The 57,671-nt window shown below is 54.2% G+C and carries 46 protein-coding genes (2 of these 46 cut by a window edge); 18 read left to right on the top strand and 28 right to left on the bottom strand.

Annotation, left to right across the window (positions count from 1 at the left end; all coding sequences use genetic code 11):
- The 4 genes from hypF to CHU32_RS06675 all read right to left on the bottom strand — a co-directional run.
- On the bottom strand, positions 1–1,195 hold the 5' portion of the coding sequence (gene hypF, locus CHU32_RS06690) for a carbamoyltransferase HypF (protein ID WP_103750812.1). Its footprint begins 1,049 nt before the window's first position; only the first 1,195 of its 2,244 coding nucleotides appear in the window; the start codon lies at positions 1,193–1,195; its stop codon lies off the left edge, out of view.
- A gap of 10 nt (positions 1,196–1,205) precedes the next feature.
- Positions 1,206–3,356: a formate dehydrogenase subunit alpha gene (fdhF, locus tag CHU32_RS06685; RefSeq protein WP_103675297.1), complete on the bottom strand. Its 2,151-nt coding sequence runs from the start codon at positions 3,354–3,356 to the stop codon at positions 1,206–1,208.
- A 36-nt stretch (positions 3,357–3,392) separates the two neighbouring features.
- The gene (hydN, locus tag CHU32_RS06680; RefSeq protein ID WP_103675296.1) at positions 3,393–3,938 is read right to left on the bottom strand and encodes an electron transport protein HydN; all 546 of its coding nucleotides are present in this window, start codon (positions 3,936–3,938) and stop codon (positions 3,393–3,395) included.
- Between the two features lie 146 nt (positions 3,939–4,084).
- A complete protein-coding gene (locus tag CHU32_RS06675; RefSeq protein WP_103675295.1) occupies positions 4,085–5,098 on the bottom strand; it encodes a LacI family DNA-binding transcriptional regulator in 1,014 nt (337 codons plus the stop codon).
- A gap of 242 nt (positions 5,099–5,340) precedes the next feature.
- Here CHU32_RS06675 and ascF point away from each other — a divergent pair, with 242 nt between their 5' ends.
- The gene (ascF, locus tag CHU32_RS06670; RefSeq protein ID WP_103675294.1) at positions 5,341–6,801 is read left to right on the top strand and encodes a PTS cellobiose/arbutin/salicin transporter subunit IIBC; all 1,461 of its coding nucleotides are present in this window, start codon (positions 5,341–5,343) and stop codon (positions 6,799–6,801) included.
- The gene (locus CHU32_RS06665) at positions 6,798–8,225 is read left to right on the top strand and encodes a 6-phospho-beta-glucosidase (RefSeq protein ID WP_103675293.1); all 1,428 of its coding nucleotides are present in this window, start codon (positions 6,798–6,800) and stop codon (positions 8,223–8,225) included. Before ascF ends, CHU32_RS06665 begins: the two co-directional genes overlap by 4 nt.
- Positions 8,226–8,375: 150 nt before the next feature.
- On the opposite strand, the gene hycI is transcribed toward CHU32_RS06665, so the two are convergent.
- The 10 genes from hycI to hycA form a co-directional block, all read right to left on the bottom strand.
- A complete protein-coding gene (gene hycI, locus CHU32_RS06660) occupies positions 8,376–8,831 on the bottom strand; it encodes a hydrogenase maturation peptidase HycI (RefSeq protein WP_103675292.1) in 456 nt (151 codons plus the stop codon).
- 39 nt (positions 8,832–8,870) lie between these two features.
- Positions 8,871–9,566, bottom strand: a complete 696-nt coding sequence (locus CHU32_RS06655) for a class I SAM-dependent methyltransferase (RefSeq protein WP_103675331.1) — start codon at positions 9,564–9,566, stop codon at positions 8,871–8,873.
- A 60-nt stretch (positions 9,567–9,626) separates the two neighbouring features.
- Positions 9,627–10,037 carry a formate hydrogenlyase maturation HycH family protein gene (locus CHU32_RS06650; RefSeq protein WP_103675291.1) on the bottom strand — a complete coding sequence of 137 codons (411 nt, stop codon included), beginning with the start codon at positions 10,035–10,037 and terminating at the stop codon, positions 9,627–9,629.
- Positions 10,034–10,801, bottom strand: coding sequence for an NADH-quinone oxidoreductase subunit B family protein (locus CHU32_RS06645; RefSeq protein ID WP_103675290.1), 768 nt, complete (start codon positions 10,799–10,801; stop codon positions 10,034–10,036). Before CHU32_RS06645 ends, CHU32_RS06650 begins: the two co-directional genes overlap by 4 nt.
- Entirely contained in the window at positions 10,801–11,343 is a 543-nt protein-coding gene (gene hycF / locus CHU32_RS06640) for a formate hydrogenlyase subunit HycF (RefSeq protein WP_103675289.1), read from the bottom strand. Before hycF ends, CHU32_RS06645 begins: the two co-directional genes overlap by 1 nt.
- Positions 11,344–11,352: 9 nt before the next feature.
- The gene (gene hycE, locus CHU32_RS06635; RefSeq protein ID WP_103675288.1) at positions 11,353–13,062 is read right to left on the bottom strand and encodes a formate hydrogenlyase subunit HycE; all 1,710 of its coding nucleotides are present in this window, start codon (positions 13,060–13,062) and stop codon (positions 11,353–11,355) included.
- 12 nt (positions 13,063–13,074) lie between these two features.
- The gene (locus tag CHU32_RS06630; protein WP_103675287.1) at positions 13,075–14,001 is read right to left on the bottom strand and encodes a respiratory chain complex I subunit 1 family protein; all 927 of its coding nucleotides are present in this window, start codon (positions 13,999–14,001) and stop codon (positions 13,075–13,077) included.
- Between the two features lie 2 nt (positions 14,002–14,003).
- Complete coding sequence (gene hycC, locus CHU32_RS06625) at positions 14,004–15,854, bottom strand: formate hydrogenlyase subunit 3 (protein ID WP_103675286.1); 1,851 nt, start codon at positions 15,852–15,854, stop codon at positions 14,004–14,006.
- Entirely contained in the window at positions 15,851–16,459 is a 609-nt protein-coding gene (locus CHU32_RS06620) for a 4Fe-4S dicluster domain-containing protein (protein ID WP_103675285.1), read from the bottom strand. Before CHU32_RS06620 ends, hycC begins: the two co-directional genes overlap by 4 nt.
- An 82-nt stretch (positions 16,460–16,541) precedes the next feature.
- A complete protein-coding gene (gene hycA / locus CHU32_RS06615) occupies positions 16,542–17,009 on the bottom strand; it encodes a formate hydrogenlyase regulator HycA (protein ID WP_103675284.1) in 468 nt (155 codons plus the stop codon).
- Positions 17,010–17,220: 211 nt separating this feature from the next.
- Here hycA and hypA point away from each other — a divergent pair, with 211 nt between their 5' ends.
- The 6 genes from hypA (at position 17,221) to flhA (ending at position 22,992) form a co-directional block, all read left to right on the top strand.
- Positions 17,221–17,571, top strand: coding sequence for a hydrogenase maturation nickel metallochaperone HypA (gene hypA, locus CHU32_RS06610; protein ID WP_103675283.1), 351 nt, complete (start codon positions 17,221–17,223; stop codon positions 17,569–17,571).
- Between the two features lie 3 nt (positions 17,572–17,574).
- Complete coding sequence (gene hypB, locus CHU32_RS06605) at positions 17,575–18,447, top strand: hydrogenase nickel incorporation protein HypB (RefSeq protein ID WP_103675282.1); 873 nt, start codon at positions 17,575–17,577, stop codon at positions 18,445–18,447.
- Positions 18,438–18,710, top strand: a complete 273-nt coding sequence (locus CHU32_RS06600; protein ID WP_103675281.1) for a HypC/HybG/HupF family hydrogenase formation chaperone — start codon at positions 18,438–18,440, stop codon at positions 18,708–18,710. Before hypB ends, CHU32_RS06600 begins: the two co-directional genes overlap by 10 nt.
- Entirely contained in the window at positions 18,710–19,834 is a 1,125-nt protein-coding gene (hypD, locus tag CHU32_RS06595; protein WP_103675280.1) for a hydrogenase formation protein HypD, read from the top strand. The genes CHU32_RS06600 and hypD overlap by 1 nt, the downstream gene beginning before the upstream one ends.
- Positions 19,831–20,841 (top strand): hydrogenase expression/formation protein HypE, encoded by a 1,011-nt coding sequence (gene hypE, locus CHU32_RS06590; RefSeq protein ID WP_103675279.1) that lies wholly within the window; start codon positions 19,831–19,833, stop codon positions 20,839–20,841. Before hypD ends, hypE begins: the two co-directional genes overlap by 4 nt.
- Positions 20,842–20,916: 75 nt before the next feature.
- Positions 20,917–22,992: a formate hydrogenlyase transcriptional activator FlhA gene (flhA, locus tag CHU32_RS06585; RefSeq protein WP_103750811.1), complete on the top strand. Its 2,076-nt coding sequence runs from the start codon at positions 20,917–20,919 to the stop codon at positions 22,990–22,992.
- A gap of 114 nt (positions 22,993–23,106) precedes the next feature.
- Here the strand turns inward: flhA and CHU32_RS06580 are convergent, their stop codons facing one another.
- From CHU32_RS06580 to treZ, 7 genes are all read right to left on the bottom strand, one after another.
- Positions 23,107–23,451 (bottom strand): nitrous oxide-stimulated promoter family protein, encoded by a 345-nt coding sequence (locus CHU32_RS06580; RefSeq protein WP_103675277.1) that lies wholly within the window; start codon positions 23,449–23,451, stop codon positions 23,107–23,109.
- A 62-nt stretch (positions 23,452–23,513) separates the two neighbouring features.
- Positions 23,514–24,530, bottom strand: a complete 1,017-nt coding sequence (locus tag CHU32_RS06575) for a substrate-binding domain-containing protein (RefSeq protein WP_103675276.1) — start codon at positions 24,528–24,530, stop codon at positions 23,514–23,516.
- A gap of 29 nt (positions 24,531–24,559) precedes the next feature.
- Positions 24,560–25,969: a sucrose-6-phosphate hydrolase gene (locus tag CHU32_RS06570; RefSeq protein ID WP_103675275.1), complete on the bottom strand. Its 1,410-nt coding sequence runs from the start codon at positions 25,967–25,969 to the stop codon at positions 24,560–24,562.
- Entirely contained in the window at positions 25,969–27,339 is a 1,371-nt protein-coding gene (locus tag CHU32_RS06565) for a sucrose-specific PTS transporter subunit IIBC (protein WP_103675274.1), read from the bottom strand. Before CHU32_RS06565 ends, CHU32_RS06570 begins: the two co-directional genes overlap by 1 nt.
- Positions 27,340–27,428: 89 nt before the next feature.
- Positions 27,429–28,355 carry an aminoimidazole riboside kinase gene (locus CHU32_RS06560; RefSeq protein ID WP_103675273.1) on the bottom strand — a complete coding sequence of 309 codons (927 nt, stop codon included), beginning with the start codon at positions 28,353–28,355 and terminating at the stop codon, positions 27,429–27,431.
- Positions 28,356–28,528: 173 nt separating this feature from the next.
- Complete coding sequence (treY, locus tag CHU32_RS06555; protein ID WP_103675272.1) at positions 28,529–31,057, bottom strand: malto-oligosyltrehalose synthase; 2,529 nt, start codon at positions 31,055–31,057, stop codon at positions 28,529–28,531.
- The gene (treZ, locus tag CHU32_RS06550; protein WP_103675271.1) at positions 31,054–32,841 is read right to left on the bottom strand and encodes a malto-oligosyltrehalose trehalohydrolase; all 1,788 of its coding nucleotides are present in this window, start codon (positions 32,839–32,841) and stop codon (positions 31,054–31,056) included. The genes treY and treZ overlap by 4 nt, the downstream gene beginning before the upstream one ends.
- Before the next feature lie 534 nt (positions 32,842–33,375).
- On the opposite strand from treZ, the gene metC reads away from it, so the two are divergent.
- Entirely contained in the window at positions 33,376–34,551 is a 1,176-nt protein-coding gene (metC, locus tag CHU32_RS06545; protein ID WP_103675270.1) for a cystathionine beta-lyase, read from the top strand.
- Positions 34,552–34,633: 82 nt separating this feature from the next.
- Here metC and CHU32_RS06540 read toward each other — a convergent pair whose 3' ends face one another.
- The 4 genes from CHU32_RS06540 to CHU32_RS06520 form a co-directional block, all read right to left on the bottom strand.
- Entirely contained in the window at positions 34,634–35,659 is a 1,026-nt protein-coding gene (locus CHU32_RS06540) for a Gfo/Idh/MocA family oxidoreductase (RefSeq protein WP_103675330.1), read from the bottom strand.
- A gap of 376 nt (positions 35,660–36,035) precedes the next feature.
- Positions 36,036–36,335, bottom strand: coding sequence for a hypothetical protein (locus tag CHU32_RS06535; RefSeq protein WP_103675269.1), 300 nt, complete (start codon positions 36,333–36,335; stop codon positions 36,036–36,038).
- Between the two features lie 721 nt (positions 36,336–37,056).
- A complete protein-coding gene (locus CHU32_RS06525) occupies positions 37,057–37,299 on the bottom strand; it encodes a hypothetical protein (RefSeq protein WP_103675267.1) in 243 nt (80 codons plus the stop codon).
- 197 nt (positions 37,300–37,496) lie between these two features.
- A complete protein-coding gene (locus tag CHU32_RS06520; RefSeq protein WP_103675266.1) occupies positions 37,497–37,817 on the bottom strand; it encodes a hypothetical protein in 321 nt (106 codons plus the stop codon).
- A gap of 755 nt (positions 37,818–38,572) precedes the next feature.
- Here CHU32_RS06520 and CHU32_RS06515 point away from each other — a divergent pair.
- The 9 genes from CHU32_RS06515 to pphB all read left to right on the top strand — a co-directional run bounded on the left by CHU32_RS06515 (position 38,573) and on the right by pphB (position 51,355).
- Positions 38,573–39,244 (top strand): helix-turn-helix transcriptional regulator, encoded by a 672-nt coding sequence (locus CHU32_RS06515; protein ID WP_103675265.1) that lies wholly within the window; start codon positions 38,573–38,575, stop codon positions 39,242–39,244.
- Positions 39,245–39,318: 74 nt separating this feature from the next.
- Positions 39,319–40,338 carry an alanine racemase gene (locus tag CHU32_RS06510; RefSeq protein WP_245880187.1) on the top strand — a complete coding sequence of 340 codons (1,020 nt, stop codon included), beginning with the start codon at positions 39,319–39,321 and terminating at the stop codon, positions 40,336–40,338.
- A gap of 18 nt (positions 40,339–40,356) precedes the next feature.
- Positions 40,357–41,517, top strand: a complete 1,161-nt coding sequence (locus tag CHU32_RS06505; RefSeq protein ID WP_103675264.1) for a M20 family metallopeptidase — start codon at positions 40,357–40,359, stop codon at positions 41,515–41,517.
- An 18-nt stretch (positions 41,518–41,535) separates the two neighbouring features.
- The gene (locus CHU32_RS06500) at positions 41,536–41,997 is read left to right on the top strand and encodes a RidA family protein (protein WP_103675263.1); all 462 of its coding nucleotides are present in this window, start codon (positions 41,536–41,538) and stop codon (positions 41,995–41,997) included.
- Between the two features lie 89 nt (positions 41,998–42,086).
- Positions 42,087–43,370: an MFS transporter gene (locus CHU32_RS06495; RefSeq protein ID WP_103675262.1), complete on the top strand. Its 1,284-nt coding sequence runs from the start codon at positions 42,087–42,089 to the stop codon at positions 43,368–43,370.
- A 196-nt stretch (positions 43,371–43,566) separates the two neighbouring features.
- Positions 43,567–45,723 carry a putative bifunctional diguanylate cyclase/phosphodiesterase gene (locus tag CHU32_RS06490; RefSeq protein WP_103675261.1) on the top strand — a complete coding sequence of 719 codons (2,157 nt, stop codon included), beginning with the start codon at positions 43,567–43,569 and terminating at the stop codon, positions 45,721–45,723.
- 78 nt (positions 45,724–45,801) lie between these two features.
- The gene (locus tag CHU32_RS06485; protein ID WP_103750810.1) at positions 45,802–47,598 is read left to right on the top strand and encodes a thiamine pyrophosphate-requiring protein; all 1,797 of its coding nucleotides are present in this window, start codon (positions 45,802–45,804) and stop codon (positions 47,596–47,598) included.
- A gap of 318 nt (positions 47,599–47,916) precedes the next feature.
- Positions 47,917–50,478 carry a DNA mismatch repair protein MutS gene (mutS, locus tag CHU32_RS06480; protein WP_103675259.1) on the top strand — a complete coding sequence of 854 codons (2,562 nt, stop codon included), beginning with the start codon at positions 47,917–47,919 and terminating at the stop codon, positions 50,476–50,478.
- Positions 50,479–50,698: 220 nt separating this feature from the next.
- Positions 50,699–51,355, top strand: a complete 657-nt coding sequence (gene pphB / locus CHU32_RS06475) for a protein-serine/threonine phosphatase (protein WP_103675329.1) — start codon at positions 50,699–50,701, stop codon at positions 51,353–51,355.
- Between the two features lie 247 nt (positions 51,356–51,602).
- Here the strand turns inward: pphB and CHU32_RS06470 are convergent, their stop codons facing one another.
- From CHU32_RS06470 to CHU32_RS06460, 3 genes are all read right to left on the bottom strand, one after another.
- Entirely contained in the window at positions 51,603–52,172 is a 570-nt protein-coding gene (locus CHU32_RS06470) for a hypothetical protein (protein WP_103675258.1), read from the bottom strand.
- A 188-nt stretch (positions 52,173–52,360) separates the two neighbouring features.
- Positions 52,361–54,724: a penicillin-binding protein 1C gene (pbpC, locus tag CHU32_RS06465; RefSeq protein WP_103750809.1), complete on the bottom strand. Its 2,364-nt coding sequence runs from the start codon at positions 54,722–54,724 to the stop codon at positions 52,361–52,363.
- Positions 54,725–54,764: 40 nt separating this feature from the next.
- Positions 54,765–57,671, bottom strand: partial view of an alpha-2-macroglobulin family protein gene (locus tag CHU32_RS06460; RefSeq protein WP_103675256.1) — the end only. The gene runs 3,036 nt beyond the window's last position; only the last 2,907 of its 5,943 coding nucleotides appear in the window; the start codon falls outside the window, past its right edge — the gene reads right to left on this strand; it ends in the stop codon at positions 54,765–54,767.

The following is a 57,671-nucleotide window of genomic DNA, read 5'->3' as shown; positions in this document are numbered from 1 at the left end:
TAAGATCCGCCCCTAAACAAAGCATGGGTGGGATATGCTCAAAGCCCGACGGCAGGGTCAGCGCATCCGGAACGTAGCCGCGAGAACGGCGCAGCATCTCGCCGTTCTCGCGTACGACAGAGTCGTCCATTCGCTGCACGATATCCCGGTTATGCAGCAAAAAACCGTCGGCGATATCCTTCAGATCGTCCTGTGCCTGTTCATTAGTAATAGCTGGCGGTTTACCGCTGAGGTTGCCCGAAGTCATCACCAGCGGGCGATCGAGCGCCTGCATGAGCAAATGATGCAGCGGGGTCGCAGGCAGCATCACGCCTGCTTCACTCAGCCCCGGCGCTATGGCGTCGCACAGATCGGCAACGCAGGATTTATCCACCAGTACCACCGGCGCGGCAGGCGTTGAAAGCAGCGTGCGCGCCTGCAACGGCAATCCTGCTGTTGACGGGATCATCACCGCCAGCGGTTTAGCCGGACGCCGTTTTCGCTCGCGCAGCCGTATTACCGCGCGCTCATGACGGGCATCGCAGGCGAGATGAAAACCGCCAAGACCTTTAATCGCAACGATCCCCCCCGCGGCCAGTAGCGCCACCGCCGCCTGTAAGGCTGATTCATGCGTTTGAGTATCGTTGCCACAACGCCACGTCATGGATGGCCCGCATTCCGCGCAGGCCACCGGCTGAGCATGAAAGCGACGATCGTAAGGGTCACGGTATTCCGCTTCGCAGCGTGGACACAGCGGAAAACCAGCCATCACCGTGAATGGCCTGTCGTAAGGCATGGCATGAATAATGGTAAAACGTGGCCCACAGTGGGTGCAGTTGATAAACGGATAACGGTAGCGCCGTTGCGCAGGATCGTTCATTTCCGCCAGACAGGCCGGACAGGTGGCGGCATCGGGCACAATCTGCGTGCTCATGCTACCCGCCGCGCTGTGACGAATGGTGAAGTCCACCGGTACGACGTCCCAGCGCATCGGCTGAATGTCAGTGTCATCAATACGCGCCAGCGGCGGGCAATCCTGGCTGAGCAGCGCCATAAACGCCGCGCTTTCACCCAGCAGCCGCACCACCACGCCAGCGCCATCATTACAGACGTCGCCTTTCAGATTCAGCCGCTGCGCCACCTGCCAGACAAAGGGGCGGAATCCCACCCCCTGCACTTTACCGCGCACCCGAATTTGTACGCCGCTGTTACTCATTACGCTTTAATTACTCCGCTATGGCTTCGCACAGCCGCCCCTTCATGTTGCTGTAGGTGGTCTGCACGTACTCTTCCGCCTGGCGCTGATCGGCAATCGCCGTCACTTTCACCGCGCAGTATTTGGTTTCCGGCGTTTTCGAGATGGGATCAAGATTATCCTGCGTCAGCTCATTGCAGGCACCAATCCACCACTGGTAGGTCATATACACGCTGCCCTGATTGATACGCTCACTAACGCTGGCACGGGTGATGACTTTACCACGACGGGATTCGACCCACACCAGTTGTCCGTCCCGTACGCCGAGCTGCTCCGCATTCAGCGGGTTGATTTGCACAAAGCCCGGCTCGTCCGCCAGGGTTTGCAGCGCCGCGCAGTTCCCGGTCATTGAGCGACAGGAGTAATGCCCCACCTCGCGCACGGTGCACAATACCAGCGGATAATCTTCGTCAGGACGTTCGGCAGGCGCGCGCCACGGGGCGGCAAACAAATGGCCTTTGCCATCCGGCGTGGAGAATTTATTGCCCTCGTACAGGTACGGCGTACCCGGATGATCCAGCGTCGGACACGGCCATTGCACGTGCCCCATATCGCCCATTTTTTCATATGTCACGCCGTAGAACAGCGGGCATAGCTCGCGCATTTCGTCCCAGATTTGCTGGTTGTTATCGTAATGCATCGGGTAGCCCATTTCGCTGGCCAACAGGCTGATGATTTCCCAGTCGCGCTTGACGTTGTACTTCGGCTCAATGGCTTTTTCGAAACGCTGGAAGCCGCGATCGGCGCAGGTAAAGACGCCGCCGTGTTCGCCCCATGAGGTCGCAGGCAGCAGCACGTCGGCCTGCTCGGCAGTTTTGGTCATAAAGATATCCTGCACCACCACAAAATCGAGGGCTTCAAAACCTTTACGTACCAGTCCCAAATCGGCTTCAGTCTGGAGCGGATCTTCACCCATGATGTAGTAGGCTTTGACCTTGCCTTCCAGCGCCAGGTGCGGCACTTCGGTAATGCGCACGCCGACCTTATCGTCCATCAGATTAACGTCGATGCCCCAGGCGTCAGCGAATTTTGCCCGCACAGCCGGATCGACCACGTCCTGATAGCCGGGGAACTGATTCGGCAGCACGCCCATATCGCACGCACCCTGCACGTTATTCTGCCCGCGTACCGGACCGACACCGACGTTTTCACGTCCCAGATTGCCGGTCATCAGCGCCAGACTGGCCAGCCCTTTGACCACATCCACCGCCTGGCCAAACTGAGTCACGCCCATCCCCCACATAATGGTGGCAGATGGCGCAGCGGCGTAGGTACGCATCGCCTGGCGAACCTGCTGCGCAGAGACGCCGGTCAGGTGCTCTACCGCTTCCGGTGCATAGTCTTTGACCATTTCGCGATAGTCATCAAGCCCGGTGGTATAACGGGCTACGTATTCTTTATCGTAGAGATCTTCTTCCAGCAGCACATACGCGAAGGCGTTAACCAGCGCCATATTGCAGCCGTTGTTGATTTGCAGATGCTGGTCGGCAATACGCGCGGTTTCAATCCGGCGCGGATCGCAGACGATGATTTTCGCCCCGTTCTGCTTCGCTTTGATCACCCGACGCGCCACGATTGGGTGCGAATCGGCGCAGTTATAGCCAAAGACCAGCAGGCAACGCGAGTTTTCGATATCGCCGATGGAGTTGCTCATAGCGCCATTGCCGAGCGTTTCCTGTAGCCCGGCGACGGAGGGGCCGTGGCATACGCGAGCGCAGCAGTCGACATTGTTGGTGTGCAGCACGCCACGGGCGAATTTTTGCATTACATAGTTAGTTTCATTCCCGGTTCCGCGCGATGACCCGGTGGTCATGATGGCGCGCGGGCCGTGTTTTTCTTTAATCTCGCTCAGCCGTTTCGCGGTGTAGCGAATGGCTTCATCCCAGCTTACCGGCGTAAATTTACCGCCCTTTTGATAGCGGATCATCGGCTGCGTCAGGCGTGGCGTCAGAAGTTTAGTGTCATTGAGAAAATCCCAACCGTAATAGCCCTTCAGACAGAGTTCATGTTGGTTAGTTTTTCCGTCCGCCGCTTCCGCGCGGATAATACGATTATTCTCGACAACCAGCTTCAGTTTGCAGCCAGCACCGCAATAAGGACATACGCTCGTAATTTTTTTCATCAGTAACAGACCTGTTAAAAGTGAAACGAATGGGATTTAAAATATCAGGGAGGTCGCGGTATCCAGCGCCGTACGACGACGTTTTTCCGCGCTTAACTGCTCAAGCTTGTTACGGTCAACGCAAACCAGCGCGTGCGTCGGACAGGCCGCCATACAGGCCGGACCTTCTTCACGGTGGTGACAAAGGTCGCATTTATTAGCTTCGGCTTTTTGCGCCCGCACGTTTAGCGCGCTGCCGCTGTTACGCACAACCGGGCGCATAACCACTTCCATCGCACCGTAAGGACAGGCAACCACGCAGGTTTTGCAGCCGATGCAGCGCTCCTGCATCACATGCACAAAGCCTTTATCGCGGCTGATCGCGCCGTTCGGGCAGACGTTGGCGCAGGGCGCGTCCTCGCACTGGCGACACAGAGTGGCCGTTGAAACATTGACGCCTTTGATAACGTGAATACGCGGCAGGAAATTTTGCGGCGTCAGGGCCGCGCAGTCCTGATCCTGCTGGTGGGATACCACGCAGGCCACTTCGCAGGTGCGACAACCAATGCATTTGCTCGCGTCCGCAATGATGAAACGGTTCATCAAACTCTCCAGTAATGGCTGATAACGCGCTGGAGTATGCATAATTCGCGCCAATTATTAATGCATTGATTTTAATGACTATTTTTTTTGATGAACCGCCATGCGCCACTGTCATCGACAGAAGTGACGATGACAGTTGACGAGGCTCAGGCATGCGGTCCTCGGGTGAGCGAATCACGCACGATCAGCTCGCCGGGAAAGTGTTGCTGACAGGTAAATTCGCCGCCATCAAGCATAAAAATCAGGCGGCTGATGGTTTCTTTGATCATTTCCGTAACCGGGATTTTTACGCTGGAAAGGGAAGGAATAAGGTACGGTGCCAGCGCCGTATCATCAAAACCCAGCACCGACACCTGCTCCGGCACGCGTATGCCCCGTTGGTGGAGCTGTTTGATGGCCCCGGTCGCCATATCATCATTGCTGGCCACCAGCGCGGTAAACCCTGCCTTGCGAGCCAGCAGCGTCTCTACGCCAGCCGCACCGGTCACCGGAGTCCATTTCCCTTCTACAATCAGCGCGTCACGCACGGCGATATTATTTTCGCTTAATGCTGCTTTATAGCCCGCGAGACGTTCAATACCGGTGGGCGAATCCAGCGACCCGGTGATAAACGCGATATCGCGGTGCCCCCGCGCGATAAGCTCTGAGACGGCATGAAAACTTGACGCTTTTTGATCCGACCAGACGCAGTGGCTGCTATGGCGACGCAGACGACGATTAATCACCATAATCGGCTGGCTGTGACTCTGGATAATCTCGTCCATCTCATCCACGCTGAGAAATCGCGGGTAGATAATAATCGCGTCACAGCGTAAATCGAGCAGATACTGAATCGCCTCACGCTCCTCTTCAGCGCTGTGTTTACCATCGGCGAGGATCAACCGGCGTCCTTTATCTTCAGTCATTCGCGCGGCGTGAAACAGCAGCTCGCTGAAATAAACCCCGTGATAAAGCGTATTGGTCACCACCAGGCCGATGGTTTGCGTGGATTTGGTCGCCAGACTGCGCGCCAGCAGATTAGGCCGGTAGCCGCTCTCTTCAATGGCCTGAAAAACGCGGTCTTTGGTTTCCTGGCTGACATAGCCATTGCCCGTCAGCACGCGCGACACCGTTGCCTTTGATACCCCTGCCCGTTTCGCCACGTCCAGCATCGTTGCCATTTCGCCCGTCCCTCTTCGTAAGATGTGCAGCAGTGTACTTCACCCTCCGTTAATTTACAGCGCTGGTCTGCAAACGCCACGCGGCATAAAGCGATCTGAATCACAATTTAGCAACAGAAAAAAATTAGATCTTGCCTGAAAAATATAAACTCATCACCCTGATGTGGAACCGGTTTCCTATACAAAATTTCATCAACGTAACACGACATCACGTCGATTAATAAAAACAGGACAGAGATCCAATGGCTAAGAACTATACGGCACTGGCCCGCTCGGTGGTTTCCGCGCTGGGCGGAGTTGATAACATCGCGGCGGTTACCCACTGCATGACGCGCCTGCGTTTCGTGGTCAAAGACGAGGCGCTGATTGACAGCCCGACGCTAAAAGGCCTCAGCGGCGTCCTTGGCGTGGTGCGTAACGACAATCAGTGTCAGGTGATTATTGGCAATACCGTTTCACAGGCTTACCGCGAGGTAGTCAGCCTGCTGCCGCAGGATATGCAGCCGCCAGCGCCGGTCGGCAAACCGCCACTAACCCTGCGACGTGTTGGCGCAGGCATTCTTGACGCACTGATCGGCACTATGTCGCCGCTGATCCCGGCGATCATCGGCGGTTCGATGGTAAAACTGCTGGCGATGATCCTTGAGATGACCGGCCTGTTGGCAAAAGGATCGCCGACGTTGACCATCCTGACGGTCATCGGCGACGGCGCGTTTTTTTTCCTGCCGCTGATGGTGGCCGCCTCCGCGGCGGTCAAATTCAAAACCAATATGTCGTTGGCTATCGCCATTGCGGGCGTGCTGGTCCACCCGAGCTTTATTGATTTGATGGCGAAAGCCGCACAGGGCGAACATGTTGAGTTTGCGCTGATCCCGGTGACGGCGGTGAAATATACCTATACGGTGATCCCGGCGCTGGTGATGACCTGGTGCCTGTCGTATATCGAACGCTGGGTAGATCGCATCACCCCGGCGGTGACAAAAAACTTCCTTAAACCGATGCTGATCGTGCTGATCGCCGCGCCGCTGGCTATTTTGTTGATTGGCCCGATCGGCATCTGGATCGGCAGCGCCATTTCCGCGCTGGTGTACACGGTTCATGATTATCTCGGCTGGCTGTCGGTGGCGATTATGGGCGCGCTGTGGCCATTACTGGTGATGACCGGGATGCACCGCGTGTTCACCCCAACCATTATTCAGACCATTGCCGAAACTGGCAAAGAAGGCATGGTCATGCCGTCTGAAATCGGGGCCAACCTGTCACTGGGTGGTTCCTCGCTGGCAGTGGCATGGAAAACCAAAAACCCGGAACTGCGGCAGACCGCGCTGGCGGCAGCGGCCTCGGCGATCATGGCAGGTATTTCCGAACCGGCGCTGTACGGCGTGGCGATCCGCCTGAAACGCCCGCTGATTGCCAGCCTGATCAGCGGCTTTATCTGTGGTGCTGTCGCGGGCATTGCCGGGCTGGCAAGCCATTCGATGGCCGCGCCGGGGCTATTTACCAGCGTACAATTTTTCGACCCGACAAATCCGATGACCATCTTCTGGGTATTCGGCGTGATGGCGCTGGCGGTGGTACTCTCTTTTATTCTTACCCTGATGCTGGGCTTTGAGGATATTCCGGTAGAGGAAGAAGCCCGGCAAAAAACGGCATCTGAAAAAAATCACATTCACAACATGGACATTGAGCGAGGTAATGCATGACATCTCCCTTCCCACATAATTTTTTATGGGGCGGCGCAATGGCCGCCAACCAGGCTGAAGGTGCGTATCTGGAGGGCGGCAAGGGGCTGACCACCGTCGATATGATCCCACACGGTAAAAACCGCCTGCCCGTAAAGCTCGGCCAGGAAAAGCGCTTTACCCTGCGCGAGGATGAATATTATCCGAGCCACCAGGCGATTGATTTTTATCACCGCTATAAAGAAGACATCGCGCTGATGGCGGAGATGGGCTTTACCGTTTTTCGCACCTCAATTGCCTGGAGCCGCCTCTACCCCAATGGCGACGAGCCGATGCCGAACGAAGAAGGCATCGCGTTTTATCGGGCGGTGTTTGAAGAGTGTAAAAAGTACAATATCGAGCCGCTGGTAACGCTGTGCCATTTTGACGTGCCGATGCATCTGGTGACGGAATATGGTTCATGGCGCAACCGCAAAATGGTCGATTTTTTTACACGTTATGCGCGGACCTGTTTTGAAGCCTTTGACGGACTGGTGAAGTACTGGCTGACCTTTAATGAAATCAACATTATGCTGCACAGCCCCTTCTCCGGTGCCGGGCTGGTGTTTGAAGAGGGTGATAATCCCGAGCAGGTCAAATATCAGGCCGCCCATCATGAACTGGTGGCAAGCGCGCTGGCGACCAAAATCGCCCATAAAATCAATCCGCACAATCAGGTGGGCTGCATGCTGGCGGGCGGGAATTTTTATCCTTACTCCTGCAAGCCGGAAGATGTATGGATGGCACTGGAAAAAGACCGGGAAAACCTGTTCTTTATCGACGTACAGGCGCGCGGAGCTTATCCCGCCTATGCGGCGCGGGTATTCCGGGAAAAAGGCATCGCGATTGTTAAAGAGGTCGGCGACGACGAGATCCTGAAAAACACCGTGGATTTCGTGTCGTTCAGCTATTACGCCTCGCGCTGCGCGTCAGCGGAGATGAACGCGCAGAATACGAATGCGGCAAATATCGTGAAGTCGCTGCGTAATCCGCATATTCAGGTCAGCGAATGGGGCTGGGGCATCGATCCGCTTGGTCTGCGCATCACCATGAATATGATGTACGACCGCTACCAGAAGCCGCTATTTTTAGTCGAAAACGGTCTCGGCGCGCATGATGAAATCAATGCTCAGGGTGAGATTGAAGACGATTACCGCATTAGCTATCTGCGCGAACACATCCGCGCGATGGGCGAAGCGATTGAAGACGGCATTCCGGTGCTCGGCTACACCACCTGGGGCTGTATCGACCTGGTCGCGGCGTCAACCGGCGAGATGAGCAAACGCTACGGCTTTGTGTATGTTGACCGCGACGACGCCGGTAACGGCACGCTGGATCGCAAGCGTAAAAAATCGTTCTGGTGGTATAAGAAAGTGATTGCCAGTAACGGGGCAGATTTAGATTGATGGAATGGCCCGGCAGCGCAATGCGGCCGGGCAGGAAATCCACAGCGGCGACAGCGACGTTATGATGCCGGATGGCGCTTCGCTTTTCCGGCCTACAACTGGCAGCCCTGTAGGCCCGGTAAGCGCAGCGCCACCGGGCAAAACCGCCACTCAAAGCCGCGCAAATCCGCCCTCACCCTGCCAGCCAGCCAGCCGGGCGTAAACAGTCTCCACCGCATCTTTAATCGGCTGGGTCATAGGGTAATAAAAGCCGACAATATCCGGCTGAATACCGAGGAAAATCACTTCGCCAACGTCGTCTTTAAGCTGATCGACCAGGTAGTTCAGCGGCATATTGTGGGTGGTCATCATAAACATCTCGGCGATGTCGTCCGGGTCGATAATGCGAATTTCGCCCGGGTTCAGCCCCATATCGGTGGCATCGACAATCAGCAGACGTTCCGGGCGCAGTTCGCGGATGGCGAAAACGTCATTTTCCGGCGCGCTGCCGCCGTCGATGACAATCCAGTCGCCCTGCGGGTTAGCGGCACACATTTCTGCCAGCAGCGGACCCGCGCCGTCGTCGCCCATCATACTGTTGCCGACACACAATAAAACCTCAGTCACCCTTCTCTCCACGCTACATATATTTCATTAATAACGCCGTTACGCTTTCCGCAATGCGAAAAAGAGAAAGCGTGGCGCGGTTGTTAGTTTCCGCCAGGCGTCAGGGAATTTCTCCCGCGCTTGCGCCAGCGGCATGGGTTCGTCTATCTGCTCAATGTGAAAACCGGCCTGTGCAATGGCACGTAACATCGCCACCAGCGGACGGTGCCAGAAGCGCATGGTCACGGTCTGGTCGCCGCGCTGCCACGCTTCTTCGAAGGTATAGGTCGCGAAATAATCCACGCCGCCGCTCTGCGCATGATCCATAAACGGATGGTGGGTCGAAAACACCAGCCGCCCGTCGTCCTTTAAAATGCGATGAAACTCCCCCAACGGCTGCGACCAGTCTTCGAGATAATGCAGAGCGAGCGAAGAGAGGATCATGTCAAATTGCTTGTCCGCGTACGGCAAAGGCTGCGTCAGATCCGCCTGCTTTAGCGCAACGCAATCTCCCAGCCGTCGTCTGGCCTGGCGCAACATCCCCGCGCTTAAATCACAACCTTCAACTTCCGCGCCGCCAGCCAGCAGTGCCTCGCTGTGCGCGCCAGCACCGCAACCGGCGTCAAGGACGCGCTTTCCCGCCACGTCACCTGCCATCGCCAGAATAGCAGGCCGTTCGTAGAGCGCGTTCCAGGCGTTGTTTTCATTATCGGCACTGTAGTCTGCCGCCATGGCATCGTAATCGTTGACGCTCATCGTCATACTCCCGCCTTCAGATAAACCGAATCATCAGAGTAGCTGAAGACGGGGGTGGCGTCAGTCGCGATGGCGTCTCACCATCAAATAGATGGCGCTCTCCTGATGAATATCGTGGAGCATGCTGAGCATCAGCTTACTCCACGCTTGCTGCTGTGGAGTTTGCACGGCGAGCGCCTTATCAAAGGCATGCGCCAGCATTTGTACATGGTTGAAATCAATAACGATTTCGCCATATTTCGGCACGCCTTCCATTTTGCGCCGGGCGTCGCTCCCGGCTTCCAGCGTGCCAATCCACATCAGATAATCTTCCCACGGGCAGGTAAGCGCCGCTTCCAGACAGTCGATGACCCCGAGGTGGTGGCCAATCGCCAGGCTGTAATAAACTACCTGCTGCGCCTCGGCGGGCGTGGCATCGTTCTCATCAATAAACTTACGGCTCAGCTGACTGAACACCACCGTTTCACTCATCGGATACGCGCCTCTTCTACGACCTGATTCAGATGGGTGACGATCTCGGTAAGACGCGGATCTTTTTCTGCTTCCAGCCAGCGTGTAACCTGCTGATCGCCCTGACTCACCAGACGCAGATAATCATCGGCGATCTGGCGGCCATAGCGATAACCCGCCAGCCGACGTGCCTCGCGATCCACTTTCACCCGCAGCGGCTGCACCATATCCGGATGCAGGATCTCTGCGGGCTGCTCATCCAGCTCACCCGGTGCGCGGGCGTGGATTTTCTGCTCCAGCAGGCCGAGGGCCATCGCAAAGCCGTACAGCGTAGCGGCAGGCGTCGGCGGGCAGCCGGGGATGTACACATCTACCGGCACGATTTTGTCGGTGCCGCCCCAGACGCAGTACAGGTCGTGGAAAATGCCGCCGCTGTTACCGCAGGCCCCATAGGAAATACAAATTTTCGGGTCCGGCGCGGACTGCCAGGCGCGCAGCGCGGGAGAACGCATGGCACGCGTAACTGCTCCGGTAAACAGCAGAATGTCTGCATGACGCGGTGAGGGAACCACTTTAATCCCGAAGCGTTCGGCGTCAAACAGCGGTGAAATAGAGGCGAAAATCTCGATTTCACAGCCGTTGCAGCCGCCGCAGTCTACACGGTAAACATAGGCTGAGCGTTTAATGTTCTTCAGCAGCGAGGTTTTCATGCTGGCGATGGACTCATCCACCGTCATCGGCACCGGAATGCCGTTGGCGTCGCGCGGACCTAATAAATTGCTCATTAGCTGGCCTCTTTCATATGACGCGTCAGTTCAATACGATCGGACGGCACCAGGCATTTCTGGCGCTTGCATTCCGGGCAGGTTTCAAAACTTTCACGGTGATGTTCCGCGCGGCTGTCGCCGTTATGCTTCAGCAGCGCAATGGCGTAGTCGATCTCTTTTTGTACCGCAAAAGGGCGATGGCAGACGCGGCAGTTGCACAGTGCGAAACGGGACTGCTGGAGGAAATCCTCTTTCTTCCACACCGCCAGTTCATACTCCTGAGAGAGCTTGATTGCCGCCGTCGGGCAGACTTCTTCGCAGCGGGCGCAGAAAATGCAGCGCCCGAGGTTGAACTGCCATGCCAGTTCGCCGGTGGCGAGATCGGTTTCCACCGTCAGCGCATTGGACGGGCAGGCGTTAATACACGCCGCACAGCCGATGCACTGCTGCGGATTATGCTCCGGTTTGCCGCGAAAATTCGGGTCAACGGCGATCGGCTCCAGCGGATACGAATGCGTCGCCGCGCCGGTTTTGATAACTTTTTTGATAAAGGTAAACATGGCGATTCCTTATTTCAGCGGCGAGTTTTTACGCTCGATGCTGTAACGCTCAAGTTCTTTGTACGGCACCACTTTGCTTTTCTTCTTGCGCACATCGACCACGGTCATGCGGTCGGTACAGGAGTAGCAAGGGTCAAGACTGCCGATAATCAGCGGCGCGTCGGAAACGGTGTTGCCGCGCAGCATATAACGCAGGGTCGGCCAGTTGGCATAGGTCGCCGCACGACAGCGCCAGCGGTACAGCTTCTGGTTGTCGCCGGTCATGCTCCAGTGAATATCGTCGCCGCGCGGCGCTTCGGCAAAACCGAGCGCGAAGCGGTTAGGGATATAGGTGAAACCTTCCACCATCAGCGCCCCGCCTGGCAGGTTATCGAGGCCGTAGTCGATCATGTTCAGGGAGGTGAACACTTCGTTAATACGCACTTTGAGGCGCGAAATGACGTCGCAACCCTGCTCGCTGTGAACGTCCATTGGCAGCAGGCCGTAGCCGACAAACGGGTGATCGGCACGGGTGTCGCGGGCGTGGCCGCTGGCGCGCACCATCGGGCCGACGTTGCTGAAATCACGGGCGATTTCCGGGTCAAGGCGGCCTACGCCAACGGTACGCTGCTCCATGTTCGGCGTGCTGAGCAGCACATCCACCAGCTCCTTGACGTCGCGACGCATCTGCTGCGCCAGCTGGCGGGTCTGGATCATGTCGTCTTTGAGCAGATCGCGACGAATCCCGCCGATCAGGTTCAGGCCGTAAGTTTTACGCGCCCCGGTCAAAATTTCCGCCATTTTCATCGATGCTTCACGTACGCGGAAGAACTGCATAAAGCCGGAGTCGAAGCCGGTGAAGTGACAGGCCAGACCGAGGTTCAACAGGTGCGAGTGCAGGCGCTCTACTTCCAGCAGAATGGCGCGGATCATCTGCGCACGTTCCGGCACGACGATACCCATCGCATTCTCAACGGAGGTGGTATAGGCGGTGCTGTGGGCAAAGCCGCAGATACCGCACACACGATCCGACAGGAACGTCACTTCGTTGTAACCCATGCGGGTTTCCGCCAGCTTTTCCATGCCGCGATGGACATAGAACAGGCGATAGTCGGCGTCGATAATGTTCTCGCCGTCAACAAACAGGCGGAAGTGGCCCGGTTCATCGGAGGTAACATGCAGCGGGCCAATCGGCACCACGTTGTTTTTCTTATCACCCAGTTCGTTAATGAACTGATAGGTTTCGGCGTCGGTGGTCGGCGCGGGACGCTGGCGATAGTCCATGCTGTCTTTACGCAGCGGATAGAGATCGTCCGGCCAGTCGTCCGGCAGCACCAGGCGACGCTCGTCCGGCAGGCCCACCGGGATCAGGCCGTACATATCGCGCACTTCGCGCTCGCCCCACACGGCGGCAGGCACGCGCGGCGTGACGGAAGGGAACTCCAGTTTATTGGCGTCCACTTCCACGCGCACGGTGATCCAGCACTTCGTCCCCTGCTCCATCGACATCACGTAGTAGACCGCGTAGTTGCCGCACAGCGGACGTTCGTCGTTACCGAACAGCACCGACAGCCAGCCGCCCTGCTTGTAGTACAGGAACTCGACCACTTCCGGCAGATAATTCACCTTTACGGTGATAGTGATTTGGTCTTTGGTCTGCCAGCCTTCATCCAGCACCACACCCGGAAAGGCATCGTGCAGCGCGGCGAGATAATGTTGACCGATTTTTTCTTCAGACATGCTCAAACTCTCTTAAAACGCCGCCAGCAGGGAGACGAAAGCTAAAAAGGCAAAACCAAACCCGGCCCAAGTAATGCGCCCGGTGATATCCAGACGCAGACGCGCCATGCTGTTTTCAAACAGCGCAATAATCAGTACCCCAGCGATGACCTTCACAATAGCCACGACCACAGCCAGCAGCAGGCCGCTCACGCTAAACTCAACCATCTGGCCCCACGGGATAAACACGCCGACAAACATTTGCAGCACGACCAGCTGTTTCAGGCTGATGGCCCACTTGATCACGCCGAAGCCGCTGCCGCTGTACTCAGAAAGTGGTCCTTCCTGTAATTCCTGTTCCGCTTCCGCCAGGTCGAACGGCAGTTTGCCCATTTCGATAAAGGTGGCGAAGGCGCAGGCGCACAGTGCCAGAACCAGCGGGATACTGCGCGCGGCAGGCCAGTGGTAGATAGTGTCGGTAATGCTACTGATATGCGTAGACCCTGCGACCTGCGCGGCGACCCACAGGCCGAGCAGCAGGACAGGCTCTACCAGCACGCCGAGGATCGCTTCACGGCTTGCGCCAATCGCGGTAAACGGGCTGCCGGTATCAAGGCCGGAAATGGCGAAGAAGAACCGCGCTACCGCAAACAGATAGATAAGGGTGATCAGATCACCAAGTTGCGGCAGCGGTGAAGCGACCGTCACCACCGGCAGCGCGGCGGCGATGGTGAGCATCACGCCTGCCATCACAAACGGCGTGGCGCGAAACACCCAGCCGGACGCGGCAGGGGCCACGCTCTGACGGCCCAGCAGTTTGATGATGTCGCGGTACTCCTGAAGCACGCTTGGCCCGCGACGGTTATGCATCCGGGCGCGCGCCACGCGGGTGATGCCGGAAAGCAGCGGCGCAAAGGCGAACAGCACCAGCGCCTGAAGTAAAGCAAGAACATAGGTCATTTTCAGGCTCCTCGCGTAACCACAACTACCACCAGTACGGCCAGCTCAACCAGCGCAATACGGCGGAACAGGACAGCGGTGCCGTCGCACTGCCAGCCGGGAATAAAGCGCACCGGATTGAGCCACTTGCGCAGCTTAAGCACCGGGGCAAACGCTTCTTTGACCGGCATCGCGAAACCGTGGGCGGTAATGACCATTGACTGCTCGTGATCGTAGCCACAGACCCAGGCCGGGCCACGTGAACGGGCAGGCAGGCGGTCGCGTTTGAAAATCAGCATGATGATAAACGGCAGCAGCGGGCAGGCGATCAGCAACAGGGTGATCATCGGCTGCGAAACCACAGAGCCAGCGGCAGAAATATCTCCCCGGAAAAGGTGAGATATCAGCGGCAGCAGCCAGGGTGCCGCCACCCCACCCGCGATACAGCACAGCGCTGCCAGCACCACGCTGATGTTCATCAGCCACGGCGCGGAGGTCGCATTTTCCGCTTCCTTCGTGCGCGGTGCGCCAAGGAAGGTGACGCCATAGACTTTCGCCATACACATCACCGCCAGCGCGCCGGTAATCGCCAGGCCAACTGCCAGTAGCGGCCCAAGCAGGCGGCCCGCAAAGATGTCACTACCGCTTAGCGTGAAGAAAGATTGATAGATAACCCACTCGCCCGCAAAGCCGTTCAGCGGCGGCAACGCCGCCATCGCCATCAGGCCCACCAGCATCGACAGCGAAATCAGCGGCATTTTTTTGCCGATGCCGCCGAGTTTTTCGATATCGCGATGACCGGTGCGGAACCATACCGCGCCCGCGCCAAGGAACAGGGTCGCTTTGAACAGGCTGTGGTTAATCAGGTGATACAAACCGCCGGTAAAACCTAATAGCATCAGCAGTGGAGAGCGCAGGGTAATACCTGTCACGCCGACGCCAAGCCCCAGCAAAATGATGCCGATATTCTCCAGGGTGTGATACGCCAGCAGGCGCTGAATATTATGCTCCATCAGCGCGTACAATCCGCCGACGAAGGCGGTAAGCATGCCCAGCACCAGAAGCGCAGCGCCCCACCACAGCGGAACATTGTTCTCAAGCGTTGTCAGGGCCAGGATGCCGAACAGGCCAATCTTCATCACTACGGTTGAAAACAACGTCGCAGCAGGCGCGCTGGCGTTCGCATGCGCCTGCGGTACCCAGCCATGCAGCGGAATAATGCCTGCCAGCAGGCCAAAACCCGCGACGCCCAGCAGCCAGATATCACTGCCTAACGGCTGTAGCGCCACGCGCATGTGAATCTGGGCCAGATTTAGCGTGCCGTAGCGTTGCCACAACAGCCAGCAGGCTATCGCCAGCAGAAGGGTACCGAGTCGGCCCAGCACAAACCAGAGCTTACCGGACTGCGCGCAGCCGGTCAGGAACGCCGCGCAGAGCGCCATAATCTCCGCCATGGCGATGAGCGTGGCGAAATTATACGCCGTCACCGCACATACGGCGGCGGCCATCAGCAGGTTCGTCAGCAGGCCATTGGCTTTTGCCTGCGCATGACGATGCCAGTCGATAGTAAACAGACTGACAAACAACGCGGGCAACCCTATAGCCACCAGCCATACGGCACAAATGCCGGTCGGACGGATCGGCAAATGAATGACAGGAATAACGGCCGCTTCAGTTAGTATGCCCTGACCATCGGCATGTAACCAGGCGAATAAAGTGATAAACCCGGCTACCGTCACCATCGCGCTCGCCACTGCGCCGCCAATGCCGGTAATCGCGCCGCTCAGCGCTTTCCAGCGACAAAACACAAACGCCAGCACTGCGCTTGCCACATACCAGACCACCGCCTGGCTAACTAAAGACGCTGCGCTCATTTCGCCTCCCCATTCTGAGCCTGAAACAGCGACAAATCGCCGAAATCGGTATTCATCGTCAGCGCACGCTTACGTTTGCTGGCAAATGTGATGTCGCGGTTGTTTACCAGCACCAGCGCTTTTGTCGGGCAGGTCCGCACGCAGGCCGGTCCCTGCTCGTCGAAACTACACAGATCGCATTTCACCGCGATGGCGCGTATGCCTGGCACCCAGTCCAGCAGCGTACTGACGCGTGCGGGCGCAGGAGGCGCTGGCGGTGCTTTCGGCGTGTTGGCATTAGCCGGAATATGCAGCGGGCGGCTGCCGGAAAACTCGATAGCGCCAAACGGGCAGGCGATGCCGCACAGTTTGCAGCTTACGCACAGGCTCTCATTGAGCTGCACTGCGCCGTCAATGCGCGTGATGGCATTAGCCGGACACACGGCGGCGCACGGCGCATCTTCACAGTGATGGCACATCTGCGGAGCAGATTCTTTTTCATTACGCATTACACGCAGGCGCGGCATGGCTTGCAGGCCGTGCTGGCGGTGCGTTTCCGCGCAGGCGGCCTCACAGGTGCGGCAGCCGATGCAGACGGTAGAGTCAGCAATTACAAAACGATTCACCAGGCATTCCTCAGGTGATAGTCATTTTTGACGAAATCATGCCGACGGGTGTCAATCTCGACACCCGTCGGCATGCGTAACTTCAGGCCAGCGTGGCCTGTCCCTGTTTGTTCACCAGTTGGCTTAAATCAACAGGAAGATCGTTTTCTACCGCGACATACAGGCTGTCATAGACGGTAGCGATTTTATCCAGATAGTGTTCAAGCACCTGTTCACGATCGCGGCTATCAATGCGGCCATCGACCTTACCATCACTGGTCAGTTCTGCCTTTGCAATCAACTGTTTATCATCACCATCTTTTGTCTCAACGTAGTATTCGATGGTGTGGCTGTTGAAGCCTGCGGCTAAGGTGACGTAAATCGTAAAGTGCTCAAACAGCACGAAGCAGAGATCTTTTTCCGGCGCGCAGCTCATCGCATGATGCAGGCGGGCTTTAGACAGCGTCAGCCCCTGAACCAAAGAATTACAATAGTTGCGCCACTGATCCTGCTGGCGGCGGTGTCGATCAGCGATGTACTCGGCCTTCTCGCTAATTTCCCAAATAGTCATGTCAGGTTACCCGGTTAAAAGAGACCAGCTTGATAAGCACTTTCCATGCCAGTTTTTAACTCAATGATTTATAGAATATTTATATAGAAAGCGGCGATTCATTGACATGTCATTTCGTCATCTCGACATCGTCACCGACAGACTGTCCCGCAGGAGGGGCACTAACTGGCACTGTTATTGCATCAGGGGGACATCTTTTACCGGAGGCGCTATGCACGAAATCACCCTCTGCCAGCGGGCGCTGGAAATTATTGAACAGCAGGCCGTCGCATGCGGCGCAAAACGCGTCACCGGCGTGTGGCTTAAAGTAGGCGCATTTTCCTGCGTAGAACCTGCCGCGTTGACCTTTTGTTTTGATCTGGTCTGCCGCGGCACCCTGGCAGAAGGCTGTAAACTGCACGTTGAAGAACAACAGGCGGAATGCTGGTGTGAGCACTGTCAACAGTATGTGCATCTGGTGTCACAGCATGTTCGCCGCTGTCCACAGTGTGGGAGCGATACGCTGCGCATCGTGGCCGACGATGGATTACAGATCCAGCGCCTTGAAATCGATCAGGAGTAAATTATGTGTACGACATGCGGTTGTGCGGAAGGCAACCTTTATATAGAGGGTGATGAACATAACCCGCATTCCGCGTTTCGCAGCGCGCCTTTCGCGCCTGCGTCACGTCCCGGCTTAACCATCACTGGCCTGAAAGTGCCTGCGTTCCAGCCGCAGGAATCGACCGCAGGCGATCTACACTACGGTCACGGCGAAGCCGGAACCCATGCGCCGGGCATGAGCCAGCGGCGGATGCTGGAGGTAGAAATTAATGTGCTGGATAAAAACAACCAGCTCGCCGCGCGCAATCGCGCCCGCTTTGCCGGGCTTCAGCAACTGGTACTGAATCTGGTCTCCAGCCCCGGTTCCGGCAAAACGACGTTACTGAGCGAAACCCTGCTGCGCCTCAAAGATCGCGTCTCCTGTGCGGTAATCGAAGGCGATCAGCAAACGGTTAACGATGCGGCCCGTATCCGCGCCACCGGCACCCCCGCCATTCAGGTCAATACCGGCAAAGGCTGCCATCTCGACGCGCAGATGATTGCCGACGCCGCCCCGCGCCTGCCGCTGGAAAAAGGCGGCATTCTGTTTATTGAAAACGTCGGTAATCTGGTGTGCCCGGCCAGCTTTGACCTTGGCGAGCGCTGTAAAGTGGCCGTGCTGTCAGTCACCGAAGGTGAAGACAAGCCGCTAAAATATCCGCATATGTTTGCCGCTGCCTCGGTCATGCTGCTCAACAAGGTGGATCTGCTGCCGTACCTGAATTTTGACGTCGAAAAATGCATGGCTGCCGCGCGCGAAGTCAATCCTGCCATTGAAATCATATTGCTCTCTGCCACCAGCGGTGAAGGCATGGAGACCTGGCTTAACTGGCTGGAGACGCAGCGATGTGCATAGGCGTTCCGGGACACATTCGCAGCATTGACGGCAACCTGGCAAAAGTTGACGTCTGCGGCGTCCAGCGCGAGGTGGATCTGACCCTGGTGGGCCATTGCGATGAAGACGGTCAGTCCCGCGTGGGTCAGTGGGTACTGGTGCACGTTGGATTTGCAATGAGCGTGATCGACGAAGCGGAAGCACGTGACACGCTTGAGGCGCTGCAAAACATGTTTGAGGTCGAACCGGACGTCGGCGCGCTGCTGTACGGCGAGGAGAGATAATGCGTTTCGTTGATGAATACCGCGCGCCAGAACAGGTAATGCAGCTTATTGCCCATCTGCGCGTCCGGGCGGCGCACCTGGATTACACCGCCGCGCGTCCGCTGCGCATTATGGAAGTCTGCGGTGGCCATACGCACGCAATTTTTAAGTTTGGCCTCGACCAGTTGCTTCCTGACAATATTGAGTTTATCCACGGCCCCGGCTGCCCGGTGTGTGTCCTGCCGATGGGCCGCATCGATAGCTGTATTGAAATCGCCAGCCACCCGGAGGTGATCTTTTGCACCTTCGGTGACGCCCTGCGCGTGCCGGGTAAAAACGGCTCGCTGATGCAGGCTAAAGCACGCGGCGCAGACGTACGTATTGTTTATTCGCCGATGGACGCGCTGCGACTGGCGCAGGAAAATCCGACGCGCAAGGTGGTGTTTTTCGGCTTAGGTTTTGAAACCACCATGCCTGCCACAGCCATTACGCTCCAGCAAGCGCTGGCACGTAGTGTCGATAACTTTTTCTTTTTCTGCCAGCATATTACGCTAATCCCCACTCTGCGCAGCCTGCTTGAACAGCCCGATAACGGCATCGACGCGTTTCTGGCTCCCGGCCATGTCAGCATGGTGATTGGCACCGGGGCTTATGGTTTTATCACCGAAACCTATCAGCGCCCGCTGGTGGTGGCTGGTTTCGAACCGCTTGATCTACTGCAAGGCGTTAATATGCTGGTTGAGCAGAAAATAGCGGCCTGTAGCCAGGTAGAAAATCAGTACCGGCGGGTGGTGCCCGATGCGGGAAATCCGCTTGCGCAGCAGGCGATTGCAGAGGTGTTTACGGTCAAAGGCGAAAGCGAGTGGCGCGGACTGGGGCTGATTGCCGATTCCGGCGTTCAGTTGACTGCGCCGTATCAACGTTTTGATGCCGAGGCCCACTTTCGCCCGGCAGCACAAAAAACTAGCGATGATCCGCGCGCACGCTGCGGTGACGTGCTGACAGGCCGCTGTAAACCGCACCACTGCCCGCTGTTTGGCAATACCTGTAACCCCCAAAGTGCTTTTGGCGCGCTGATGGTTTCTTCTGAAGGAGCCTGTGCCGCCTGGTATCAATACCGAAGCCAGGAATGTGAAGAAATATGAAAACGATCCAGATTGCCCACGGCAGCGGTGGCCAGGCCATGCAGCAGTTAATCAACGACCTGTTTATGCAGGCGTTTACGAATCCGTGGCTGAACGAACAGGAAGACCAGGCACGTCTCAGTCTGGCTCAGTTTACCGCTCACGGTGACCGGCTGGCCTTCTCTACCGACAGCTATGTTATTGACCCGCTTTTTTTCCCCGGCGGCAATATTGGCAAGCTCGCGGTTTGCGGTACGGCAAACGACGTCGCGGTGAGCGGCGCAGTTCCCCGCTTTCTCTCCTGCGGGTTTATTCTTGAAGAAGGGCTGGAAATGGCCACGCTGGAAGCGGTCGTCACCAGCATGGCACAGACGGCCAACGCAGCGGGTATCGCCATTGTTACCGGCGATACCAAAGTGGTGCCGCGCGGCGCGGCGGACAAACTGTTTATTAATACGGCGGGCCTTGGTGCTATCCCGGCAGATGTTCAATGGGGTGCGCAATCCCTGACGCCGGGTGACGTTCTGCTGGTCAGCGGCACATTGGGCGATCACGGGGCGACCATTCTCAACCTGCGCGAGCAACTGGGGCTGGACGGCGCGCTGAGCAGCGACTGCGCGGTACTGACACCGCTTATCCAGACGCTGCGCAATATACCTGGCGTGAAAGCATTGCGTGACGCCACGCGCGGCGGCGTTAACGCCGTTGCCCACGAGTTTGCGCACACCAGCGGCTGCGGCATTGAACTTCATGAGCAACATCTGCCGGTTAACGATGCGGTGCGTGGCGTTTGTGAGCTGCTGGGTCTGGAACCGCTTAACTTCGCCAACGAAGGTAAACTGGTGATTGCCGTCCGTCGTGATGCCGCCGAACAGGCGCTTGCGCAACTTCGGTCACACCCGCTGGGACACGAGGCTGCTATTATTGGAGACGTTGTTGAACGAAAAGGTGTCCGCCTGACTGGCCTGTATGGCATCAAACGCACGCTGGATTTGCCTCATGCCGAACCATTGCCGCGGATTTGTTAATCGCGGTTCAGAATCTCATCATTATTTTTATTATATCTTTTGCGCCGTTTAAGCGGCGCTTTGTGGACAAAAGCAATGTCGTATACGCCGATGGGCGATCTCGGACAGCAGGGACTGTTTGATATCACCCGGACTCTTTTACAGCAGCCCGATCTTGCTGCGTTGAGTGAAACACTCGCGCAGCTTGCTCGCCAGTCAGCGCTGGCCGATCGCGCGGCGCTGATACTGTGGCGCGACGGTAATCATCGCGCCAGATACTATACGACACGGACGTCAGGTAAAACCGAGGAATATGAAGACGAAACCGTACTGGCTCACGGGCCGATACGGCGCTTACTTTCCCGACCGGAGGCGCTGCATTGCGGCTATCCGGAATTCAGCGAAACCTGGCCGCAGCTTGCCGGTACGCTATATCAGCCTTTTGGGCATTATTGCCTTCTGCCGCTGGCGGCAGAGGGTCGAATTTTTGGTGGCTGCGAGTTTATCCGTAACGACGATCGCGCGTGGACGGAAAAAGAATACTCGCGGTTACACGCGCTGACGCAAATTGTCGGCGTCGTCGCGGAACAGATCCAGAATCGGGTCACCAATAATGTGGATTACGATTTACTGTGCCGGGAGCGGGATAACTACCGCATCCTGGTGGCCATTACCAACGCCGTATTATCTCGCCTGGATATGGACGAGCTGGTCAGCGAAGTGGCTAAAGAGATCCACTACTATTTCCGCATTGATGCGATTAGCGTCGTTCTGCGTAGTAACCGTAAGGGTAAGCTGAATATTCACTCTACCCATTACCTTGACGCCAACGAACCGGTTCACGATCAAAGTGAAGTGGATGAAGCCGGCACGCTCTCAGAGCGGGTGTTCAAAAGTAAAGAAATGCTGCTGCTCAACCTGCACGAACGCGACTCGCTTGCGCCATACGAGCGCCTGCTATTTGAAATGTGGAACAACCAGATCCAGACGCTGTGCCTGCTGCCGCTAATGTCAGGCGATACTATGCTGGGCGTGCTGAAACTGGCGCAGTGCGATGAAAAAGCGTTTACCACCACTAACCTGAAGCTGCTACGGCAAATCGCTGAACGGGTCGCGATTGCGGTGGATAATGCGCTGGCCTATCAGGAGATCCACCGCCTTAAAGAGCGGCTGGTGGATGAAAACCTGGCATTAACCGAACAGCTCAATAACGTCGATAGCGATTTTGGCGAGATCATTGGTCGCAGCGAAGCGATGCATAACGTGTTGCGTCAGGTCGAGATGGTGGCACAGAGCGACAGTACCGTGCTGATCCTCGGCGAAACCGGCACCGGTAAGGAGTTGATTGCACGCGCCATCCATAATCTCAGCGGGCGTAATGCACGGCGGATGGTGAAAATGAACTGCGCGGCCATGCCTGCCGGGCTGCTGGAAAGCGATCTGTTTGGCCACGAGCGCGGGGCATTTACCGGAGCGAGCGCCCAGCGCATTGGCCGCTTCGAGCTGGCAGACAAAAGCTCACTGTTTCTTGATGAAGTGGGCGATATGCCGCTGGAACTTCAGCCGAAGCTACTGCGTGTTTTACAGGAGCAGGAGTTTGAGCGTCTGGGCAGCAATAAACTTATCCGCACCGACGTCCGGTTGATCGCCGCCACTAACCGCGATCTCAAGCAAATGGTGGCCGATCGTGAGTTTCGAAACGATCTTTACTATCGCCTCAACGTGTTTCCCATCAACCTGCCGCCGTTGCGCGAACGGCCGGAAGATATTCCGCTGCTGGTAAAGGCGCTGACCTTTAAAATCGCCCGCCGGATGGGACGTAATATCGACAGCATTCCCGCCGAGACGTTGCGTTTGCTCACCCAGATGGAATGGCCTGGCAACGTGCGTGAACTGGAAAACGTGATTGAACGCGCAGTGCTGCTGACCCGGGGAAGCGTGCTGCAACTGTCGCTGCCGGAACTGTGCGTGGAGCCACAAACTCAACCCGAGCCGATTGCCGAGACGCCGCTCAACGGCGAGGATGAGTATCAGTTGAGCCTGCGTGTCCTGAAAGAGCCCAACGGCGTGGTGGCCGGCCCGAAAGGTGCGGCGCAGCGACTGGGCCTGAAACGCACAACGCTGCTTTCCAGAATGAAGCGGCTGGGGATAGATAAAGACGCGCTGGCGTAATATCGCACACTGCCTGCCCGATGGCGCTGCGCTTACCAGGCCAGTGGGTGGAGGGGCTGGCCGGATATGACGAAGCCGCCATCCGGCATGACGACGCCGCTGTGACCGGGAACGCTATTTTTTTGGCCGGTACTTTTCCGGCAGTTCCGGCACCGGACGACGGTCGTCAATGAGGTGGCGCACGGTGAGGATCGGATGACGCCATAGCATGCGCGGGCCTGCCCAACGCATAATCTGCTTCATCTCTTCACGCTTTGTGGGCTGGTAACAATGCACCGGGCACTGCTTGCAGGCTGGTTTCTCCTCGCCAAAAACACATTTATCCAGCCGCTTATCCGCGTAAGCGTTGAGCGCCTGATAATGGGCTTCATCAGACAGCGCGTCAGGACAACGGCGCTGATAAAGCGCAATCATCCTGCGGATAGTCAGTTTTTCACGGTCGATACGGTTGCCGGACATGTTGTGTCGCCCTCCAAAGATGCATTAATCATACACCTTTGCAGGAGCGGCACCACTCCCTCTTAATCGGTACTTTTGCGTCGCAGCCGCAAAGAGGCAGGCAGGATACGCTGAGGTTCAGCGAGTTCTTCGCCGTCTATCATTCGGGTGATAATATCAAAGCAATCCTGTGCCAGTCGGGGAACATCCTGTGCGACGGTATCTATTTTCAGCGACAGCGAATCATATAAGTAATGATCGTCGAAGCTGGCAAGCCAGATATCGCTCTCCAGCATCTGATGTTGCGACATATAGCGCAGCACCCCTTCCAGCAGGCCGCAGGCGGCGGTAAAAAGCGCCTCAGGCGGACGCCCGAGCCGCGCACAGAGTGCAGCAAACATTTCATAGCCGCTGCTCGGATGATAATTACCGTGAATGATCCATTCCGGACGACAGGCGACACCAGCCCGCGCCAGCCCCTGTCGAAAGCCTTCAAGACGATCTTTAGTCGGCGAAAGACGTGGCTGCCCTCCAAGAAAATAGACTTCATTCGGATGCGCACGCGCCTGCCGCTCAACCAGGTCGGCCACCGGCGTCACCGCGTCGGCGACCACCAGCGGCAGCCGGGTATCATTCATATAGCGATCGAAAAGCACTAACGGGAGCTGTTCGCTCAGCTTGACGTAGTCGGTATCACTTAACATGCTGGAAGCGACAATTAAACCGTCTACCTGCCGCGCCACCAGATTGTTGACGACTACCGTTTCCTGACCGGCATTTTCGTCAGTACAGGCGATAAGCAGTTGTAGCCCCGCTTCACGGCACAGATTTTCGAGTTCATGCGAGAAAACGGCAAAACCATAGTTGATCATCTCCGGAACCACCAGTCCCAGTGTGTGGCTACGATTTTCGCGTAACAGGCGCGCATGAATACTGGGCTGGTAATGTTGCTCACGGGCAATCGTCATCACGCGCTCGCGCGTGTTCTGCGCCACACGCAGCTCTTTACCGCGTCCGTTTAACACCAGACTGGCAGTGGCCTTAGAGACCCCGGCCAGAGCGGCAATATCACTGATGGTCACGCGTTTAGATTTTTTCACAGCCACTAATCAGTTAATGAGATAAACATTCATTCTACCATGCAGGAACGTAACGACCAGTAGCGGGCATGCAGACGGGACGGTCCGGCAAAGGTGAGCGGGCCCGGGTGCTCAGGAAAATAACGACTGCTCATTACGCCCTCTCCGTCGTTAATAAAAATCTCAACGCTGGAGGAGTCGCACAGGAGATGCAGTTTTTGCACCTTGCCCTGCCAGTAACGGTACTGCCAGTCGCCGCTTTCAAGGCTGCGGCGGGCCAGGCGAATGCCTGTGGCATGCCATTCCACCCTCAGCGTATCGGCAATATTGAGCGTTAGCTCCTCTTCACTTTCCAGGATCAGTTCGAGATTTTGCGCCGCCAGCGCGGGGGCATCATTAGCACGGCCCTGCCATTCATGCGCTTCGCCACGTAACGCCTGTAGCTCACTCACAGGTTGCTGATAGAGTTTACCGCGCCGCGCCGAAAGCTCACGCACGCAGGTCATCTGATGGAGCCAGCCAAAGGCGATCGTCGGCTGGCGCATTTCCTCGCCGTCCGGTACGCCCATCCATCCGACTAACAGACGTCGGCCATCCGCAGTGAGTGTGGTTTGCGGTGCGTAAAACTCAAACCCGGTATCCAGCTCGTGAAGTGGGCCGTGCTGGAACGATGCCGGGTCGTAATGAAACTCACCACTCAGATACGCACTCGGGTAAGTGTTAAGAAAACGCGTCGCTTGCGCTTTTACTCCCTGCGGGCAGCAAAGTAAAAAAGTCGCTTCATCAAGCGTAAAGAGATCCGGGCACTCCCACATATAGCCCGCCTCCTCCAGCCCGCCGAGGCCGCTGCCGGCAATTTCACCAACTAATGTCCAGTGCCGTAAATCGTCTGATTGCAGCAGCAGAACTTTTCCGCGCAGGGCCTGATCCTGTGCGCCCAGCACCATATACCAGCGTCCCTCATGCCGCCAGACTTTCGGGTCGCGCACATGACCGGTGTATCCCTGGGGCAGTGGAACAACCGGACCCAATTTAGTGAAACCACCCGCGTCATTTTGTACAGCCAGACATTGCCAGGCGGTACGGGAACCGTCAGCGAACTTCACATTGCCGGTATAACATAACGTCAGTTTGCCGCCATCATCAATCGCACTGCCGGAGTAGCAGCCATCGCGGTCGTAGTCTTCATCCGGCATCAGCGCGAGTGGCTCATGCTGCCAGTGCAATAAATCTGCAGAGCTCCAGTGGCCCCAGCATTTATGCTTGTGCTGGCAGCCAAACGGGTTCCACTGGTAAAAAAGATGGTAGCGCCCGGCAAAATGAATAAAACCATTAGGATCATTCATCAGCCCCGTGACCGGGGCAAGATGCCAGCGCGGATAGTGGCTATCCTCCCGCGCCTTCGGTTGACCTTTCATTACCGCCTGTAAAATCGCCGATAGCAGAGTATCTGAAGGCATTATTCAGCGTCCGTTTTATATTTGAGCAAATAAGAAATCGCGAAAGCGACACAAAAAGCGATCACCATGCCAATGATATAGTTCAACAGTGAGCTGGCCTGCACGATAGCCATCCCCGGTATAGCCGTTAACCCCACGGCGGTCATATAGACATGTACGGAAACGACCCATGCCCCGCCTGCTGCGCCGCCGACGAGCGCGGCGATAAACGGCTTAATAAAACGCAGATTAATACCAAATATTGCCGCCTCGGTAATCCCCAGCAGGCATGAGAATGCCGAGGGCAGCGTAATCGCTTTAATTTTGGCATCTTTAGTTTTAAACCATACAGCAAGACATGCACCACCCTGCGCCACGTTTGCCATCGCCCAGATTGGCAGCAGAAAATTCACGCCTATCGCCGGGTTGCCTAAAAGCCCCGCTTCGATGGCATGAAAACTGTGGTGGACACCAGTAATAACAATCACAGAATAAAGACCGCCAAACAGCAGTCCGGCCAGCCAGCCGGCGTGAGTAATCAACGTACTCAACACTAAAGAAATACCGTCGCCGAGCGCACGCCCCGCCGGGCCGATAATCAACAGTGCGATAAAGCCCGAAATGATAACCGTCAGGAAGGGGGTCAGGATCAGATCCAGTGCGTCAGGGACTACCCGACGCAGCCTTTTTTCCAGCATACTCATAAACCACACGGCCAGCAGTACCGGGAAAACCGTGCCCTGGTAGCCTATCATCGCGATTTCAATGCCAAAGAAGTTCATGGTATGAAAACCTGCCGCCACTCCCCATGCATTGGTTAATGCGGGATGTGTCAGGATGCCGCCAAGCGTCGCGCCAAGGAATGGATTACCACCAAATTCGCGCGCTGCAGTGAAACCAATCAGAATGGGCAGGATGATAAAAGCCGCCGAGCTACACATATCCAGCATGATGTAGAGCGCATTGTCAGGATTAACCCAACCGTAGGTTTTCACCATGCCGAGCAGCCCCATTAGCAGGCCGGAGGCGACAATCGCCGGAATAATCGGGACGAAAATATTGGATAATAGCCGCGCAATACGCTGGAACGGATTGAGCTTACGGGCGGCAATATCCGCAGCTTCCGATTTAGTAGATTCGCCAATACCTGCCTGAGCAATAAACGCGGCATACACTTTATTAACGACGCCAGTACCAAAAATAATTTGTAGCTGTCCGGCGTTGTGAAAGCACCCTTTCACCCCATCAATTTTACCGATAGCGGCAGTGTCCGCCTTCGCATCGTCCACCAGCACCAGTCGTAAGCGAGTAGCACAATGCGCCGCACTGGCAATATTTTCTTTTCCACCGAGTAGCGGCAGTAATGACCCGGAAATATGGTTAAAATCCATAAAAGAACCTCTGATTATTTTTGTTTCACTGCAATAAAATAAAAAAGCTAAATCGGTTTAGTAAAAAATTAAACTCAAAGTAGTAACGCTTAACGCAACGGTGCTTTTAATTGATGAAGATAGGGTAGCGCGGTCATCGCCCCTTTTGCCGTGGTGGCAAGCGCGCCACAAATCTGGGCATCAGCAAGGCGCTCTGCAAGCTGGGATTCCCGCTCCGGCAAACCATGCTGTGCGAGTCCCCATAAGAGTCCTGCGACGAAGGCATCGCCGGCACCGGTAGTATCCACGCTGACTACAGGCACTGCGGGGTAGTGATAAATAGTGCCATTATGCCAGGCTTTTACCCCCGCTTTTCCCTGCGTAACCAGCAGTAATGTAATGGCGAACTGCTCTGCCAGCTGCCTCATGGCAAGATCCGCGTCCTGCGAACTGGCGATAAACATCAATTCTTCTTCCGACAGCTTCACCACATCCGCCAGCTCCAGCGCCTGGCACACACAGCGATGCAGCAAAGTGTTGTCCGTCCACAGATCTTGCCGGATATTGGGATCGAAGCTCACAAAACCGCCCGCAGCATGGATCTGACGCATAGCGTTGAAGGTAGTGGAACGCGATGGCTCGGCGGATAAAGCGATAGAGCAGCTATGCAACCACTGATCTGGCTGAAAGACAGGAAGATCCTGCATTGTCAAAAACAGGTCGGCGCTCGGACGTACCATAAAGGTAAATGAGCGTTCGCCATCCTCATCCAGGTCCACCACAACGGTTGAGGTACGATGTTGCGCATCGGGCGTCATATAATCGACATTCACCTGCTCATTATTCAGTGTCTGGCGCATAAATCGGCCAAAAGGATCTTCTCCGACCCGGCCAATAAACGCGCTGTTCCCCTGTAATCTTGCCACCCCTACCGCCACATTTGCTGGCGCTCCACCGGGACACTGCATTAACCGTCCTGAGGTTTCAGGCAGCAGATCGACCACCGCATCTCCCAGACACCACACGCGAGCTGACATAATTATCTCCCTGTAAAATTTTTGCCAAAATAACTAAACCGATTTAGCAAAACAATGATTTTACTTTTTTGGCGGGAGATTTTATTACGATTTACGAGATCCATCACATCTTCTGACTGATATTGTCAACGAAACAGAGCCGATGCCAGCATGACATCGGCTCTGAACGGTAATCACTCTCTAACAAGCAGAATGCACGCGCCACCCTCGAATGCCGCAAGATCAATGCGGTCATCAAGCACTATCACGTCCCCGCTCAGTGCATTACGCCAACGGTGACCGCTAAGCCTCTCAGGTAGCATGATGGTGGTGTCCGCCCAGCGGGGATGATGGGTAAGGCTGTCATGATGCTCATCAAAAGCCAGACGAGGCGAAATCACAATGAGCGCCTCTTCGCGATCCGCTCTGGCAAAAGCAAGTACGTTTTCTTCTCGTCTGCCGGTGGCCTCCAGCGGCAAATACGCCCCCTCGCGGAACAGCGATGGTTTATCCTGGCGCAGATGCAGTAATCGCGCCGTGACATGCTGTTTTAACTGCCCGCTGCGCCAGCTTTCCTCTGTTGGAGCAGCAAACGGCTCGTCTTCAGCGAGTAAACGTTCTAACTGCGCAAAATCAGGTTCGCGGCGGTTATCCGGATCGACCAGGCTGAAGTTCAGCGTTTCGCTCCCCTGATAAATGTCCGGTACCCCTGGCGCGGTCAGCTTAATAACCGCCTGAGTGAGGCTGTTGATCAACCCTGCGCGAATAAACGGCTGTAGCGTGTCGCTAAAATCCTGTAAAAACGGCTGGTTGTCCGGCGAAAGCAGGTGGCGGGTATAGTCCAGTACGGCACTTTCATACTCTTCATTGCTGTCACCCCAGTCGGTACGTAATTTGGCCTCGCGTAACGCTTTTTCGACAAACACCACAAATCTTGCTTCCAGCGCTTTCAGACTCGCCGCATCCTGCGCCTCAAGCGTGGGTGGCCAGACACCTGCCAGCGCCTGATAAAGCATCCATGCTCCGCTCGCCCTCGGAGCCGGGCCGTCGTCCAGCAGAGTAACTTTATGCTGATTAATTTTACGCCAGCGCTCGACGCACTCAGCCCACAATTCCGGCGCTTCCGTCAGCGCATAAAGACGTGCGCGGGCATCCTCACCGCGTTTGGTGTCGTGGGTTGAGGTAGATGAAATAGCATCCGGCTGTCGTTCGAGGCGGGTTTGCATTTCGCTGTGAAAACGGTGGATCGAGAAGGTGCGCGGCAGCGGCTCAGCACCCACCTCATTGAGCGCCAGGTCCATGTTTTGCCGGAAGAAAAGCGTGTCCTCCACTGACTTTGCCATCAGCGGGCCGGTAAGCTGCTGAAAACGAGTACGAAACGTTGCAGCAACACCGGATACCTCCTGCGCCACATCGCCTTTAAGGGTACAGCGCAGGAGATTGAGCGCCTGCGGAGGCGGAGCGTTCTCGTCCAGCCGGATACGGGCAATCACCCGTTGCAACAATTCGTCATCGGCGGCGGTTAATCCTTCTGCTGTACCGTAGGTGCGATACACCGGAAACGCGACCAGCAGTTCACGCAACGCGCTGCGAAGCTCGTCTTCACTGAGCGCCGCATTTTCATCCGCAGCAATCGCCTGCGCCAGTTTCAGCAGCGTCGTAAATTCACCTGCAAAGTTTCTGTCTGCCATTAGCAACTTCGCGTTTCGCAGCTCGGTTTTCAGATCGACCGGCTCGCCGACCACGCGATCGTATGCCTGACGCAAAGCGGCAATATTGCCATCATCTACCAGCACGTCGGAGAGCGCGGCGATAAACTCATAGCCGGTAGTCCCGGAAACCGGCCAGTCTTCCGGCAGATGTTCCCCTTTACCGAGGATCTTCTCCACCGTGATGTAGCACTCAGGCCCGGCTTCCTCACGCAGACGGTCAAGATAGGCTTTAGGATCGGCCAGACCATCAATGTGATCGACCCGTAAGCCATCTACCGCCCCCGAGTGGACCAGTTCAAGGATTAACCGGTGAGTATCATCAAATACCGTTTTATCTTCCACACGCACGCCAACCAGACCGGTTATTTCAAAAAAGCGCCGGTACGAAAGGTTGCCTGCCGCTTCGCGCCAGCAGGTTAGCTGCCAGGGCTGCTCATCGTGCAGTCTTGCGATAGCATGCGGATCGCGCTGCGCCAGGAGTTCTTCTTCCCTGCCCTGCCAGCTTTGCGGAGCCAGCGGGTAATAACTGTCGTAATAAACGAGTGCCGGTTTAGCAGTCTGCGGATCGCGCTTAACGCTAATTTCCCCTTTTGCCACAGCCTCTTCAAATGTGTCACCAAGAAAAGGCAGCGTAAGGCGGCGAGACCAGTCAATATCAAAATGACGCGCGTAGCGGCTGTTTTCGCCCTGCTCCACCACGTCTCGCCACCATGGGTTTTCCAGCGATGCGGCCATATGATTGGGCACGATATCAAGGATCAATCCAAGGCCCGCCTTTTTTAGTGCGCTAACCATGCGATCAAACCCTTCCCGACCACCGATAGCAGGCTCAATTTCACTCGTGTGGGTGACGTCATAACCGTGCGTAGAATCAGACGTCGCCGTGAAAATGGGAGACGCGTATAAATGGCTAATACCGAAGCGCTGTAAATACGGCACCAGTGCCGCGGCGCGGTCAAAGGTCATGCCGTTACGAAACTGAATGCGATATGTCGAGGTAGGAATATTCACGGCCTTTCTCCCTGCGCAAGGCGGACAATAACGGCGTTTGGCGTGAGTGTATCTGCCATTTCAGGCAGGGCAAAAAGCGTTTCTCCGGGCAAATCAGGCAGCGGCTGCGTTGCTTCTCCAATATTAAGGGCGAGAGAAAGCGTCCCCTGAGGGAATGTCCAGCTAAGTGCAACGAAGCCTTTCGCCGTGGCAATGACGTGGCCAGCGTGTCCACCGGCAGAGGCCAGTAACGGCACAATGTGCTGCTGACGCAAGGCGAGTAACGTTTTACAGAGTGCCAGCCAGTTTTTTCCCTCTTCGCTCTGTGTTTTCTGCCAGTCAAGTTTTGAGTTCAGGAAGGTTGTCTCATCGTTAGGATCGGGAACGCGTCCCTCTTCATGCCCGGCATGCCCCGCGAATTCTTGCGCCCGGCCTTCGCGTACTGCGCGGGCCAGGTCGCCATGAAAATCAGTAAAGAAAAGGAAAGGATGCGTCTCACCATACTCCTCGCCCATGAACATCAGCGGAATATGCGGTGATAGCAGCAGCGTTGCCAGCAACACTTTAGTACGTTCACCTCCTGCCAAAGTAATCAGCCTTTCACCCTGAGCGCGGTTACCGATCTGGTCGTGATTCTGGATAAAATCAACAAAGGCGGCTGGTGGTTGTCCACGGCTGTCCACACCGCGTGGCTCGCCGGTCTGGGCGGAGATTTCCCCCTGAAAAGCGAACCCCTCCGCCAGGATGCGGGCCACGTGTTTTTCCGGCTGGTCAGCAAAATCCTGGTAATAGGCGTGCGTTTCACCCGTGGCGAAGACATGAATGGCATTGTGAAAATCATCATTCCATTCGCCGGTAAAGAGAGGCGTTGAGCCATCTTCCTGACGCGGATGAAGAAAAATCACGTTGCGGCTGTCTTCCGTGGTCAGATGAACCGGCCGACCGGTGATTTCAGCGCGGATACGTTCGGCGATTTCAATGAGAATATGTTTTTCAGCACTGTCTTTGATTTGATCGATGGCATCAAAACGCAGGCCATCCAGATTGAATGCTTTTAGCCAGTAGAGAGGGGCGTCAATAATATAGCGCCGGGCAGCCTCGACATCGTAAGCAATGCCCGCGCCCCAGGGTGTCATGCGTTGTTGATGGAAAAAATCGGGTGACAGCATTGGCAGGTAGTTGCCTTCGGGGCCGAAATGGTTGAGAACAATATCCAGAACAACGCACAGACCATACCCATGTGCCGCATCAACAAACGCACGAAAATCATCTGGTGAACCATAAGCAGTATGCGGTGCGTAAAGCAATACCCCGTCATAGCCCCAGCCGCGATTGCCAGCAAACTGCGAAACGGGCATGACCTCGATCATGGTAATACCCAGGCTGGCAAGCCAGGGGAGTTTCGCTATTGCCGCCTGAAACGTCCCTTCCGGCGTAAAGGTGCCGATATGCAATTCATAGACCACCGTTTCTTCCCACGGTCGCCCAGCCCATTCTTTATGCAGCCATAAATAATTATCGTCGTTGACCACCAGCGACGGGCCATTAACGCCAGCTTTCTGCGCTCTGGAGGCCGGGTCGGGAATGGTAGTGCCGTCCTCCAGCACATATTCGTATTCTGCGCCAGACGCTACGCCATTGACATGAAGCTCAAACCAGCCGTCCCCGACGGGTGTCATGGCCCGTTCATGACCAGAGAGCCGCAATGTAACGTTATCGTGCGCGGTAGCCCAGAGGCGAAATCGGACGCTATCCGGCGCGATATACTCAGCTCCCCAACGTTCAGGATAAGATCTGGACTTCATTTAATAGCCTCATTTAATTCGCAGGTACGCGTAGACGATATCGCATCAATCATAGTTCAAATGCGCACACCAGGAGACCACGGCGAGGAATTTACACAGCGGGTCAGGTTACGTCATATTCTGCATCTCAAAGCGTCATCGCGGTCGTCTGTTAATGCTCAACCTATTATTGATTGTGACGACTGTTTTCACACCTTATATCCGATGGATAACAACCTGCAAAACCAGGGCGCGATTGGCTATTTTTATTCTCTCCCCAGGTGGGCGATTTCCTTTTTTGCGGGGAATACTGGCTATATAAACAGATGGTTATAATTTGGACCAAAAATCCGGATGGAGCGTAGACTATACGTTGACGACATCGTTAACCATCCCGGCTTCATAAGCATACGCTTATCAGCGACTTCCCCGGCCTCTGGCCGGGGTTTTTATTAGTGTGTACGCTGTTTCGCTGATTTTTGATATATGCCATGGTTTTTTGGCAGTAATGAAAGATTATGAAAAGTTTTAACACCTTACGCAGAAGGCCAGCCGATGAAACAAGATGTAAAAAAATTCCGGGTGAGTACGCAGCTCTCTATGTTGGGCCGAAATCCTGATGAGCAAAGCGGATTTGTTAATTCCCCCGTCTACCGCGGTTCTACCGTACTTTTTAAAACCTGTGAGGATATTCGTCAGAACCGGGCGCGCTTTGCCTATGGAACGCAGGGAACGCCGACGATTGAGAATCTGGAAAATGCCTGGTCAGCGCTGTGCGGCGCAGCCGGGACGGTGATATCGCCGTCTGGCCTCGGCGCACTGGCGCTGGCGCTGTTTTCCGTCACCAAAGCGGGGGATCATATTCTGGTGACGGACTCGGTGTACCGTCCGACACGCCAGTTCTGTAACACGATGCTGGCGAAGTATGGTGTTACCGTGACCTATTACGATCCGCTGATCGGCGCAGGGATTGAGCATCTGGTGCAGGACAACACCCGGCTGATTATGCTGGAATGTCCCGGTTCGCAAAGTTTTGAGGTACAGGATATCGGGGCGATTGTCGCTGTTGCGAAAAGGCACAATCTCAGCACCATTATTGATAACACCTGGGCCACACCGCTGTTTTTCAAAGCTCATGATCACGGCATTGATTTATCAGTAGAAGCCGGAACCAAATACCTCGGCGGCCACTCCGACCTGCTGATGGGGCTGGTTTCTGCTAATGCCTCCCACTGGCCGGCGCTACGTGAAACCTACGACGCCATGTCGATGTTGCCGGGCGCTGAAGACTGTTTTCTGGCGCTGCGGGGGCTGCGCACATTGCATCTGCGGGTCGAAGAAGCGCAGGCACGCGGGCTGGAGATGGCACGCTGGCTGGCGCAACAGCCGGAAGTCAGCCGGGTGCTCCATCCGGCCTTAGCCAGCTGCCCCGGACATGAAAACTGGAAGAAATATTTCACCGGCTCTACCGGGCTGTTCTCTGTCGTCCTGAACGACCGCTTTCGCCAGGATAACGTGGATGACATGCTGGATAATATGTCCGTTTTCAGCATGGGCTTTTCATGGGGCGGATTTGAAAGCCTGATCACGCCGTTTAACTGCGCCGACTACCGGACCGCAATAGCGTGGGCACCGGAAGGGCTGACGTTGCGCCTGCAAATTGGTCTTGAGGATATTGAGGATCTGAAAGAGGATTTAAAAGCGGGGCTACAACGACTGTATCTGCGTTAAAGCAATTCTGTTTTACCTGCGCTAACGGCATAACGCGCGGCGTCCGCCGGAGATGGCAGCGCCACGCGATATCGACCACCGCTTATTTTAGCCCGCGAACGCCCTCTTCCAGCATACGGATTTGCAGCAAGGTTTGCTCATCCGTCACCAGCTTCTCGTGACCATTTATCAGCGTTTCATACAGCGCGTCATAATAGCGGGCATAATCCCCCTGTTCCGACACCACCTTCTCTTCATGCCAGGTGCCATTATCATCTATTCGGGTGAGCACGCCATAATCGTCCGGGGTATCGGTGCCAAAATCCGGACTGCCCGGCAGATAAAAGAGTTTTAGATGCTCCTCCTGCTTGTCTTTGCGGTATTTAACAAACATTCCTTTTTTGCCGTACACCACAAAACTGGGGCGGTCTTTAATCCGGTAATAGCTTGATTTAACGGAAACTTTTAACACGCCATAATAAAGGTCAACGTCGAAATAATCGTTCATCCGTCCGCTGCCGAGCAACTGGCGCACGTCATAATGCACCGAATCAGGTTTGCCAAAGAAGGAGATCACCTGATCAAGGGTATGACAGCCATGGCCGTATAAATAGGAATTCATTGCGTAGTGTTCGTGAACGGATTCCGGCACATGAGGGCGGTAATAATCATAATGCATTTCGACTTCCAGCAACTCGCCCAACACACCAGATGCGATCACCTTCTGGGTGGTCAGAAAGTCGCTGTCAAAACGACGGTTCTGGTAGCACTGGAGCATGAGCCCTTTGGATTTCGCCAGCGCAAAAAGCGCCTGCGCTTCGGCACTGGTTTCGGTAAACGGCTTTTCCACCACGCAATGTTTACCGGCGTGCAGCACCTGCTTAGCAAACGTATAGTGCAATGATGAAGGCGTGCTTACCACCACTAACTGAATGTCAGGGTCGTTCAGCAACACGTCGATATTACTGGTGTATTCTACCGTTGGCAGGCGGTCCCAGATGTCCCGCTCAGGGCTGGCTGAATAGATAGTTTTAATCGTGATTTTATCGGGCCGGGTCAGAATAAAGGGAATATGGTAACGGTTTGCGCTCTTGCCATTTCCAATAAAACCGATGGTTAATTTGCTCATAAAGCGGCTCCCTGGTGTGTAATTTACCTGTTGCAATAATTCAAGCAGTAGAAAACTGAGCGCCAGCATAGCATGAAGAGTGGCATAGTCCAGTAAACTTATCCGTTTATAAGCCTTTGTAATTTATAAAACAAATAATAAAACCACCATCCATAGAGACCTTTATTACCGAGCAACAAAAAGCTAACATCTCTAAAACGAGGGTAAACCAGTACCTTACTGGTCAGGTTAACAATGCGGTCGGTGGAAAAAAGAAAAGCCGAATAACGGCAATAGAATGAATTATTAGGCAGAGTGAAACTGATTTAACAGGCCGCTACCAGAAAATAGTCTGTGTGAAATAACATGCACACTAACGCCGCGCGTTAACCTGGCATCAATGCTTCCTGTCGTTCACGCACGAAGACAGGCCATCCATGAGCCACTTTCCGGACATCTCCGTGGCCGCAAAATGGGTGGTACCTGCCCCCTGATGATAAAGTGCGACATAAGATTTCACATCATCGATAGCCATATTGTACGCCGCCCGCCGCGCCTCATTTTCCGGCCTGTCACGAGCCTCAGTTAATGCCTTTAATAGTGCTGTAAAAGTGACTTCCTCATCCGCCTCAAGCAGATTCATTACTGCTTCACCGATAAGCAAATCAGAAAGCTTTTCTTTTGGACTTTTGCTCATGGTTCTCTCCTTATCGCCAGTCAGCAGTTTGCCGCCTGGCGTGGGTTAACGATTATAGCGTTGTCACCTTTGGCGATGGCAAATAATAAAGACCGATTATTAAACCATTCCGCGCCAGGATCAATTCAGTTTTTTTGACAAAATTTTCAGCGCCAGCTGATAAGCCGCTTTTTCATGCGTTTCAGCCCGCTCCTCCCATGACAATATCAGGGTGTAAAGCAACCGTGGCGATGCGCGTAATCCCTGTTTAAGCAGAAATACAGCTGCGACGCCGAGGATTTCCCTGGCAGAATCAAGTAGAACATGATCATTTTTGTCCAATTTGTCTCCTAAGGTTAAATAAAGGCCCTCCCTGTACGCAAAGCGCAAAGGGGTAGCCCTCCGTGGATATCACGGAAAATAATCAGTTAAAGAGAGACTGGCGGAGCCTGCGCTTAAGACGGTTTTACAAAAACGTCAGCAAAAATATATTGCCAGAACGCCTGGTAATAACGTTGTTGCACGGACTCATGGGGCCAACATAATGTTGAAATGACAGATAATAAGATGCATTAACGCATCTTAATCAGAACTGATGGTTAAGCTGTGGCGTTAGTAATAATATTGACCCCGCGCACAGGCGTATTTGCCCGTCATGCGTTTTCAGTTTTAACATTTTATATTACACCTCCGAAAATTGTTTTCGCGGCCCGTTCACTGAAGAGGCCGAAACATCTTCAGATCAGCGGGAGCGTTCTGCATTAAGTAGCAGACGAAAAACACCCTCATACAGTAACGTCTGTGCGGGCTCCTCAGTTTCGTTCATCAAAAAAGCAATTTTTAAGAACAATGTCTTGCGGCTCACCGGTGAGCCGGTCCGTAACATCGCTATCACAATACGTCCCAATAATTCTTCATACGCCGAATCCATGACCGACGGAATGCCCGTCCCGGGTGACACCGCATCTTCATGTGTTTTCGCCATCGCTGACCCCACAGAAATAGGTTAAGTACTACACTGGGGACAGTGTATATAGGGCCGATATCAAAGACCAGCAAAGCGAAGAAATTATTAGTCTTTTTAATCCGTAATACAGAATATCGGCCTTCAGGTAACCTTATCTTATCCTTAACTATGGCACTTCTCAGAGCACCGATAGTCGCATGGAGGTGCGGGCGAGATTAGCCATTTTTAGCCTCGTCCTGCTCGTCACCCTCTTCCCGAAGCTGGCGGTCAGATGACGGATGTTGCTCAGCCGTCCGGGAAAATTCCAGATTCACAACGTTATCGCCGTGTGGCGCTTGCGTCTGCTCCAGGTTTTCCAGGATCTTGCGAGCCTGACCGATTTCAGCCAAATAATCTTCATCTGTCTCCTGCCCAGCTTGTTTTTCAAGCCTTAGTATCAGAGATTCACGAGAAACCTCTTCCTTTTCGAAGATATGACTAATAACGGCCTCGCCTATCGCAATATAGCCTTTTTTATCTTCATCAGAAATTGACACTAATAAATATCTCCTCTTATCAAGAACTACGCCACTCCTTATACAAACTGCGGTAAATCCTTTAATTAGCGTCGCATTAAAATGCATCGCTGTGACTATCATTATAACGCAACGGCACTGACTGTGAGTATTTTAAGAACAATCTGCCCCGCTTTTTTTTCGCGCCATCCATTAACGCTGATACGTTATTTCCTCTTATTCATCATTACACTACTGATAGATTATAGTATGACGAACAATAGCCGCACGAAATATTTTTCAGTTATTAATCACCCAATGACAAACCTACGTAATATAGAAACTGGCGTATCTTATATTTTCGCTTATTTATCTGACGGATAACCTTTTTCTGACAACCGCTGTACCACAGTTGTGCCAATAGATGTACCGACGCCTTGAGGAGAACGGCCCATGTGCTCTATTGGACGATACAGAGGCCCGGGACGGCAACGCAGACGATGCGCTGACATGTTGAACTTACGCTAAACGGCGAAAATAGCATTGACGAACGCGATCACCCTGGAGCCAGCAACGATGCAGAAAGACGCATCCTTTTGAAATCAATAGATAACTTTATGACCGGCTTCACTTAAAAAGACCAAACAAAAAGTTTTCTTATGCTTAAATACCAAACAAAATGTTTGGCTTATACTGTGATCGCGCTCTCTTTCTGTTCATTTTTTGATTGCCCTGAAGTATTCATTACCGCTATACAATACAAAAAGTTTGTTTAGCTAACTAAATTTCAGGTTGATATGGAAAGTATTAAAGAGAGCTTAGATTTCCTCATACCCATGATGGAAGGGATTGCCGGACAGTTTGGTGAACACTGTGAAGTGGTACTGCACGATCACTCCCAGGGGCTGGAAAGCAGCATCGTTGCCATTATTAACGGTCATGTCACCGGTCGTAAGGTAGGCGATCCAAGCAGTAATCTGGGCCTTGAAGTGCTGCGCGGCAGCGATGTGAACGGCGATCGGCACAACTACTTCACCAAAACTCGTGAGGGTAAAACGCTACGCTCAACCTCGGTATACCTGCGCAATAACCATAAACAGGTGATTGGTGCCCTGTGCATTAACCTGGATATCAGTGACATTTTGCAGGCTGAGAAAATGCTCAACAAAATGGCGGGTCGCCCGGACAACACACCAACCCCCGCTAAAGAAGTCAATGAAGTCTTTGTTAAAGATGTAAACGAACTGCTCGACTATCTGATTGCTGAGTGTATGACGCTCATTGACGTTCCCGTCAGTAATATGAGCCGTCAGGACAAATTGAACGCCATTAAATTTTTTGACGACAAGGGGGTTTTTCTTATTAAAAAATCCGGCGAACGGATTTGCGAATTTCTCAATATCTCTAAATACACCCTCTACGCCTATCTGGGCGAATTACGAGGGGAGAATCCGACGATTGACAGTTAACTGTCAGGGGGAAAAATGCAGACCACACCTTATGTTGCGCTTGACATGGATATCATGGAAAAAATATTAATACCATGACCTCCGGCCTTATTCGCAATAGCATTCAACACTGGCCGCATATTAAAACGCATAAATCGCTGCGTCTGGCCAGGCTTGAGCAGCAGCTGGGGGCCAGCGGCATCACCTGCGCCAGTCTCTCGGAGGCTGAAGTCATGGCCGCCGGAGGCATTGACAAGATCCTGATTGCCTATCCGCTGATTGGCGAAGACAAATGTCGGCGCTATGCCGCGCTGGCTGGCAAAATCACCGTCCGCACCATCGTTGACAGCCTGCCGGGTGCCGAAGGGCTTTCAAAAGAAGCGGTAAAAAATGGCATGATATTTACGGTCGATATCGCCATTGATTATGGTGCGCACCGGGAAGGCATTCAGCCCGGCGACCTGCTGGATTTTGCCCTTCAGGTGGCGGCGCTGCCAGGGCTGAAGGTTGACGGCGTTTTTACCTACGCGGGGACGATTTATCAATATCATACCGAGCAGGATATTCGCCGGGCGGCACGTCAGGAAGCGCAGTTATTAATTGAAAGCCGGGACCTGCTTAACGCCAATGGATTTACCATTACCCGCCTGTCCGGCGGCTCGACGCTCTCGTCGTGGTATCCAGATGAGCTTAAGGGCATTACTGAATCAAGAGCCGGAAACTTTATTTTTGGTGATATGAATGCCATTAATGGTGGCATATATACTACCGATAACTGCGCGCTGACGATTTGTGCAACGGTGATCAGCATTCCCCTACCGGGCTACGCCACTATTGATGCTGGCACAAAATCGTTAACCTCCGATCTTTCCGCTACGCCAGGCTCTTACGGCAGAATTAAGGAGTATCTGGATATTGAGCTGGTCAAACTTAATGAAGAGCACGGGTATTTACGCTATGACCCGCAAAAATATGATCTGGCTATTGGCGAGCAGATTCATATTATTCCCAACCATTGTTGTGTAGTCGCTAACCTGGTTGATCAAATATATGCTTTTCGCAATGGACAATTCAGCGAAACGATTACTATTGATGCCCGTGGAAAAAGTTTTTAATTAGCCGGAAGTATTATTATGACTGACATCGAATTAACTGCTGATGAACGGCAGGAGCTGGTCACGCTTCTTTGCAGCCTGATCCAGCATCCGTCGGAAAACCCGCCGGGCAATGAAAATTCGGTAGCGCTCGCTATTGCCGGGCTGTTACGCAATGAAGGAATTGAAACTGAAATTCAGGAAGTGGCAGAGGGCAGACCCAATGTGATCGCGCGTCTGAAAGGACAGCAACCGGGGAAACGGGTTATTTTAAATGGCCATACCGATGTTGTTCCGTGCGGTACAGGCTGGTCCGTGGACCCCTTCGCGGCAGTGATTAAAGACGATTGCATTATCGGGCGCGGGGCGGCAGATATGAAATCCGGCGTGGCGGCGATGATTTATACCGCCTTGCTGATTAAACGCCGCCAGTATGCTTTTAACGGCGAAATATTATTGCTATTTAACGTTGATGAAGAGCGCGTCAATCTCGGGATGGAACATTTTATTGCCCAGGGAGTTGAAGCAGACTATGCCATTATTGGCGAGCCGACCTCGCTGGACGTGTGTATTGCACATAAAGGGGTTAGCCGCACCCGTTTAACCACTCACGGTACGGCAGGCCATGCGGCTAAAACCCGTCATCCTGACAGCGCTATCGATAAAATGGCACAACTCCTGCCTGAACTGATCAAGGAATGTCAGCAGGTTCAGCAGCGCCAGCATTCACTTTTAGGTAACGCCTCAATGCTGGTAACGACCATCAACGGCGGCAGCGCACCGAATATCGTGCCGCAGTCGTGCTCGCTTGAAATTGACCGCCGGGTGCTACCCGACGAGCAACGCAGTGAAATTAATGCCAGCGTGGCGGATGCCCTGGCCGGCGTGGGATTAAAACCCGATCGGGATTACACGCTGGAGAATTACCTTTTTATTCCCGCCTCGGCTATTGATGACACGCATCCGCTTGTTGAAGCAGCTTTTCAGGCGGCAAGCATGGTCACCGGCTCAGCACGCAAAAGTGTTTTTGATGCCACCTGCGAAGCGCCTTTTTTCTCGGTCGGGTGCGGTATTCCGACCATTATTATGGGCCCGGGCGATTTAGCTCAGGCCCATGTTAAAGATGAATTTGTGCGGATTGAAGAATTACACCAGGCTGCGCAAATTTATACTCAACTGGCATTATCTTTGCTGAAGTAAACTATCAGGAAATATGCAATGAAAATTGAAGCCCGTCTGGCAGAACTAGGGATTACGCTCAGCGTCCCTGGCACCCCTAAGTTTTCTTATGTTTCGGTAAAACAGGTCGGCAATTTATTATATACCTCCGGCAACGATTGTCGGCGTGAAGGTGAATTGATTTATCAGGGAAGTCTCGGTGCCACGCTGTCACTGGCGCAAGGAAAAGAGGCGGCGCGCCAGTGTATTATTAATATTCTCTCTTCACTTAAGGCCTGGCTTGGCGATCTGGACCAGATTAAAGGCTGCGTCAAAATGCTCGCTTTTGTACAAAGCACGGATGATTTTAAAGAGCAACCGCTGGTCATCAATAGCGCGTCCGATCTGCTCATTGAAATATTTGGTGATGCCGGTAAACATGCGCGTTCTGCCATCGGTACTAATGCATTGCCTTTTGATACACCTGTTGAAATCGAATTAATTCTCGAAATTAACGCGTAATTTATTGATACCTCCGGGATATATCCGGCTCCTGTCACGCCACTATTTCATGAAATAGTGGCGGATATTACATTTCAAAAGGATAATATATGTCCAGTCAAGCAAGCTCTCGCCTGAAGCGTTTGCAAATTATGGCATTATTGTTTTTGCTCGTGGCGGGTATTATTAATTTTCTCGACAGAACATCACTTTCTATTGCCAATACCACTATCCGCGAGGAGATGGGATTAACGGCAACAGAGATGGGGCTTTTACTGTCAGTCTTTTCCTTTGGCTATGCACTTTGTCAGCTTCCAATTGGCATGGTGATGGAACGGTTCGGCGTAAAAAAAGTATATGGCTTCGGCATTTTTCTTTGGTCCGCCGCCCAGACTGCGCTGGGTTTTGTCGGTTCTTTTAGCCAGATGATTGTCGCCCGCGTGGTATTGGGGATTGGCGAAGCGCCGCATTTACCCACCGGCGTCAAAGTCGTTAACGACTGGTATAACATCCGCAAACGCGGCGTACCGATGGGCATTGTCAATATGTCGTCAACGCTGGCGCAGGCGCTGGCTCCACCGTTACTGATTGCAATGATGCTGGCCTTTGGCTGGCGGATGATGTTCATCATCATTGGCGTAAGCGGGATCGTACTGTCTATTTTATGGTTTATTTTCTATCGCAATCGTGAAGACGCCGGGCTGTCGGCAGAAGATATTCAGCATCTTGAAGAAGAGACACCGCCCTCCAGCAAAGAGAAAGTGACGCTAAAAGACTGGGCGGGTTTATTTAAACAAAAATCAATGTGGGGAATGATCATTGGTTTTAACGGCGTCGGTTATATGGTCTGGCTGTTCCTGACGTGGCTGCCTTCATATCTCGAAATGTCCCGGGGGCTGAGTCTGCAAAAAACGGGCTGGGTGGCAGCTATTCCTTTCCTGTTCGGCGCAGCGGGCATGCTGGTGAACGGCGTGGTGGCCGACTGGGTCATGAAACGCGGTGCGGATAAAATGAAAAGCCGCAAATGGATGATCTGTCTGGGGCTACTGTGCGCTGCCGGGTTTACGCTGCCTGCGGCCTATACCGAAAGTACCTTTGTTGCCGTCGCCTGTATCAGTATGGCGCTCTTCTCTATTCATTTTGCAGGCACGTCGGCATGGGGGCTGATTCTGGTCTCCGTACCTTCCAGGCTGATTACATCTGTAAGCGGTATTCAGAACTTTGGCGGCTTTATCGGCGGTTCGTTCGCGCCGATTGTAACCGGGATGATCCTCGACCATACGGGTTCCTTTACCCTGGCGCTGGTGGCGTCATCGGTCATCGCGTTTATGGCGTCGCTGGTGTATTTCTTTATGGTTAATAAACCCATTGTTGACCCTTCGGCAATACAGTAAGGATAAGACAGGGGGCTGCGCCCCCGGTCTTAATAAATGATCAATCCTCACCCTTATGAGTTCAGCATGAACCCGGCTCGCCGGACCGTGACCTTCCCGCCGGGCACTTCCCTATCCACGGTTACTTTCTGGTTATAGATTATAATCAAAGCAACCGGACCATAATCCGATAGAAAACAGGGAGATTTGCAGGCATATGTCCTGGCCCATACCTGATAATGAGCAAGCGCGTCTGGCAGCACTGGCGACTTACCAACAGCTGGATACACTGCCAGAGGAAAACTTCGACCGTCTGGCAGGGCTGGCTGCACGGTTATTTGATGTGCCGATTGTTCTGGTGTCGCTGGTGGCGAGCGACCGACAATTTTTTAAAGCGCAGATTGGCTTTTGCGCCACCGAAACCAGCCGGGAGATCTCATTTTGTGCGCACACCATTATGCAGGACGAGATCCTCGTCATTCTCGATGCAGCCACAGACCCTCGTTTTGCCACTAATCCTCTGGTGCTGGGGCCGCCTTTTATGCGTTTTTATGCGGGTAAACCGCTAGTGACACCCACGGGTGAAAAGATAGGTACAGTCTGCCTGATTGACAGCCAGCCCCATGAGACGTTTACCCGCAGCGAGCGCCAGAATCTGACGGATATCACGGCGCTGGTGATGGAGCGCATGGAAATGCGCCGCCTGGAATCATTGCGCAGCGCCAGCCTGTCGCGCTTTAAAAAAATTGCTGAAACCTCACCGGACGCCATTATTTGCTCCAATGCAGAAGGGAATATTACCTTCTGGAACCGTTCGGCAGAGCGCTTATTCGGTTATACCGCTGAAGAAGTGCTTAATCGCAGCAGCCGGGTGATCGTCCCGGAGAGCTGGCTGCGGATTTACGAAGATGAGATTGAACGTCTTCGCCATGGTCAGCAGCTCGCGCTGGCAGATAAAACGATTGAGCTGTCGGCCTTAAGAAAAGACGGCAGCGAGTTTCCCGCCGAGTTTTCACTCTCTACCTGGCATGAAGGGCAGCTCACCAACGTGGGGGCTATCGTCAGGGATATTACCGAGCGTCAGGAAAATGAAGCGAGGCTATTTAGAATGGCCTCGCTTGATGCGCTGACCGACCTGCCCAACCGCGCCGCCTGGAGACAGTGCGTCGTCAGTTTTATGCAGGAGGCCCGTGTCGGGGCGATGCTTTTACTTGACCTTGATGGCTTTAAAGAGGTGAACGATACACAGGGGCATCTGGCGGGTGACGCGGTGCTGAAAGAGGTTGGCCTGCGGCTGAGAAGTCATTTTGACGAGGCCGTCATCATCGCCCGGCTGGGCGGAGATGAGTTCGTGGTACTGCTGAACGACAACGATTTGCGTTTGGTGAGATCTATCGCCGTCCAGATAATCGCTACCCTTTCAGAGCCCTATGAGTTTGCGGGGCAGCATATTGAAATTGGCGTTAGCGTGGGGATTGCGCTTACTCCGCAACACGCCACCAGGCCGGAAGAGTTGCTGAGCGCAGCCGATCTTGCGCTTTATCGCGCTAAAGCGGCGGGTAAAGGCCGTTATGCGCTTTTCGAGCCGGCCTTTCGTGACGTTGCTGTCAACCGACGCCGCTTTAAAAGCGAACTGAAACAGGCGTTTGAAAACCAGGAGTTTGAGCTGTTCTATCAGCCGCAGTTCAACACCGCCACCGGGGCGCTGGTTGGTGCAGAAGCGCTGTTGCGATGGAACCACCCGCAGCGCGGGCTGCTGACGCCGCCTTCTTTTATCGAGACGCTTAATAATAAACCTTCCGCGCCAGCAATAGGCGAATGGATACTGCGCACGGCATGTGCCCAGGCTGCCGAATGGCGTGCCATCGTTCCTCATTTCCGGATAGGGGTTAACCTTTTTGAAGCACAGTTTCGATCCCGCAAGCTTATCGAGGTAGTCAATGAAATATTGACGCAGCTGGCATTGCCCGCTGAAGCAGTAGAGCTGGAAATTACGGAAAATATTTTGCTGCGTCACGATGCTGCCACTCTCTCCTTGCTTCAGGCGCTGCGGCAATCCGGTGTGGGTCTGGCTTTTGATGATTATGGCACGGGGTATGCCTCGCTCAGTTTTCTCAAACGCTTTCCGATGACCCGACTGAAAATCGATCGTTCGTTTATTCGCGATGTGCATACTGACCCGGGAAGCGAGGCAGTAGTACGTGCCATCCTGTATTTAGGACGCAGTTTTGGCATGGCAGTGATCGCAGAAGGCGTCGAGACAACAGCTCAACTTGCGTTCCTGAAAAATCACCATTGCCCTGAAGTGCAGGGCTATCTGTTAGGGCGACCACTTCCTGCCGCGGCATTCCGTGACACCTTCCTGGCGACGTAATGCTGTTCCTCGTCCACCGCGCAGCCTGTTGATGTCAACTATCCTTAACTGACCACTTTTATTGTTAAGGGCAACACGATGGCGAAAATGACCAGCGATTTCTTTATTGAGCGTCTGAAAGCGTGGGGCGTTACCCGTATTTATGGTTATCCCGGCGATGGGATCAATGGCGTGCTCGGCGCGCTGCAACGCGCGAATAAGACGGGCGACGGGATCGAGTTTATTCAGGTGCGACATGAAGAAATGGCGGCGTTTATGGCGGCAGGCCATGCTAAATTCACCGGCGAACTGGGCGTTTGTCTCTCCACCGGCGGGCCGGGAGCCACTCATTTGCTGACCGGATTATATGACGCGAAGATGGATCACGTTCCTGTACTTGCCATTACCGGCCAGGCGGAAGTGACTGCACGCGGCGCAAGTTACCAGCAGGAGCTCAACCTCGATCGGGTATTTGCCGACGTGGCGAACTTTGTGCAGGAGGTCGCCTCTCCTGCTCAGTTACGCCATCTGGTGGATCGCGGTGTTCGTATCGCGGTAGCGCAAAATGGCGTGACGGTACTGGTGCTGCCGAAGGATATTCAGGATGAGCCATGGCAGGACCCACCGCATGTGCATGGTTTTACCCATTCCGGCACAGGCTATCAGCGGCCAAAAGTGGTGCCTTATCAGCAGGATCTCCAGCGGGCCGCGGATATCTTACACGCCGGTAAGAAAGTCGCGATCCTGGTGGGCGCTGGCGCACGCGGCGCGGCGCTGGAAGTGGTGAAAATGGCTAATGTCCTTGGCGCAGGGGTAGCAAAAGCGCTGCTGGGTAAAGACGTGCTGGCGGATGATGCCCCCTTCGTTACTGGCTCTATCGGCCTTCTGGGGACAAAACCATCTTACGACATGATGATGGATTGCGACACGTTGCTGATGATCGGCACCGGTTTCCCGTGGACGGAGTTTTTGCCAAAAGAGGGACAGGCGCGTGCCGTGCAAATCGACATCGATCCGGCGATGCTGGGACTGCGCTATCCGGTTGAGGTCAATTTACACGGCGACGCCGCTGAGACCTTGCGCGCGCTGCTGCCGCTGCTCGAGCATAAAGACGATCGCAACTGGCAGGAAGAGATAGCTAAAGGCGTAAAAACGTGGTGGCAGACGCTGGAAGAACGCGCGCTGGCCGATGCCACACCGGTCAATCCGCAGCGCGTGGTATGGGAAATGTCGCCGCTGCTGCCGGATGACGCCATTATCACCTCCGACTCCGGCTCCTGCGCCAACTGGTTTGCCCGTGATTATAAAGTGAAACAGGGGCAGCGCGCCTCGCTGTCCGGCGGGCTTGCCTGTATGGGCGCAGCAGTCCCTTATGCCATCGCCGCCAAGTTCGCTTACCCGGACAAGGTTGTCGTGGCGCTAGTCGGAGACGGCGCGATGCAAATGAATAATATGGCAGAGCTGATCACCCTCCAGAAATACTGGCAGGGCTGGAGCAATCCGCGCCTGATTGTTTGCGTATTTAATAATCAGGATCTTAATCAGGTCACCTGGGAACAACGGGTGATGGAAGGTAATCCACGCTTTGAGGCGACTCAGGATATTCCGGATGTCAGCTATGCCGGTTTTGCTGAATCACTGGGACTCAAAGGGATTTTCGTTGATGATCCACAGCGGTTGCAAAGCGCCTGGCAGGAGGCGCTGGCCGCCGATCGCCCGGTGGTGCTGGAAGTCAAAACCGACCCGGACGTCGCGCCGCTGCCGCCGCATATTACCCTGAAACAGGCGAAAGGGTTTATGGCGTCAATGGCGAAAGGAGACCGCTCTGCCGGGAAGGTGTTTGCTGATACCGCCAGCCAGATCGTCAATGAGATCCTGCCCGGCAAAAAATCCTGACAATACGGCGTCAGTCGCTGCCGCCCGCAATACCGGCGGCGGCGCTTTATTAACACTGCCGACACGTCAGCCGACGCTAATCCTGTCAATTCCACCCCGCTGTTTTCCTGCCTTCAATACTCCGTTATCATGCTCATTGCGCATTTATCAACAGAGATGTCGATGCCGGGATAAGGCGATATGCCACCAGTGAAAAGCACATCCCCGCCTTTTAGTTTCTCTGTTTTAGGCAGAACGTCATGAGGTTAAGTGAACATCAATGAACAGAATAAATCCCACGGCCTCGTTAAAAGTTAAGAACATGGACATCATAACCCGATGAGCACATTAGAGAATTTCGACGCCCACACCCCAATGATGCAGCAGTATCTGAAGCTGAAAGCTCAGCATCCGGACATTCTGCTTTTTTACCGGATGGGCGACTTTTACGAACTGTTTTATGACGATGCGAAACGCGCCTCGCAGTTGATGGACATCTCGCTGACCAAACGCGGGGCCTCTGCCGGAGAGCCAATCCCGATGGCCGGCGTGCCGCATCATGCGGTAGAAAACTATCTGGCAAAACTGGTGAATCTTGGCGAGTCGGTGGCTATCTGCGAACAGATAGGTGACCCGGCCACCAGTAAAGGACCGGTCGAGCGCAAAGTAGTGCGCATTGTCACGCCCGGCACCATCAGCGATGAGGCGCTGTTGCAGGAGCGGCAGGATAATTTACTGGCGGCCATCTGGCAGGACAGCAAAGGCTTTGGCTATGCAACAATGGATATCAGCTCCGGCCGTTTTCGCCTTAGCGAGCCAATGGACCGTGAGACGATGGCCGCCGAGCTGCAGCGCACTAATCCTGCGGAACTGTTATATGCCGAGGATTTTGCCGAACTGTCGCTGATTGAAGGCCGTCGCGGCCTGCGTCGTCGCCCGCTGTGGGAATTTGAAATCGATACCGCCCGCCAGCAGCTTAATTTGCAGTTTGGCACCCGCGATTTGATTGGCTTCGGCGTGGAAAATGCGCCGCGCGGCCTGTGTGCCGCGGGATGTCTGCTGCAATATGTGAAAGATACTCAACGCACTGCCCTGCCGCATATCCGTTCTATTACGATGGAGCGTCAGCAGGACAGCATCATTATGGATGCCGCTACCCGCCGCAATCTTGAGATCACCCAGAACCTCGCGGGCGGCGTGGAAAATACGCTGGCTTCGGTGCTGGACCGCACCGTTACGCCGATGGGCAGCCGGATGCTGAAGCGCTGGCTGCATATGCCGGTGCGTGACATCAATACGTTAACCGACCGTCAGCAAACCATCGGCGCACTGCAGGATTACGCTGGCGAACTGCAACCAGTGCTGCGTCAGGTCGGCGATCTGGAGCGTATTCTGGCGCGTCTGGCGCTGCGCACCGCACGTCCACGGGACTTAGCCCGCATGCGCTATGCCTTCCAGCAGTTGCCAGAACTGCGCACGCAGCTTGAAAATGTTCACAGCGCTCCGGTACAGGTGCTACGGGACAAAATGGGCGAGTTCAGCGAGCTGCGTGACCTGCTGGAGCGGGCGATTATTGATGCTCCACCGGTGCTGGTGCGCGACGGTGGAGTGATTGCTCCGGGCTATAACGCAGAGCTGGACGAGTGGCGTGGGCTGGCTGACGGGGCGACAGATTATCTTGATCGCCTGGAAATCCGCGAGCGCGAACGTACCGGCCTGGACACGCTTAAAGTCGGGTTTAATGCCGTTCACGGCTACTATATCCAAATCAGCCGCGGTCAGAGTCATCTGGCTCCCATCAATTATGTCCGCCGCCAGACGTTGAAAAACGCCGAGCGCTACATCATCCCTGAACTGAAAGAATACGAAGACAAAGTTCTCACCTCTAAAGGTAAAGCGCTGGCGCTGGAGAAACAGCTTTATGAGGAGTTGTTCGATCTGCTGCTGCCGCATCTGGCCGATCTGCAACAAAGCGCCGCCGCGCTGGCTGAACTGGATGTTCTGGTCAACCTGGCAGAGCGCGCCGATACGCTCAACTACTGCTGCCCGACATTTAGCGAAAAACCCGGCATTCGTATTGAAGAAGGTCGTCATCCGGTCGTGGAACAGGTGCTGAATGAGCCCTTTATTGCCAATCCGCTAAAACTCTCACCTCAGCGCCGGATGCTGATCATTACCGGTCCGAATATGGGGGGGAAAAGTACCTATATGCGCCAGACAGCGCTCATTGCCCTGCTGGCGTATATCGGCAGCTATGTACCGGCACAAAAAGTGGAGATTGGGCCAATTGACCGCATCTTTACCCGCGTCGGCGCGGCGGATGATCTGGCCTCTGGCCGCTCCACCTTTATGGTGGAGATGACCGAAACTGCCAATATCCTGCATAACGCCACCGAACACAGCCTGGTGCTGATGGATGAAATCGGGCGTGGCACTTCAACCTACGACGGTCTGTCGCTGGCGTGGGCCTGTGCAGAGAATCTGGCGAATCGCATCAAATCGCTGACGCTTTTTGCTACCCACTATTTCGAGCTGACCCAGCTACCGGAAAAAATGGAAGGCGTCGCCAACGTCCATCTTGACGCGCTGGAGCACGGCGATACCATCGCCTTTATGCACAGCGTGCAGGACGGCGCGGCAAGCAAGAGCTACGGCCTGGCGGTCGCCGCGCTGGCTGGCGTGCCGAAAGAGGTGATTAAGCGCGCGCGGCAAAAACTGCGCGAGCTGGAAAGTCTCTCGCCGAATGCTGCCGCCACGCAGGTCGATGGCACCCAGATGTCGCTGCTGGCCCCTGCAGAGGAAACCAGTCCGGCGATAGAGGCGCTGGAGAACCTTGATCCGGACACCCTGACTCCGCGTCAGGCGCTGGAGTGGCTCTATCGGCTGAAAAACCTGGTGTAACACACCTGCCCGGTGGCTAAAGCCATCGGGCAGACTATCGCTGATAAGTAAAATGTGGCTATAGGGTGACATTGACTATTTCTGGCGCGTAATATCGCTATATAGCAACAATATAATAATCCTGATTATTTAATATCGGGTTGAAAGTAAGGAAAATCAGAAGCACCAAAAAGCGTGAAATGTTATAATGCCAGCCTGTTTCACGTCTATCGGGAATGACATGTCCTCTGTACGCTACCATAAAATTAATTCATCAGACTGGCAGCATATCTGGGTCGTTGGTGACATTCATGGCTGTTATTCATTATTACAATCACGCCTCACTGAAATCGGCTTCTGCCGGGAAAAAGATTTACTCATCTCCGTTGGCGATAATATCGATCGCGGCCCGGAAAATATGGATGTTTTACGACTGCTTAACGAGCCATGGTTTATTTCTGTGATGGGGAATCATGAAGCGATGGCGCTGGATGCGTTTGCCACCCAGGACGGCAATATGTGGCTGGGTAACGGCGGCGCGTGGTTTTTTAAGCTTACGCAAGAAGAGCAGCAGGAGGCCATTGCGCTGTTATTACGTTTCCACTCGCTGCCGCATATTATTGAAATCGATACCGCCAGAGGAAAGCAGGTCATCGCCCATGCCGATTATCCGGGTGACTCATATCGCTTTAATAAAGCAGTCGATATTAATATTGTACTGTGGTCAGTAGAGCGCGTCCTTCAGTCTCTGGAAAACCGTACCCGCCGGATCGCCGGTGCAGATACCTTTATTTTTGGTCATATGATATTTGACCATGTGCAGACGTTTGCTAATCAGGTTTACATTGATATCGGCTCGTCAACGTCAGGCAAGCTGGCATTTTATCAATTGCAGTAACTGCCGCTGGTCGAAACATCCGGACTGGCTGATTTTAGCGCTGCCTGGATGTTCTACCACAGGAAGGGTTTTCCCCAGGAGGCGTGGATCTGTGATTATTATTGCCGTTAATGAAGACAAGGTAATCTTCACTAAAACACGACAGGATACGTGAAGAATCAGGCGAAAATTTCGCTACGCGTCCGGATAATAATGCTGTACTGAAATGGCAAGAACGCGTTAACGCTACCTGCCATAACCGGCATAGTTACAGGTTGTCTTGCAGATCCTCCAGCACATTTTCGGCATGGTAGCGAATAAATGCCCACGAGGATTGTAGTCCCGCCTGCGCTGCACTGGCCTCTTCGGGTTTGATTTCACAATAACTACAGCCCGGCGTGAGGTTTTTCGCAACGGCATCTGCTATGTGCGGAAATTGTTTGAGTATCTGTTCAAGAGGTTGATAATCCAGCGGCAGATAACGTCCCTGGTCGCGAAAAGCCGTATAGGGTGCAGCCAGCCCCCGAGCGATAATATCTTCAGGTATTTGCTCTATCCGTGCAGCAAGTATATCCGTATGTCCCAGCCTCGCCAGCGCTGATGCTGCCCAGCCACGCTCGCTATCGTCTGCGCCGCAATCATCCAGCGTCTCGGTCAACGCCGTAATCGCCTCTTCCACAGGCTCATTAATTTCTGCCAGTAATTTACAGGCGATCCAGGTATCTCCCGTTTTATTGCGAATAGCGGCTGTCAAAAAGGGGATAGCCTCCTTTCCCGACTGTTTCAGCAGCGATTCATACTCATCACGCGTCAGGTGCCCCATTTCTGCCGTACCCATAATTTTCTCCATCAACGCACTGATTCGCTGCGCCAGCGGCAATGCCGCCAGATGCTGCCGCTCATCCTCTGCGGCAGCATACTCTGGAAAATAACGCGTTATTAGATGAGATAATAGAGTTACCCATAATCGTTCAAATTATCGCCTGTCATATTTCGCTCCCGCAAGCAGGTGAAGCGCAATGAATGCTAATTAATAATTTCCACTTTGATCAACCGGCTACTTGCGCGTCCGCGCTCATCAACAGCGCGAACGCGATATTGTCCGCGGCTCACGGGACGCCAGCGTAATGTCGATGTGCTGGCGGAGTTGCCGAGGTAAATATCATCAACAAACCAGTACACGATGTTACTGTCCGCGTTAGTCATGGCAGTAAACGCGATCTCATCGCGTCCTTGCTGCGATTGTCGAAGCGTATAAGTCGTATTTTTCAGCGGCGAGGTGATCTGTGGTGGTGTACCATCCACTTCGGCATCATCATTTTTACAATGACTTACCGGCGGCTGGCGTTTTGGTAAGCCTGCTTGTGCAAAGACATTGGCTAAATCTGACGGCCAGAATTCGAACACTTCGGTTCGGGTTTTATCAGGGTCGTAAGGCGGGCAGGCAACATCACCGGTTTGTTTATCAATTCGTACCGGGCGATAAACCGTATCGACTTTAATCGGTGATTTGCCGGGAATAAACCAGGTTTTACCTTTTTGCTGACACCATCGCGTCGGCAAATTTCCACTAATCAGGCACACGTCGACGCGCCTGAGCTTTTTGGGAAAGGGACGTTTGGGCTCCTGCAAATCTGGGTAACTGGCGCTAATACTGTCTATGATATTAAAAAATAGCGGCGCAGCGGCATCCACACCGACAAACGCATTATTGCCCCGGCTATTAAAATTGCCTTCCCATACCACCAGCACGTAAGGACCGAAAATCCCCACGCTCCACGCATCGCGAAATCCCCATGATGTCCCCGTTTTCCAGTAGACCGGCAATGTCGAAGGCTGTTGTGCCAGCGTATCGCCCGGACGACGATGCTGACGCAGTATATCCAGCGTCATAAAACTGGCCTCCTCACTGAGCAGGCGAACTGGCGAGAAAGCTGGCGTCGTTTTTTGGATTTGCAAAGGTTGTAATAAGCCGCGATTAGCCAGCAACGCATATAGCTTCGCCATCTCCTGCATGGTCAGCTCACCGCCGCCCAATACCAGTGACAAGCCATAGTGCTTTTCACTGCGCAGTTTGCCAATGCCGGAAAGCTGCAGGAACTTATAAAACGTCGGTTGACGTAGTTGTGAGGCAACGTACACCGCAGGAATATTACGGCTGAAATTCAGGGCGTCCGTTGCGCTGACCGGGCCGAGGAAACGGCGGTCAAAATTCTCCGGGGCCCAGGAGCCAAACGTCGATGGCACATCTTTCAGTATAGTGGCCGGATGCAATACCCCCTGCTCCATTCCCAGCGCATAAATAAAGGGTTTAAGTGTCGAGCCTGGCGAGCGCCTGGCGTTAGTACCGTTCACCTGCCCCTGAATCTGACGATTATAATAATCCGCCGACCCTACCAGCGCCCGGATGCCCATATCCCGGTAATCCACCAGCAGGACGGCGGCATTATGAATACCATGGCGTTCATTACGGATAATAAACGCCTTCACCTGCCGTTCAATTAGCTTCTGTAAACGGGCATCAAGCGAGGTATTAATACGCGTGTCCTGGCGCTTGTACTGCGGATATTGTTGTCGAAACTGTTCAATAAAGTGTGGCGCGATATACGGCATTTGTTCTGGTTGCCGCAGTGCAAGCGGAAGTCGAAAAAGCGCACGCTGGTTAGGGTCGGTCGGATAATGATCCTGCCAGCGGCGGAACAGGCGATTACGCGCCTGCATCAGGCGGTCGCTCACTACCGCGTTGTTAGCGCCCAGCCGATAGCGCGGGGACTGTGGCAGCACGGCCAGCGTCAGCGCCTCGGGTAACGTCAGATCTTTAGGTACTTTATTAAAATAAATCAGGCTCGCCGCACTAATGCCTTCGATATTACGGCCATAGGGGGCGGTGTTCAGATACGCTTCAAGGATATCGTGCCGGGAATAACACAATTGCAGCTGTAAGGCACGCAGTACCTGTAAAATTTTACCGGACGGGGTACGGGTATTCAGTTGCCAGCGCATACGCGCCAGTTGCATGGTTATCGTCGAGCCGCCCTGCATTCTGCCGCCCAAAATATAACTACGCCAGAAACCACGCAGCAAGCTGAAAGGATTTACGCCGGGACTGTAGTAAAACCAGCGGTCTTCATGCAGCAACAGGCCATTGACCGCCTGCTCAGATATCTGGTCTAACGGCGTCCATATCCGATAGCGATCGTCACTCGCCAGCGTAAGGCGCATTAATGTCCCGTGACGATCGTAATAAACGGATGAAAGCGGTCTGTCCTCCGATAGTGGTGGATGCGGCCACAGACGGCACGCCAGCAGTACCAGCGCGAGTAAAAAAACGCCCAGCGCCACGTTGGCAGCCAGACGTTTTATGCCGCGGATAACAGTCGAATAGCTCATGCCTCTTCACCCCACCCGGCGGCGGGATGCGCTCCGCCGTTTATTTCTTCACGCCCGTCGGGGCCGGGATCACCGTCAGTTTGTGCTTGCTAACCGACATCGCCTGAACTTCACGATTGTACATCGCTTCGCCATAGGCCGGTGGGATCGTAAAGCTGCCGGTATTGGTGGCTTTAATTTGATATACAAACTCCTGAACTTCCGGTCCGGCGTAGCCATAGATAACGACCCGATCATCGCGGATATCACTGTAATCTGGTTGCCACGTAGAGCCGGAAGCCGCCAGCGGCGATTGCCATCCGCCATTATCCTCTTCACTCTCATCCGGCTCCGGCGGGGTCTGCTGTACCACTTCAAACCCGCCCGGCAAAAGATCGACGATGGCCAGATTGCTTTGGCCTTCTTTCGAGTTCGCACGGATTTTCAGATGCACATTTAGCGTCTGCCCCAGCGTTACGGTGCTGACAGGCTCACCTTTATCATCTGTATATTCGCGTGCTATCTCCAGCCCACGCGAAATAGCCTGCTGCGGTGCGGCCTTGTCGTAACCCGACTGGGAAACCACATACCAGGCAGGCGCATCGCTGCTATTGTCAATACGAATGGCATTCGCCTCGGCGCTGAAATCGCCACCGACGAACAGCTCGTTAACCTGAGATAGCAGCAGTGATTTATCACCGTTCACCTGGGCCACCGTCAATGTCCGGGGCGCAGCGACCTGCGAAGAATAGCTCTCCAGGGCAAGCATACTCATTGCCGAGGAATAGGTTGTATAGCGCTCTTCTCGCAACGCTTTAACCATATTCTCCAGCACCTGCGGCGGAATTTTAGACACTTTTTCCGGGAAATGGCGCGAGATCAAATACAGACGCGTGGCATCCTGCACCAGCGGATCAAGATAATTATGCGTCCACCAGGCGTCGTTCCAGCCTTCATTCAGCTGTTTCCAGGTCGGTTGTAAAAGTGCATCGGCCTCATCATCCATCTTCAGTAAGCGATACGTCGAGGCCAGGTAAACGGCACTGAGATCGGTTTTCCACTCATCCGGGAAGCGTTTTTGCAGCGAGTTCTGCACCGACGCCAGCATGCCGGTCGTGATTTCGCCCTGGCGGGTCAACAAATACACCGCCCATGCGTGCAGGCGGAGCTCGTCCAGATCGCCGCTTTGCTTCACTGCCAGCTCACGTAGCGAAACATTGGCATCCTCCAGCATTCCGTGAGGAAGTGTAAAACCTGCCGCCTTCGCTTCCAGCAAATACTGCACCACATAAGGCGTGATGAAGGGATCGGTTTCAGGAGACGAGTTCCACATACCAATTGCGCCTTTATCGTTCTGACGCGAGCGCAGAATGGTCAACATATCATCCAGCTGTTTACGGCTCTCGGCCTGATTCTGCTGGCCTTTCAGTTCAGGATGCCGTTGTGCAAGCAGTAGCGGAACCGAACGGCTGGCAATTTGTTCCGAGCAGAAGTACGGATAGTCTGTTAAATATTGAGATAACCCGTTTGCCAGCACCAGCGGCGAATGAGAGACGTTAGCTTTACGTACGGCGTAAGCATCAAACATCTGCCGCAACGGTTCTATCGTCTGATTGCTGCCATTCATCCTCCCCATCACTGATTGCGTTCGGTACGGCATCGCAGGACGTACTGAGGTACTGATAGTACGATGGCTGGTTTTATCTGCATAGCGGGCATCAAATATTAGTGACGCTTCACCAGGTTGCGCTTTGGCGCGTAAACGAAAGTTCAGCACGCCTTCGTGTTTTTCCGCCAGCGACAGCCTTTGCGTTGGCTCGCCAACCACTTCCAGCTGCGGCGACACCGCAAGATGCACTGCAATATCCGCCGTTTTACCGTTAAGCCCTTCAAGGTTATTACTGACGCCGACGCTGACATCAAACTCATCTCCGGGTGCAATCATTGCGGGCACATTCGGTGACATGATGAACTCATCGCGTACCGTAGTCGACGTTTGCGCGGTGCCAATTTTGTCAGGCGTGACGGAGATTGCCATCACGCGAATTTTACCGTTGAAATAGTCCGGAACGGGGTAATCAAACTGCTTCTCACCGTTGACTTGCGTAATACCTGACCAGTATGCGACGGGTTTATCACGTTTACGCTTAAACGGGTTAACGTTGAGGTCCAGCCCACCGCTGCCGTCGCCACCCGGTGCCGCCGTCTGCTGCAGTAATTTACTAAACTCCGGCAGGATCAGATCCAGAATTTGCGAACTCTTCACGCTCAGTTCATGCTTGCGGAAAAACCATTCCAGAGGATCTTTTAGCCGATAGCGGGCGACCTGTAAAATCCCCTCATCAACCGCAAAAAGCGCTACTTGCTGCGGACCATCGGTCTTCACGGTGATGGGCAGAGTGTCGCCAGGTTTAATCACCTCGGGGACGGTAAGCTCAAGCGCATTTTGTCGGGCACGGGTGCTCATTTTGAACGGCATCACACCATAGCTCAACGGGCTCATGAAGACTTCACTGGAGTTAATGTCGCGAACAAACTGCACGTTGATGTAACCGTTACCTTCTACCCCTTCCGGAATGCGGATTTTCTGCACCGAACTGGTGGTATCGGTGTGGAACCACTGCCAGCTATAGACGCGCTCTTTTTCGATGGTGATCAAGCCGCTACCGGTATACGGCGCGTTAATTGCAATCTCAATCTCCTCACCGGGCTGATATTCAGCTTTGTTAAGCTTGAGTTTCAGTTCAGCATTACGATCCAGCGAGCGGCTCAAGTTGGCATTCCCCGCCACAGTATAGTTAATGCGGTTTAGTACATGCCCCTGGTCATCTTCTACTTTCAGAACAAAATCACCCGGTTTATCCGTTGCCAGCAGTAGATCGCTGCCCTGCTCTGTCAGGGAGAGCGGTTGCTCGGCCAGCTGAATCTCCTTCATTTTCGACTGATATTGATAAACGCCGGACTCTTG

This window comes from Superficieibacter electus, from assembly GCF_002915575.1.
Taxonomy (GTDB): domain Bacteria; phylum Pseudomonadota; class Gammaproteobacteria; order Enterobacterales; family Enterobacteriaceae; genus Superficieibacter; species Superficieibacter electus.
The sequence above is the reverse complement of the archived record's forward strand: the minus strand, read 5'-3'. Positions and strand labels throughout refer to the sequence as shown.

What these genes read in the sequence shown, in the direction of transcription:
- hycC (WP_103675286.1), bottom strand. Translation starts at nt 15,854, where the DNA reads ATGAGCGCAGCGTCTTTAGTTAGCCAGGCGGTGGTCTGGTATGTGGCA.
- metC (WP_103675270.1), top strand. Translation starts at nt 33,376, where the DNA reads ATGAAACAAGATGTAAAAAAATTCCGGGTGAGTACGCAGCTCTCTATG.
- CHU32_RS06540 (WP_103675330.1), bottom strand. Translation starts at nt 35,659, where the DNA reads ATGAGCAAATTAACCATCGGTTTTATTGGAAATGGCAAGAGCGCAAAC.
- ascF (WP_103675294.1), top strand. Translation starts at nt 5,341, where the DNA reads ATGGCTAAGAACTATACGGCACTGGCCCGCTCGGTGGTTTCCGCGCTG.
- CHU32_RS06650 (WP_103675291.1), bottom strand. Translation starts at nt 10,037, where the DNA reads ATGAGTGAAACGGTGGTGTTCAGTCAGCTGAGCCGTAAGTTTATTGAT.
- CHU32_RS06630 (WP_103675287.1), bottom strand. Translation starts at nt 14,001, where the DNA reads ATGACCTATGTTCTTGCTTTACTTCAGGCGCTGGTGCTGTTCGCCTTT.
- pbpC (WP_103750809.1), bottom strand. Translation starts at nt 54,724, where the DNA reads ATGAGCTATTCGACTGTTATCCGCGGCATAAAACGTCTGGCTGCCAAC.
- hypE (WP_103675279.1), top strand. Translation starts at nt 19,831, where the DNA reads ATGAAAACGATCCAGATTGCCCACGGCAGCGGTGGCCAGGCCATGCAG.
- hydN (WP_103675296.1), bottom strand. Translation starts at nt 3,938, where the DNA reads ATGAACCGTTTCATCATTGCGGACGCGAGCAAATGCATTGGTTGTCGC.
- hypB (WP_103675282.1), top strand. Translation starts at nt 17,575, where the DNA reads ATGTGTACGACATGCGGTTGTGCGGAAGGCAACCTTTATATAGAGGGT.
- CHU32_RS06525 (WP_103675267.1), bottom strand. Translation starts at nt 37,299, where the DNA reads ATGGCGAAAACACATGAAGATGCGGTGTCACCCGGGACGGGCATTCCG.
- CHU32_RS06510 (WP_245880187.1), top strand. Translation starts at nt 39,319, where the DNA reads ATGACCTCCGGCCTTATTCGCAATAGCATTCAACACTGGCCGCATATT.
- CHU32_RS06485 (WP_103750810.1), top strand. Translation starts at nt 45,802, where the DNA reads ATGGCGAAAATGACCAGCGATTTCTTTATTGAGCGTCTGAAAGCGTGG.
- hypA (WP_103675283.1), top strand. Translation starts at nt 17,221, where the DNA reads ATGCACGAAATCACCCTCTGCCAGCGGGCGCTGGAAATTATTGAACAG.
- CHU32_RS06490 (WP_103675261.1), top strand. Translation starts at nt 43,567, where the DNA reads ATGTCCTGGCCCATACCTGATAATGAGCAAGCGCGTCTGGCAGCACTG.
- CHU32_RS06500 (WP_103675263.1), top strand. Translation starts at nt 41,536, where the DNA reads ATGAAAATTGAAGCCCGTCTGGCAGAACTAGGGATTACGCTCAGCGTC.
- CHU32_RS06470 (WP_103675258.1), bottom strand. Translation starts at nt 52,172, where the DNA reads ATGGGTACGGCAGAAATGGGGCACCTGACGCGTGATGAGTATGAATCG.
- CHU32_RS06645 (WP_103675290.1), bottom strand. Translation starts at nt 10,801, where the DNA reads ATGAGCAATTTATTAGGTCCGCGCGACGCCAACGGCATTCCGGTGCCG.
- CHU32_RS06535 (WP_103675269.1), bottom strand. Translation starts at nt 36,335, where the DNA reads ATGAGCAAAAGTCCAAAAGAAAAGCTTTCTGATTTGCTTATCGGTGAA.
- mutS (WP_103675259.1), top strand. Translation starts at nt 47,917, where the DNA reads ATGAGCACATTAGAGAATTTCGACGCCCACACCCCAATGATGCAGCAG.
- hycA (WP_103675284.1), bottom strand. Translation starts at nt 17,009, where the DNA reads ATGACTATTTGGGAAATTAGCGAGAAGGCCGAGTACATCGCTGATCGA.
- CHU32_RS06580 (WP_103675277.1), bottom strand. Translation starts at nt 23,451, where the DNA reads ATGTCCGGCAACCGTATCGACCGTGAAAAACTGACTATCCGCAGGATG.
- CHU32_RS06560 (WP_103675273.1), bottom strand. Translation starts at nt 28,355, where the DNA reads ATGTCAGCTCGCGTGTGGTGTCTGGGAGATGCGGTGGTCGATCTGCTG.
- treZ (WP_103675271.1), bottom strand. Translation starts at nt 32,841, where the DNA reads ATGAAGTCCAGATCTTATCCTGAACGTTGGGGAGCTGAGTATATCGCG.
- CHU32_RS06505 (WP_103675264.1), top strand. Translation starts at nt 40,357, where the DNA reads ATGACTGACATCGAATTAACTGCTGATGAACGGCAGGAGCTGGTCACG.
- CHU32_RS06675 (WP_103675295.1), bottom strand. Translation starts at nt 5,098, where the DNA reads ATGGCAACGATGCTGGACGTGGCGAAACGGGCAGGGGTATCAAAGGCA.
- CHU32_RS06665 (WP_103675293.1), top strand. Translation starts at nt 6,798, where the DNA reads ATGACATCTCCCTTCCCACATAATTTTTTATGGGGCGGCGCAATGGCC.
- pphB (WP_103675329.1), top strand. Translation starts at nt 50,699, where the DNA reads ATGTCCTCTGTACGCTACCATAAAATTAATTCATCAGACTGGCAGCAT.
- flhA (WP_103750811.1), top strand. Translation starts at nt 20,917, where the DNA reads ATGTCGTATACGCCGATGGGCGATCTCGGACAGCAGGGACTGTTTGAT.
- CHU32_RS06655 (WP_103675331.1), bottom strand. Translation starts at nt 9,566, where the DNA reads ATGAGCGTCAACGATTACGATGCCATGGCGGCAGACTACAGTGCCGAT.
- fdhF (WP_103675297.1), bottom strand. Translation starts at nt 3,356, where the DNA reads ATGAAAAAAATTACGAGCGTATGTCCTTATTGCGGTGCTGGCTGCAAA.
- CHU32_RS06495 (WP_103675262.1), top strand. Translation starts at nt 42,087, where the DNA reads ATGTCCAGTCAAGCAAGCTCTCGCCTGAAGCGTTTGCAAATTATGGCA.
- hypD (WP_103675280.1), top strand. Translation starts at nt 18,710, where the DNA reads ATGCGTTTCGTTGATGAATACCGCGCGCCAGAACAGGTAATGCAGCTT.
- CHU32_RS06600 (WP_103675281.1), top strand. Translation starts at nt 18,438, where the DNA reads ATGTGCATAGGCGTTCCGGGACACATTCGCAGCATTGACGGCAACCTG.
- hycF (WP_103675289.1), bottom strand. Translation starts at nt 11,343, where the DNA reads ATGTTTACCTTTATCAAAAAAGTTATCAAAACCGGCGCGGCGACGCAT.
- CHU32_RS06565 (WP_103675274.1), bottom strand. Translation starts at nt 27,339, where the DNA reads ATGGATTTTAACCATATTTCCGGGTCATTACTGCCGCTACTCGGTGGA.
- hycE (WP_103675288.1), bottom strand. Translation starts at nt 13,062, where the DNA reads ATGTCTGAAGAAAAAATCGGTCAACATTATCTCGCCGCGCTGCACGAT.
- CHU32_RS06570 (WP_103675275.1), bottom strand. Translation starts at nt 25,969, where the DNA reads ATGCCTTCAGATACTCTGCTATCGGCGATTTTACAGGCGGTAATGAAA.
- CHU32_RS06515 (WP_103675265.1), top strand. Translation starts at nt 38,573, where the DNA reads ATGGAAAGTATTAAAGAGAGCTTAGATTTCCTCATACCCATGATGGAA.